Below are 56054 nucleotides of genomic sequence, written 5' to 3' on the forward strand. Positions count from 1 at the left end.
ACGGTCAGGCGGGCGGGTTGGGGATCGGCGTTGTGAGCGCAGGCACGGCTTACCTGAATCTGGGCACGGCCATCGTTTCCGGTGTTTACGCCGAAACGCCCCGCGTCCACGACGCCTTTCGTACGTTGTGCGCCATCGATCGCCAAGGCTACGTGCTGGAAACCTCGCTGCGCTCCGGCACCTTGCTGATCAACAGCCTGCTCAAACAGTTTTTCGAGATCGACGTCGTGGCCCAGCCCGACAGCTTGATCCGTCTGGAAATCGAAGCGTCGCGAGTGGCCCCTGGCAGCGCGGGTCTGATGCTGTTGCCGTACTGGAACGGCGTGATGAACCCTTACTGGGATCAGGACGCACGGGGTTGTCTGCTAGGGTTGTCGCCGGACCACGGCCGCGCGGAGATCTACCGCGCCGTGCTGGAAGGCATCGCGCTGGAACAGGCCGTTGCCACTCAACACATGGTGCAGGCGACCGGCGAGCCGGTGAACACCTTCGTCGCCATCGGCGGCGGGGCGGCGAGCCGCTTGTGGTGCCAGATCATCGCCGACATTACCGACAGGCCGGTAATTCGCGCCACGACGCAAGAAGCATCAAGTCTGGGCGCGGGCATTGCTGCGGCTGTCGGAGCAGGTTGGTACGAAGATTTCGCCAGCGCCGCACAGGTCATGACTCAGGACGGCGAAACCTTTCTGCCCAACCCGGCGCTGCGGGAATTCCATCGCGAGCTATTGGCGCTGTACAGCGAACTCTACCCCCGCCTGCGGGATTTGTACCCGCGTCTGGCCCAGCTCGGTTCACGTTTCAACCCGCGCTGAAACCGCCGTCCACGGTCAGCGTCACGCCGTTGATCATCGCCGCGTCGTCGCTCAGTAGAAAAGCGATGGTCGATGCGATTTCGCTGGGCTGAACGAAACGCCCCAGCGGAATACGCGACAGCATCGACGCGGACTTGGCCGGGTCGCTCCAGGCTTTTTCGGCCATCGGCGTCAGCGTTACCACCGGGTTGACGCTGTTGACCCGAATCCCGTGGGGCCCCAACTCCACGGCCATCACCCGCGTCATGGCATCCAGCGCCGCTTTCGACGCGCAATAGGCGAGGTGATCGCGCGTGCCCACCGCTGCGGCCAGGCTCGACACGTTGACGATGGCCCCCGGCACGCCGCGCCTGATCAAATCGCGGGCCACGACCTGGGCGATGACCATCGGCGCCCGGGTGTTGACCGCCATCAGGTGATCGAAGGTCTCGACCGAGGTGTCGAGGACCGACTCCAGCTCCACGACCCCGGCGCAGTTCACCAGTAGGTCGATGGGCAGCATCGTCGTCACAGCAGCCTGTGTGGCGGCTGCATCAGCGAGGTCCACCACCAGCGTTTGTTCGCAGTAGGCGAGGTCATCCGGGTTGCGCCCCAAGGCAATCACCTCCGCGCCGCAGCGGGTCAGCCACTGCACGGTCTCGCGACCAATGCCTTTGCCTGCACCGGTGACCAGAATGCGTTTGCCGAGGAAATCGTGGGTGGCCATGGTGTGCGCTCTCATCAAAGATAAAGTGATTCACTGATTCATTTAAGCGGCCAAACCTGTGGGAGCGAATTCATTCTGGGCGGCATTCCGACGAAAAACCCGTTCGGTCGTCAGAGCTGTGTTGCCTGACCCACCTTCGCGAATGAATTCGCTCCTACCGTGTTTTGCCGTCTGACGAGTGAGCGCCTGCGAACGGTCAGTTGTCTTGGGCCAGCAATTCCAGGGCAGCGCTTTCGTCGATCACCAATTCATGGACCACGTTGCGCAGCAGCACGGCGCGAATGATTTCCGCCTTGTACGGACCGCCCGAGACCAGCACCACTTTTTTGATCTTGCGCAGGTCATCGGGGTCTAGCGAGATGGCGCGTCGGTTCAGCGGGTGATTGACCTCGATGCCGTCGCGGTCAAGCCAACGGCCCAGCAAATCGCCCACCGCACCGGCGGCGCGCAGGGAGCGGGCGTCTTCCGGGTTGACCAGGCCCAGTTCGAGCATCAACGAGCGTTCGCTCAAATCCCCCACGGTCAGCAATGCCAGATCAGCCTGGCGCGCCTTGCCCAACACGTCCTGCACCGAGGCTTCTTCGAGGATCATGCTGCGGTACTGCTCGGACGGCGCGAACAGCGGCGCCGCGAGGTAGTAATAGGAGCCGCCGAACAGCGTGGCCAGGCTCGACGCGATTTCCACGGTGTTGTTCGCCGAGCCGTAATGCAAACCGCCGAGCAGCGACACCACGGTCATGTTCGGCAGCGTGCGGCCTTGCAGTTCACGCACCGCCTGACGCAGCGTGCGACCCCAACCGACCGCGATGATCGAGCCGTCGACGAGGTATTCCTCGATGCTCGGCGCCACCCCGACGCCAAGCACGCGAAAGATCGTCGACGGGTCGTCAGGGGAGGGTACAACGGTCACGCGTTCCAGCCCGAACCGCTCCTGCAACTGGTCTTCCAGCGCGATGCACGACGCCAGCGGCGAGTTGATGCGGATCTGCACCACACCGGTTTCGCGGCAGGTGGCGAGGGCCTTGTTGACCCGCAGACGGGTGATGCCGAGGCGGTCGGCGATCTGCTGCTGGGTCATGTTGTTGACGTAGTAGTACCAGGCGATACGGATGTTCAGTTGGTCCTCCGCGTTCACCGGGTCGGTGTCGGGGGAGAACTCGGGATAGCGGTTCTGCACGGCAGTGTCCTTGGCGCGGGAAGCGACGCGCCTACTTTACGGCGCCCATGGTCAGACCTTGTACCAGATGCTTTGAAACCATCAACGCGAAAATGATCACCGGGAACACGATTAGCGTGCCGGTGGCCATGATCTCACCCCAGGGCAAATCGTAGCCGCTCATGAAACTGGTGGCCGTGACCGGCGCGGTGCGAGCGGCATTGCGGGTCAGCACCAGCGCATACAACAGCTCGTTCCACGAGAAGATGAACGAGAAGATTGCCGACACCGCGACCCCCGGCATCGCCAGCGGCAGCGCGATGCGCCAGAAGATCGTGAAGCGCGAGGCGCCGGACAGTCGCGCCGCTTCGTCGAGGTCCTTCGGCACGCCGCGAAACTGGTCGGTGCAGATCCACACCACGATGGGCAGGTTGAACGTCAGGTAAACCAGAATCAGCACGAGGTGGGTGTCGATCAGGCTGAGGTTGCGCGCCATGAGAAAAATCGGCAGCGCCACGACAATCGGGCTGAGCATCCGGTTGGTGATGAACCAGAACCACAGGTCTTCCTTGCCTTTGAATTCAAAGCGCGCCAAGGCGTACGCCGCCGGGGTGCCGAGGCCGACCGACAGCACCGTGGTGCACGCCGCGACGATCAAAGAGTTGCCGAGGCTGTGTAATACGTCGCGCTCGAACAGCACTTTCACGTAGTTATCCAGGTGCGGGGTGAAGGCCCAGATCGGCGGTGAAGCGAGGGCTTCGGCTTGGGTCTTCATGCTGGTGGCGACCATCCAGTAGAAGGGGAATACGGCGAACAGAAAGATCGCCAGCAGGCCCACCAAATGCCAGGCGTTGACCTTCATCTTCGGTTTGACCCGCACGGGGGCGGCCACGACTTTTGCAGCGGAAACGGTGGCCATGTCAGATCTCCCGGTAGACGAATTTGATGTACAGCCGCGCCAGCACGATGGTCAGGATCAGCAGCAGAATCGCCTGCGCCGACGCCACGCCCTGATCGAACACCCGGAAGCCGATGCGCTGGATGTAGACGCTGACCAGCTCGGTGGCCGCGCCCGGGCCGCCACGGGTCATGGTGAACACGGTGTCGAACATTTTCAGGATGTCAGCGGTGCGCAGGATCAGGATCACCGTGGCGCTGGGCAGCAAAAATGGCAGCTGCACATAGCGCACGATCTGCCAGCGGCTGCGGGTTTCGAGACGCGCGGCTTCTTCGATCTCGTTGGGCACCATGGTCAGCCCGGCGAGCAGCACCAGCGCGCAGAAGGGCGTCCATTGCCAGATGTCCATCAGCGCCACGGCGATAAAGGCGTTGGTGGTGTCGCCCAGCCATTCCACGGGGCCGACGTTGAGCATCGCCAGCAGCGCATTGGCAACACCGAAATCACGGTTGAAAATCAGCCGCCCGATCAGCCCGGCGACGGCAGGTGCTGTGGCCAACGGGATCACCAGGCTCATCCGAGCCAACAGCTTGAACCCTGAGAGGCCGGGTTTGTGCAGGAGCAGTGCGATGATCAGGCCGAGTGCCAGTTGAATCGGGACGACCGTGATCAGGAACAGCCCCGTTCGCCCCAGCGCCGCCCAGAACGACGCGTCGTTGAGGACGTTGAGGTAATTGTCAAAACCGATGAACGGCGTCGCGTCCTTGGGACGGGCGAGGTTGTACTGGCGAAAGGAATTCACCAGCGCGAACACCGTCGGGAATATCCCGATCAACGCCAGCGCCACGGTGGCGGGGGCGAGGAAGGAGAAGGCGGCACGGGTGTTGTTCCACAGGGTGGGGAACACCGGTTTTTTGTGTTTGGACATGGTATGTCTCTATCTGGTGTACACGCAGGCATCTGTAGGAGTGTGGCTTGTCCCGCGATCGACGACGCAGTCGTCGTAAATCCTGACACCTCGGTATTTCAGGTCTATCGCGCTCGCTGATTTCACGACTGCTGCGCAGCCGATCTCGGGACAAGCCACGCTCCTACAGGGTTGAAGCACTATTTCAGCAGCTTGACCTTGCCATCGTAGTAACCGGCCTTCTTCAGGATGTCCTCCATTTTGGTCCCGATCGCCTTGGCGCCGTCCGCCACGCTCGACTTGCCGAGCATGATCGCGGTGCCGTTTTCGCCCACCACTTCGGACACTTCAGGCCATTGCGGGAAACGAGGGCGATAGTCCGGCACGCCGCCTTCCCACGAGGTCACCATCGGCTGCACGAACGGGTACTTCTTCTGCACGTCCGGGTCTTTGTAGACCGACATCCGGCCACTCACGCCACCCGCTTCCAGGTACGGTTTAGCCATCGCTTCCGACGTCACCCACTGAATGAACAGCCATGCGGCGGCTTTCTGTTTGTCCTCGGATTTGGAATTGACCCCCAGAGAGAACCCGCCCAGTGCAGGCTTCAGACCGGCCGGGCCTTTGGGTTCGGTGGCCACGGCCAGGCAATCGGTGATCTTGGATTTGCTCGGGTCGGCCAGGGTGCCGTAGAACGCCGACCACTCGGTAATCATCGCCACCTTGCCTTGGGCGAGGGCGTTGACCGCTTCGTTATGGTCGTAATCGACGATGCCGGGCGGCATGAACTTCATCAGGTCCTGACGGAATTGCAGGCCTTGTTGCGACTCTTTCGAATTCAGGTTGGACTTGAAGTTGGCGTCCAGCAGCGACCCGCCGAACGGCCAGAGGAAACGCATGAAACTGTCCGCCGACTGCGTCTCGCCGCGTCGCGATTGCAGCGCGTAGGCGTAGCGATCCTTGGCCTTGTCGGTAAGCTTCGGCCCGTAGTCCTTGAGCACTTCCTCCCACGTCGCAGGCGGCTTGTCGAACCCGGCGTCCTTGAGCATGCACTTGTTGTAAAACAGCAGCCCCGAATAGTTATCAAAGGGCAGGCCATAGGTTTCATCACCCCAGCCGCCGAAGGATTTGAGAAGGATCGGGAAGAAGCCGTCGAGCTTCAAATCCGGGTCCGCCAGCTTGCTGTCCTTGGTGAAGGTGGTGATCGGTTCCAGCCAGCCGTTGCCCGCGAATTCGCCGATCCACACCACGTCGGTCAGCACCACGTCCAACTGTTCGCCGGACGTGAAACTCAGCACCTGACGCTCGCGGCTGTTTTCGTAGGGGATGGTTTCGTAGCTGACCTTGATCCCGGTTTTCTTCTCGAATTCCGGCAGCAGTTTGATGGCGGCGGCGTAACCGGGACGGTCGAGGAAAATCGCCTTGATTTCCGTGCCCTTGTAAGGGGCTGAGGCTTCTTCGAGGGTCCAGGCCTGCGCTGCGCTTGAACCCAGGGCGGACCCCAGCGCAATCGACAGGGCCAGGGCGTTCCATACCAGCTTCTTCATGACGTGACCTCTTTATTGTTGTGGATGAGGAGTACGCGTTGTGCGCAGATGCGCGTGTCTGAGTCATCTAATCCGGGTGCGGCAGCACGATGGTTTTCAAGGCGCCGTCGAGAAATTCCGAGGGGTAGCTGAACGCTTCCGACGCCTGTTGCAGATCGAAGCGATGGGTGACGAGGCAATCCACGTCCACCGCCCCCTGAGCCACCAGTTGAATCGCCCGGTCGTACACATGGCCCATGCGCCGTGACATGCGGATGTCCAGCCCCTTGCGCCGCAGCAACGACGCGCTGAGCGGGGTGTATTGATCGCCATCGGGGATGCCCACCAGCACCACGCGACCACCGATGCGCGCGGACTGCGCGGCGATCTGAAAACCTTCCGGGGAATTGGTGGCTTCCAGCACCAGATCGACGCCACGCCCCTGGGTCCATTCGGCAATCGCAGCGTGGTCGGCGGCGACCTCATCGGCGCCCAGTTGCCGGGCTTTTTCAGTGCGGTAGTTGATCGGGTCGATGGCGTAAATGGCTTTCTTGCACAGCCGTCGAGCCAGTTGCAACAGGCACAGGCCAATGGGGCCGCAGCCGATGATGGCGACGGTTTCGAAGAGTTTTTTCGTGCCTGCCAGGTCCATCGCGTGAATCGCCACGCCCAATGGCTCCAACATCACCGCCTGCACCGGGGTGAAATGGTCAGGGACGGCGTAGATCTGACTTGGCGAGACGACGATGTATTCGGTCATCGCGCCGTGGGTGTGCGGGGGAGCGCCAAGGAATTGAACGTGGGGGCAAAGATTGACGTGGCCGCGATGGCACCATTCGCATTGGCCGCAGGGTTTGGCCGGATCGACTGCCACCAGCTGGCCGGCCTTGAGTCCGAGGGCCGGTTGATCGTCGACGACGCGAGCGGCGAACTCATGCCCGGCGATGAACGGCTGCGTGATTTTGGCGTGGCCGATGGCGCCTTCCTTGAAGTAATGAAGGTCGCTGCCGCAGACGCCGACCGCGCTCACGCGCAGCAACACCTCGTCGCCCACCGGCACCGGCACGGGCTTTTCACCGATGCGGATGTCCCGGATGCCATGGATATACGCAGCCCGCATTCGGTGTGCTCCTTGACATTTGTATTTTTAGAATTACAAATGATCGTAGAGCGAAATGAATGGCTGTCAAGTTCCGGAATGAACAAGCACCTGTAGGAGTGAGCTTGCTCGCGATGGCGTTCTATCTGTCATGAATATGGAGGCAGACAGTCCGCCATCGCGAGCAAGCTCACTCCTACAATTGATCGGTGCTGCCAAGACCACAACAACAATAATTCAGGGGATACGATTTTGACTGAGCTCAGTTTGAGTGGCGTCGAGAAAGCCTATGGCGACATCAAGGTGTTGCATGACATCCACCTGAGTATCGAAAGCCGCGAGTTCGTGGTCTTCGTCGGGCCGTCCGGGTGTGGCAAATCGACCTTGCTGCGCTGCATCGCGGGCCTGGAAAGCATCACCCAGGGCCAGATTCGCATCGGCACGCGAGACGTGACCTACCTGGAACCGGCCGATCGCGGCGTGGCCATGGTGTTCCAGTCCTACGCGCTGTACCCGCACATGTCGGTCTACGACAACATCGCCTTCGGCCTGAAGATGCAAAAACTGCCCAAGGACCAGATCGAAGCCAAAGTGCGCAACGCCGCCCGTATCCTTCAGCTCGAACCTTTGCTCGACCGCAAACCCAAGGCGCTCTCCGGCGGGCAACGGCAGCGGGTGGCCATCGGGCGCGCCATCGTCCATGAGCCGGAGGTGTTCCTGTTCGACGAACCGCTCTCCAACCTCGACGCTTCGCTGCGGGTGCAGATGCGCATCGAGATCGCCAAACTCCACGCCGACCTGCAGGCGACCATGGTCTACGTCACCCACGATCAGGTCGAAGCCATGACCCTGGCCGACAAAATCGTGGTGCTGAACAAGGGCGGCATCGAGCAGGTCGGTTCGCCGCTGGAGCTGTACCACCACCCGCGCAACCGCTTCGTCGCGGGGTTCATCGGCTCTCCGCAGATGAGCTTTCTCCTGGTCTCGGCAGCAGCGGTCAGCGCCGACGGCGTGCAGGTGAATTTGCCAGGCGGCGGGACATTATGGGTGCCGGTCAACGGCGAGGGCGTCAAACCCGGCGACCCGCTGACGCTGGGGTTGCGGCCGGAACACCTGTCCGAACAAGGATCAGGCGAAGCGCAGATCCCTGCGCTCGCCAGGGTCGTCGAACACCTCGGCGGCGAAACCTTCACCCACGCCGAAACCGACGACGGCAGCGACCTCATGATCAAGGGCGACGGTTTGTCCTCGGTCAAAGCCGGACAGGCGTTGTCGATTGGGGTGTCGGGTGCGCGGTGTCATTTGTTCGATGAACAGGGGCAGGCATTGGCTCATCGGCGGCATTACACGGAATTGGCAGCCGAAGCGAATGCTCAAGCGTCCGGCGCGGCGGCGGTGGCGAGGTAGGCCTACCGCATCCGCGACGGTCGCACAGCTCCAGCAGCTCCCACAGGTTAGGTGCCGGTCGGAACTTCCCGGCAGACCCCATCACCTGTAGGAGACGCCGGAGGTTGCGACGCCAGCGATGGTCAGTGTGGCCTCAGATCGGCCATCGGTGCGAGCCACCACAGCCGCATGAAAAACGTGTGTGTCCTGATCATGTTTCGTGCGCTTCGCAAAGGTCTGCAAACAGGTCAATACCCCCGGCTCACGGCGCCTATTGCGTAAAGTTAAAATGCCACTATGCTGCTGTTTCGGCGAGCTATGCTGAAGGTTGCTGTTGTACCCCGGCGTCTCTACCCCCTAACAATCCATAACCAGTCGACGACAGCTTGCGACGTTCCGATTCACCCGACGGGCGCCCTTGGAAACGGCCATCGACGGTGACGCGGGTGCAGGACCGATCGGCCTCAGCAGAAGGTTCGACGATGCGCCTCTTTTCCCTTTCGATCTGTCTCACCGCGATCATGTTCGCCGGCCAGACCGTGGCCGCTGAAGCCACGCCCGAGCCTCAGGCGGTGGTTAGTAAAGCTCAGGTTCTTGAAGAAAAAGCCGCCGAGAAAGACGGCCCCACCCCGGCGGTGCCCAGCAGTCAGATCATCACCAAATCCGAAGCCCAGGCCGTGGACCCGGCGGGCGTGGCGTCGGTGGACGACGCGCTGGTCTGCCTGTCGCGGACCATCTATTGGGAAGCCAAGGGCGGCACGGATGCTGATATGGAAGGCGTGGCTGACGTGGTGCTCAATCGCCTCGGTCATGAGGGTTATCCAGACACCATTTGCGGCGTGGTGAAGCAGGGCGTCGAGAAAAAGGCCTGCCAGTTTTCCTGGTGGTGTGATGGGCGTTCTGATCAGGTAAAAGAAGACGACCGCTACGCCGCCTCCAAGGAAATCGCCCGCAAGGCCCTGAACCAGCAGCTCACCGACCGCACCAAAGGCGCCATGTATTTCCACGACCGCAACGTCAAACCGGCGTGGGCGTCGGAATACCTGCGCACCGCCGAGACCGGGAAGTTTCTGTTCTACAAGCCGAGGGATGGCAAGGCGAAGTGAAATGAGCGCGTCATAACGGACGGCACTGTTGGGAGGCAGGATCTTCCGAATGTCTTCGATAGATGCACGACCTGTGGGAGCTTCCGGAGGTTACGACGGTGGCGAATGCGATCTGCCTGACCCACCGCTATCGTCCGATCGCGGCCCGTGCCGTCGTAACCTCCGGCGTCTTCCACAGGGGCCAGTGTGTCTTCACTTACTGTTGCACCCCAAACATCGCTGTCCAGTAAATCCCGGCGTCGCTCTTCGGGTCCACTGCGTACGAGGCGCCGAGTTCGCGGAAGGCGGGGTTCATGATGTTAGCGCAGTGCCCGGGGCTGGCCAGCCAGCCTTCGACCACTTTGCGGGCGCTGTCCTGGCCGGCAGCGATGTTCTCGCCAATCGCCTGCCCGATGTAACCCGCCAACTCCGCCCGGTCACCCGGTGTGCCACCGTTACGGCCTTTGTGGTCGAAATAATTGTTGTTGGCCATGGAGCGCGTGTGACCTTCGGCGGCCGTTGCGAGGGTGTCGTTCCAGGTCAGCGGCGAAGCAGGGCCGTAAGGTTGGCCGCCACACTGGTGAGGCACGCTGCGGGCGGCGTTGATCAGGCCGAGCATTTTTTGCCCTTCCGCCTGTGAATTGCCCAGGCCACCGGCCAGCAAAGGACGGGCCAGCACGACGCGCCAGTCGCGGTCATTGCGGCTCACGCCCACGTCGACGAACTGCGGGTTGAGCACCACCTGACAGAAACTCTCCTGAATCGCTTTCATCGCCGACTGCGCGTCCCGGGGGCCGGAAAGGCTGATCGCCTGCACGGAGACCATCGGGTACGAGGCCCGGGCCAGCATCGGTTGCAGGTCCACGGCGCCACTGGCCGGTAGGTTCAGGCGCGGGTCGGTGTTCAGTGGCGGCAGCTCCTGAGACACGACATTGGCGCAGGGCTGGGCCTCGCTGCGGTAGGTGTTGATGGACTGGATCAATTGCGTTTCTTCGCTGGCCAGCGCCGTCCCGGTCAACATCAGCAGGCCTGAAATGGCCGCAAGACGCGTGAAAGTTGTGAAGCGCATGAAGATCTCCCTTGAGCTGACTGCGGCCATGATGCGCGATTTTGCCTGTTTCGAAATAGTCTGAGCCGAAGAATCCACGGAGGTTGCAGTGCCGTGACAGGTTTTTGCAATGGCAAAAGGGAAAAACTGTCGGGTGGGGCAACACCGAGGACCCCAAGCGCTGCAAGTGTGGACCCCCGTCAGCCGCAGGAATCGACCACGTTCAACACCGTGGGCCGTACACTGACGGCCCATTCCTGGACGGCATAGTTGTTATCGCCACGCCCTGTCTACTGGGCCTCGGCGCGACTTGAGAGGATGAGCTCACCCAATGTTCATCACTCACAAGGACTACCGCCATGACCCTGCAAGCCACCCTCGACGCCTTCAAAGCTGATTTCGTCGCCGGTAAACCGCCTTACAACGCGCCGCCTCAGGTGCACGTCATCATGAAGCGCGCCACCGATGAACTGATCGCCTCTGGTCAGGCCGATCGCACGCTGAAGGTTGGCGACAAGGCCCCGGTCTTCACCCTCAACGATCCTGACGGCAACCCGGTGTCCTCCACCGAGCTGCTCGCCAAGGGGCCGCTGGTGATCAGTTTTTATCGTGGCGTCTGGTGCCCTTACTGCAACATGGAGTTGCAAGCCCTCGAAGCGACGCTGCCGGAGTACCAGGCGCTGGGCGCAAGCCTAGTGGCGATCTCGCCGCAAATCAGAGCCAACAGCCGCAAATCGGTGCGCCAGAACCACCTGACGTTCCCGATCCTCAGCGACGAGAAAAGCCAGGTCGCGGACGCTTTCGGCCTGCGTTTCGCGCTGCCGGACTACCTGGTCGACCTCTACAAAGGCTTCGGCAATGACCTGCCGGCCTTCAACGATGACCCGGCCTGGGTGCTGCCGATGCCTGCGCGCTTCGTCATCGGTCAGGACGGGCTGATCAAATACGCCGAGGTCAACCCGGATTACACCCAGCGTCCTGAACCGACCGATTTGTTGCCTGCCTTGCGCGGCTGATTCATCGGCGCATAGCGAGCCGTCACCCTGTGTGGGGGCTTTTTGCGTTCACAGGTTTTGCAGCCCGTCGAATGATCGGCGATGCTGCGCGCACTGCTTCGACTGACAAGGAACCCCGATGGACCGTCTCGCCGCGATGGAAACCTTTATCTGCGCCGTGGAAACCGGCTCGTTCTCGGCGGCGGCCAAGCGGCTGGGCGTTGGTCAGCCTGCCGTCTCCAAGTCCATCGCTTCGCTGGAAGAGGCCCTCGGCACGCGCCTGTTATTGCGCACCACCCGCGGCCTGACGCCCACCGAAGCGGGACAGACCTATTACGAGGCCGCGCGGCGCACGGTGGATCAGGCCAACGAAGCCGACGCCGCCGTGCAGGGAGCGGGCGCCGGGTTCAGCGGGCGGTTGCGGGTCAGCGCGGCAGTGACCTTTGCCAGCCTGCACGTGGTGCCGTACCTCGGCCCGCTGCTCAAACAGCATCCTCAACTGAACATCGAAGTCGTGCTGGATGACCGCAGCGTCGATCTGGTCGAAGAGGGGATCGACGTGTCGTTGCGCATGGGCGCGCTGGAAGACTCGTCGATGACGGCGAGGAAGATTGCCGAAGGGCGTCGCCGGATCATCGCCACCCCCGCGTACTTCGAATCCCACGGTGTGCCAAAACATCCGCGAGACCTGGTCAGCCATCAAGGTGTGATCTACAACCGCAGCGGGGGCGGCGATACCTGGGCCATGTGCAAGGGCGACGAAGTGCTCAGCGCCTCGGTGGCCGGTCGTCTAAGGGTGTCGGCAGCGGAAGGGGTGAGGGCGGCGGTCAAGGCCAACCTTGGCCTGGTCATGGCCTCGGAATGGATGTTCGCTCCGGAGCTGGCCAGCGGCGAAGTGGTGACCGTGCTCGACGACTGGACGTTGCCCTCCATCGACCTGTGGGCCGTCTTCCCGGCCGGGCGCATGACCAGCGTCAAGGCCCGGGCGTTCGTCGATTACGTGGCGGCATTGCTGGCGCATTGAAAAAACGTCAGGCGCCTCGCTCGACCTGTGGGAACGAATCGATTCGCGATGTGGAGGCCGATCCAACACTGACGGATCGGATGTGCCGACTTCGCGTCGAGTGCCGCCCAGAATGAACTCACCTACACAGTCGAGCGCCACTGATGTGGCGTCTGTCTCTCACTCATCAAACCCATAAAGCTGCGCCGGGTTGTCCACCAGAATGGCTTGTCGCGCAGCGTCGCGGTCGGTCCAGTCCAGCAACAGGTCCAGCAGATCGGCGTCATCGGGTTTGTGGGCTTCGGTGACGTGGGGCCAGTCGCTGCCCCAGACCATGCGTTGCGGTGCCAGTGTGGCCAAGTCCTGGGCCAGCGAGCGCACATCGGCGTAACGAGGTCCGCCCTGCGCGGTATTCAGGTAGGGACCGCTAAGCTTGACCCAGGCCTTGTCGGCGTCGATCAGCCGCGCGATGAACCGAAAGGCGGGGTGGCTGGCGTTGGAACCCACGGGCATCCGCCCCATGTGATCGAAGACGATCTGTACCGGCAGGTTCGCCAGCAGCGTTTGCTGTTCAAGAATCTGCTCCGCCCCCATATGGATCTGCAGGTGCCAGCCGAACTCGGCGACGCGCTCGGCCAAAGGTTTGATCATCTCGACGCTGACCACCTGATTGCCCGCATTCCACAGGCTGAAGCGCAGGCCGCGAATACCGCCCTCATGCAGCGTGATCAGCTCTTTGTCGGTGACGCGGGTGTCGACCACCGCAATGCCACGCGCTTGCCCGCGCATGCGTGCGATGGCGTCCAGAGTGCAGCGGTTATCGGTGGCGTAATACTTCGGTTGCACGATCACCGCACGACGCAGGCCGAGGGATTCGCGAACCTTGTGGTAGTCGGTGATCGATTGCCCGTGGGCAGGCGGCATCGATGGGTCAGCCGGGGCGAAGCGCGGGTCGATGATATGGATGTGCGCGTCGCAGCTGTTGGCGGGTGGTTTCAGGTCAGCAGTTTTCATACATTCCTGGCTCTTCAGGCTCGCTTTCAGGGTATACACCCATTTCTGTAGGAGCGAATTCATTCGCGATGCGGCGTGACAGGCGATGAATTGCGATTGACTGCACCGGCGTCTCGCGAATGAATTCGCTCCTACAGGGGGGCGCGTGTCGTGCAGTCTTACACCAGCAATAACAACGCCGCGCCGTACGCCACCATCGCCACCAGAAAGGTGACAAAGGTAAAGCCCAGCACCCGCTGCACGCCGACACCCGCCATGGCCACGACCGGCGCGGCCCAGAATGGCTGCATCATGTTCGACACCTGTTCGCCCATGGCCACTGCCATGGTGGTGGCGGCCAGCGAGGCGTGCAACTCGACCGCCGCCGGAATCGCGAACGGCCCTTGCACCGCCCAGTGTCCGCCGCCGCTGGGAATCAGGAAGGTGACCAACAGCGAACACACGTAGCTCCAGAACGGCAGAGTGTGGGTGGTGGAAATCGCCACGAACAACTTGGCGATCACCCCCGGCAGACCGGTGGCCTCCATCATGCCCATGATCCCGCCGTAAAGCGGGTATTGCAGGATCATCGAGCCGCTCTGTCTGGCCGCACCCTTGACCGCGTTGGCGTAAGCCAGCGGGTAGCCGTGCAGGATGATGCCGAGGGTGAACATGATCGCGATCACGCCGTTGACCCCGGACAATTGCAGATGCCCGGTGAACGAATACGCGACGATGGCAATGCCCAGCGCGCCCATGATCACGCTGCCCAGCGGCGAATATTCGAGGAATTGCGCGAAGCTGCGTTTGCCTTCGGGACGTTTGGCGGGTTCCGGGTCCGGGTGTTGGGTGATGTCCAGGCACACCGCGTCTTCATCCTTGGGGCGCAGGGCCGCGAGGACGAACGGCATGATCACCAGCAACCCCAGGGTCGGCACCATGTTGTACGGCACGAACACCATGTCTCCCAGGCTCAGGACATGGCCGGTGAGTTTTTCCACGACGTTCATCGGGTTGCCCGGTGTGGTCTGGGCCAGCACGATGGAGCTGGACAGGCCACCTGCCCAGACCACCCAACCCGAGAATCCCGCCGCGACCAGCCACGCAAAATCCACACGCATGCGTTTGGCGATTTCCCGGGCGAGCAGGGCGCTGAGGACCAATCCGAAGCCCCAGTTGAAAAACGAGGTGATCGCCACGCACAGGAAAATCATCGCACCGGCTTGCGCAGGAGTGCGTGCGAAGGCAACGAGGCGAGTGAAAAAACGCTGCACGATGGGCGCGTGAGCCAGCGCGTGGCCGAGCACCAGCACCAGCGTGATCTGCAGCGCGAACGTGAAGATGTTGCAAAAGCCCTTGTACCAGCCGCCCAACAGCGCATCTACAGAGGCGTTCGGGGCCACCAGCAACGAAACGACGGCCACGATGAACGTGATGAAAATCGCCAGCACGAACGGGTCGGGAATGGTCCGTTCGAACAGACTGATCGTGCTGTCGGTGAAACGGGTGCGCAGGCTGCGCGGGGCAGTGATCGCCGTGTTCATGTGCGAGTGCCTCCGTGCAGACGGAGGGGTTGCGTGGTGCTGGTCATGGGGTGATCCCTTTTATTGTGTTTGTGGGAAATCTTTGGTGCTGTGAAGACACACGTCCTGTAGGAGTGAGCTTGCTCGCGATGGCGTCAACCCGGATGTTCCGGTGTCTGGCAGTAGATCCATCGCGAGCAGGCTCACTCCTACAAAGGGGCGCGCGAACATTAGGTCGTGCAAGTGTCCAGAATCATTGCAAGGCGCCGCTCGCCCGCAACTGGGCAATCTGCTCATCGGTAAACCCATGCTCGGCCATCACGCGATCCGAGTCCGCGCCGAATACCGGTGCCGCGAAGGGTTCGGCGCCGGGCGTGCGGCTGAAGGTCACGGCGCGGGTGAAGCCTTGATAGCGTCCCACGACAGGGTGCTCGAACTCGGTGATCAGCGATTCCGCTTCGCACTGCGGGTGGTCGAACATGTCCTCGACCCGACGCGCAGCGGCGCACGGCACGGCCTCGCCGAAAAGCGTTTCCCATTCCAGCGCGCTGTGCTGCTGAAGGGCTTCGTGCAATTGCGGGACGATGATCGCGTGATGAATCGCCCGGTTGCGCACGGTGCTGAAACGCTCGTCGTTCGCCAGATGCCCCAGCCCGGTCAACTCGCACAAGGCGGTCCAGAAATGCGGCGTGTTGGCCGACAGGTACAAATAGCCTTCGCGAGTCGGGTGAATGCCGGTGATGCCGCCGGAGCGCATGTCGCGGTCCAGTGAGCGGGGTTCGCTGTCTGCCCAGATCAGCCGAGCGGACTGCATCGCCAGCGCGCTGCGCAACAGCGACACGCCCACCGACTGGCCCAGTCCGGTGCGTTCGCGTTCGAACAATGCTGAGGACACACCGCCTGCCACCAGCGACGCGGCGTAGTAATCGACCACTGAACCGTAAAGAATTTCAGGCGGGCCGTCGGGCTTGCTCTGGGCCGCGCACATGCCGGTCATGGTTTGCAGCACCTGATCGTAACCGGCCTTGGCTTTGAGCGGACCTTCTTCGCCATAACCCGTCACCGCGCAATAAATCAGTCGCGGGTTGACCGCTTTCAACTGCTCGTAGTCAATGCCGAGCCGCGTCGGGACGCCGGGACGGAAGTTGTGCACCAGCACATCGGCCTCACGCACCAGGGTCAACAATGCATCCAGACCACCGGGGGATTTGAGGTCCAGGACCACGCCGGATTTGCTGCGGTTGACGCCCAGAAAGGCGCGGCTTTCAGACGCCAGCGTGGACGGGTATTTGCGCAGGTTGTCGCCAGTAGGCGGCTCGATCTTGATCACCGTCGCGCCTTGGTCGGCCAGCAGCGAGCAGCCATACGGGCCGGCAATGTAAGCGCTGAGGTCGAGGACAGTGATCCCGGCGAGCGGGCCGGTGGAGGGGCGAGGGTGCGACATGGGTTTCTCCGATCTTGTTATCGCTGGACGGGCAACGCAGGCTCCGATGCAGCACATGGGAGCCATTCTGGTCAGCACAATGGAGAAATAAAATGCGTTTTAGCTAGCTTTAGAATCCATAAAAAATGGATTTATTGCGCGCTCAGTTGCTCGAACAACACCTTGCAGAACACCTCGATCAAACGCTCTTTAGCCGAATTGCGTTTCCACAACAGACCAATCGGTCGGTACAGCCCGGCGCCGGGCAACGGGATCTGTGCCAGTTCACCCAACTGCGCGTGCATCGGTCGCCACTGCGGCACGAGGGATACGCCGAGGTTGCCTTTGACCATCGCGGCGATGGCGTCCAGCGCGTCCATTTCGAAGCGCTCCTGGGGCTGAATGCCTGCCTGCAACAAGTAGCGGTCCGCCAACACGCCGCCCCAGGAGCGGCGGTGGTAACGAATGAACGGCTGACTGCGCAATACGCTGTGCGGGTGCTCGTCGGCGAGATGACGGGGAGCAAGCACCACAAACGGCTCGTCGCGCACCGGGCGCCAGACGAACTCTTTCGGCAGCTCGAATTGCGGCGCAACCATCATCGCGATGTCGGTTTCGCCGGACAGCACCTTGCGGTACAGGTCGGTGGAAAACGCCGGCTCCACGTGGGGGCGCAGGTGTTCGTAATTGGCGATCAGCGTCGCCAGTACGTCGGGTACGAGATAGGCCAGGGCGGTGGTGATGCAGCCGATGCGCAGCTCGCCGGCGACGGCGTCCAGCGCGGCGATGGCGCGCAGATCGCGAGCGCGCACCAGCAATTCACGGGCGGGGCCCAACAGCGCGGAACCGGCGGCCGTCAGTTGCATGTTGCGTCCGGTGCGGCTGAGCAGCGGCTGGCCGATTTCGTGCTCCAGCGCCTTGATCCGTTGCGCCACGGCGGTGGGGGTCAGGTTGAGTTTGCGCGCGGCAGCGGCGGTGGAGCCGAGTTGGGCGACTTGAAGGAAGCTGTCGAGGTAGCGCGTGTCCATAGTCTAAAAATTCTGGATTCTAAACGTAGAAATACGCACTTTAGTTAGCTTTTGCGCTTTTGCAATATGGACCCGGCTTTCAATAGCGCCGGGGCCATGCACCTGGCTTCCAAGAACAATGCCGGGTATGGGCGTGGTCCTGTCATCCGGCGCGACGTTGCGACGCCTTTCAGGCCGCCGTCGTCATCGAGTGAATCGCCCATGCGCAGCAAACTGTTTGTCCCCGGTTCCCGTCCCGAACTCTTCGAAAAAGCCCTGTCCTCTCGCGCCGACGGCGTCAGCTTTGATCTGGAAGACGCGGTCGCCGAAAGCGCAAAGTCCGAGGCCCGCGCGCAATTGGCGGGGTTTCTGGCGCATCTGCCGACGACCGGGAAAACCATCGTCGTCCGGGTGAACGGTCAGGATTCGGCCCATTACGCCGCCGACCTTGAAGCACTGGTCGGCACCCGGCTGGACATCATCAACCTGCCGAAAGTCGAAAGCCCCGAGCAGATTTTGCAACTGGTGGCTGACCTTGAGCGGCTGGAGCGTCAGCACCCGTCAGCGGCTAACATCCGCATCCTCGCCAACATCGAATCCCCCCGTGGCTTGCGTCTGGCCGCCGAGATTGCCAGTGCTCACCCCAGGGTCATGGGCCTGCAACTGGGCTTCGCCGACCTGTTGGAGCCGTTGGGCATCGACCGTCGCGACACCGCCGTCATCCGGCAGCTTCAACTGAGCGTTCGGATGGCGGCGGGGGAAGCAAACGTCGCCGCCTACGACGCGGCGTTCGCGGCCATCAAAGATCCCGACGGCTATCAAGAAGAGGCCCGTTACGCCCGACGGCTGGGTTTCACCGGCAAGTCGTGCATTCACCCGACGCAGATCGACCTGGCGAACGAAGCGTTCCTGCCGTCCGCCGAAGAGATCGACCGCGCCCAGCGTTTTGTGACAGCCGCCGACAAAGCGGATGCGGCAGGCGTCGGGGCTTACACGGTTGACGGGCAAATGGTGGATGCGCCGTTCGTGATCCGCGCACGGCAAGTGCTGGAACAGGCGCGCCAGGCCGGGCTGCTGACCCACTGACGGCGCTGCACACCTCCGGCAACACCGCTCTACAACAATAAAAGAAGACGAGGTTTCCCCATGCATAACGCCGAATCGCTGGCACGGCCCGCCGTGGCCGGGTCCGAGCCACGCCGCAATGCGCTGTTCTGGCGCCTGATGGACATCCGCATCAGCTTCATTCCATTGCCGGTCTACTTGCTGCTGTTGGGGCTGGTGGCCGGGTTGCTGCTGACCAAGGAAATCAAGGCCGACCTGCCGACCATGATCGCGATCATCGGCCTGGGCGGCGCCACCTGTGGCGAGATGGGCAAGCGCCTGCCGTTCTTCGGCAAGATCGGCGGCGCGGCGATTGTCTCGGCGTTCCTGCCGTCCTACATCGTCAGCCTCGGCTGGGTGCCCCAGGACATCATCACGCCGGTCACGACCTTCACCAAGTCGAGCAACTTCATTTATCTGTTCGTCTCGGCGGTGGTGGTCGGCAGCATTTTCACCATGGACCGCAACCTGATCATCAAAGGCTTCGCCAAGATTTTCGTGCCGCTGCTGGTGGGCTCGGTGCTGGCGCTGCTCGCGGGGATCGCCGTGGGCATGCTGTGCGGGCTGGAACTGCGTCAGGTGTTGTTCTTCGTCATCGTGCCGGTGATGGGTGGCGGGCTGGGCGAGGGCGCGATTCCGCTGTCGGTGGGGTATGGCGAAATCCTTGGCATGGATTCCGGCAAGATACTGGCGCAATTCCTGCCGATCATTCTGCTGGGCAACCTCGTGGCGATCATGGCGTGCGGCGCGCTCGATCTGGTGGGCAAACGCTTTCCGCACCTGACCGGTAACGGGCGGTTGCAGATGATCGAACTGCCTCAGGACGCCACCGCACCGGGCGTGGAAAAGGAAACGCGCTTCGACAGCGACACGGTCAATCAGGTCATCGCGGCGGGCATGTGCGCGATCACGCTGTACCTGGCCGGTGTGCTGCTGCATGCGCTGTTCGGCCTGCCGGGGCCGGTGTGCATGCTGTTCATCGCGGTGCTGCTGAAACTCTGCAACGCCGTGCCGCAACGGCTGGAAGCCGGGGCGCAGGTGCTGTTCAAGTTCTTCACCACCTGTGTGACGTACCCGCTGCTCTTCGCCAATTCCATCGCCGTGACTCACTGGAGCGAACTGACGGCGGCGTTCCACATCGGCAACGTGCTGACCATCACCACCACCGTGTTGACGCTGGTGCTGACAGGGTTGGTGATCGCCCGGAAAATGGGGATGTTTCCCATCGAGACCGCCATCGTCAACGGCTGCCACAGCGGCCTGGGCGGCACCGGCGACATCGCCATTCTGACGGCCGCGAACCGCATGCAACTTCTGCCGTTCGCACAGATATCCACCCGCATCGGCGGGGCGATCACCGTGATGGGTGCGTTGCTGATACTGGCGAATTTGCCGCCGGTGTAGCGTCCAGCGTTAGGACAGAAGGACATTCGGACAGCCAGCGAGGTCCCCTGTGGGAGCGGATTCATGCGCGAAACGATCTTTCAGGCGACAGAGCAGTGTCGAGTGCAACGCCAATTCGCGAATGAACTCGCTCCCACAGGTAGGTCCAGGCCATCGGCCTACCTGTTTCCATTCGCTCACAACGTCGCCTTGACCTGCAACCCCACAATCAACGTGTTCTCGATGTCCTCCCCATAAAACGCCCCCGGCTCAATGATGTATTGCACCGACGGCCGAATCGTCAGCCACGGCGCCACCTGTGCGCCGTAGGTCATCTCCACCAGACCCTCGCCGCTGGCCAGGTCCGGGAAGTCTTCACCTCGGGCCAATGCCGCGTTTTCCTGCACATCACGGCTGCGCGAATTGAACACCGCACGGCCATAACCGACGGCAATCGTGTCGTTGGGGCGTGAAACGAAAGGCTTCTTCAGCGCAAAACCTGCCGAATACCAACGACGAAACGGCGCCGCCGCTGCACTGGCATTGGAGAACTGCCCGAACACATGCACGTTACGGCCAGTCACCGCGTCCGAATTCCACACCGTCTGATCCATCAGGAAATACGAGCCTTCACGGCCTGCGACTGCTTTGCCGGTGCCGATGCGCGGCACGTCCGAGGTGTCGTAGTAATAGCCGACACGGTACTCGCCGGGCAGGTCGCCGAGGACGTTGTAGATGGCTTCGACCGGCAGGATGTTGCCCGTGCTGTCCTTGGGCGTGACATGCCATGCCCGGCTGGAATCGCCGTTGCTCGCGGCATCGACCTTGAACGCCGCGACCTGCACCGCGAAATTCGGGTTAAAGCGGTACTTGGCCACGCCGCCGAGATGCGCGTTGGGGTAGTTGCTCCAGCCACTGCCACCGGACATCGCCAAGGGATGACCGCAAAACCCGGCGTTCATGAAGTTGCACAAGATTCCACTGCTCAGCCCGCCCAGGTCGTTGCCCATGGCCATGTAGCCGAGCTTCACGTTCAGCGCCGGGATGAACAGGGAGTTCTCGTAGCTGAGTTCGGTGAGGCGGGTGTAGAGGCCGCCGTAGTTTTCCTGCACAGGCAACCGGTTGCCGACCAGATCGCCCGAGCCGTCGTTGCCGCGCCGATCGTTGATCGTCAGTTGCACCTTGCCGCCGCTGTCCAGATCCAGCAGCTTGCCAAGGTCGAACTGCGCGCCGAGTTTGACGTTCTGCGAATACCGCGTGCCACGCTGCTTGCCGCCATGGGCGTTGTAGACCGTTTCGCCGCTGTAATCGCCCGTGATTTTCACCCCTTGCGCCGTCAGGCGGCTGCGATTTCCGTCCCAGTCGCCAGTCAGGGTGGAACGGTCGAGCCAGTCATCGGCCCGCGTGGGCGAGGAGACGGCCACCGCCATGACGGAACCAACGACCAGCGCGGTCGACAGCCCACGGCGGGCGCCGGGGTTTGCGGGGTATTGCGAAGGATTGCTCATCAAAAAACCTGAATGCGAAAAACCGGCCTCGCGGATGAGGGCGGCAGAAAGGGCACGCGCGGAGGGGCCGTTCACAAGCGGGCGACATGAAAACATATTCATGTACCAACCGGTTAATTCATTTTGGCGATGGCGACTATCGGCGCAGGTCATGCAAGAGGTCCTGATGATACGGCGCCGTCCTGCACGTCGGCGGCGTCGGATTTCGACACGCTGCGGTCGATAAGCCAGAAGGCTACGAAGAAGGACTCTGCCCAACGCCTCAGGATGTGAGCGTGTTTTGCGTAGACCGACGCTGTGCGTGAGGACTTTTCAGGGGCAGGCACAATGTTCGATACTCCGCGCCATCTGACGTCCTCTCGATAAGAAAGAACATGGAAGTTTTGCACGGGCTCTACGACTATCGCTGGATCATTCTGTTGCTCACGCTCGGCGGATGGGCTGTGCTTGCCGCTCTCAAACAGGCGACCCGGACCGGAATCCGTCTGCTCCACCAGCGCAACGACCCACTCTTGCGGAGTGTCCTGGCGCAACACGGGATAGTAGAAGTGGAAATACTTCGGGACAGCCCCATTCCCGGCGTGACGGGATCGTATGCACGTCCCTTCACGGTGCACCTGATTTTGCGCAGCCCGCCTGACCGCTGGTGGGTGTACATCCATGTTCAGGACTCGGACCCAGTCCTGAGGCCCATCTCCGAGGCGCGCGCCAGTGCGGCGCTTGGTTAGGGCTGTGCCAGACGTTTCAGCGGAGATGAGGTCGTCCTTTCATGGGGCAGTCGTCAAGCTGTCTCTGTACCTCATCGTCTGGCCCAACATGGTCTTTACAGCCATTTTTACGGTTGTCGCCGTCTTCGCTCCGCCCGTCATGATCATGATGATCATCAGTTGGTGGGGACTGGGCGCCCTGCTGGTACTTCATTACAGGTTTGCCGGTCAGTGGGATCGTCCCGGAAAAGCAGTGTGGTGGGGACTGGCGTTGGCGACTGCGTTGGTCGTATTGATCGGTTACGGTGGGGGCGTTGCGGTGTTGGCTCCTTCGATCTACTGGCTGCCTGCGTCCTGCATCCCTGTTGCAGCCCATTAGGCATGGCTCAGTTGGAAAGGATTTCGTCTCTGACTGTCGTCGTGGGGGGGCGAAGGAGAGGGGTCGATGATTTGAGTGTTGGCCCGTCACCCGCGCGACGTGAAGACCTCCTTGAGCACCGGCACAGCTGACATCGCTTTCGGCCAGCCGAAGTAAAACGCCAAGTGGGTCACCCATTCCGCGGCCTGTTCACGGGGCAGGCCGTTGACCATGGCGCGGTTGAGGTGGAAGGTCAGTTTCACCGGCTGCTTCTGGGTGATCAGCGCGGCAACAGTGATCGGGCTGCGGTCCTTGGGTATCAGGTCGGAGCGCGGTCTGGCCACTGTTGCCCAATGTGCGCTGTTGCATGGTGCGACTCCTCAGTGACGATCAACCTACCTTATATTCCTGTACGCTCCTCAACAATCCGCCAACCGTTGCATGACTCGCTGAGGGGAATTCACAAGTGATCCGCGCCGACTTGCCCGAATTGACGGCGTTCATCGCCATCGCCGAACACCAGAGTTTCAGCGGCGCAGCACGGGTGCTCGGGGTCTCGCCCTCGGCGCTGAGCCACTCGATGCGCAACCTGGAGGCGCGGCTGGAGATGCGCCTGTTCAACCGCACCACGCGGTCGGTGGCCCTGACCGAAGCGGGTGAGCAACTGTTGCAAGGGGTGCGGCCACTGCTCGCTGACCTCACCAACGTGGTCAACGAAGTCACCTCGGCGCGGAACACCCCGTCGGGGTCGATTCGCATCAGTGCTTCGGAGTCGTCGATCAAACTGTTGGTGCGTCACGTGGTGCCGGATTTCCTGCGAACCTATCCGCAGATCCACATCGGGTTCGTGGCGGACAGCCGTTTCGTGGACATCGTCGGCGAGGGGTTCGATGCCGGTGTCCGGGTGTTCGAAGACGTGCCCAAGGACATGATCGCCGTGAGGTTTGGCGCCGATGTGCATTTTGGTGCGGTGGCGTCGCCCGAATATTTGCAGCACCACCCCGCGCCCGATGTGCCCCATGACCTCAAGCAACACCGCTGCGTCCGTTTCAAGTTTGCCAGCGGGGCGCTGTTTCGCTGGGATTTCGAATACCTGGGGCAGAGCGCGAGCATCGACGTCGATGGCCCGCTGACCATGGACAACGTCAACGTGATGATTGAGGCGGCGCTGGCGGGCATCGCGATTGCCTGGTTGCCGCTGGGTCAAATTGAAGAGCATCTGCAAGCGGGCAGGCTGGTGCATCTTCTGCCCGAGTGGGGTCCGGTCTATCCCGGCACCTGCTTGTACTACCCGGCGAACCGGCACCCGCCCATGGCCTTGCGGTTGTTCGCCGACGCCGTGCGGGCTTGGGCATCGACGCGGCTAACGTAAGGCGCAGCGTCGGGCGGATTGCCCACCCGTGTCTTACGCGGCCCCCCATGACAACGGCGGGCGCTTGTGCGCAAATGCTTCATCTGCCGACAACGCTGAACAGGACACTCGATGCAACTGGAATGGCTGGAAGATTTCATTGAGCTGGCGCGCACCCGCAGCTTGTCGCGGGCGGCCGAAATTCGTTGCGTGACCCACCCAGCGTTCGGGCGGCGGATTCGTGCACTGGAGGACTGGGTCGGTGTGCCCTTGGTGGAGCGCAAACAGCCACTGTCGCTGACCCCCGCCGGCTTGCTGTTTCTCGACGCCGCGACGCAATCGATGGAGCTGCTGCTGGCCGCCCGCGCGCAGTTTCAGAACCTCGGCATGAACCGCGACGAGCCGCTGCGCATCGCCACGGGCCGCACCTTGGCCAGCGTGTTTTTCCCGGACTGGTATCAGTCGCTGCATGCGCAGTTCGGCGCATTTCCCGTGTCGCTGGTGACGGGCGGAGCGCAGGAAGCGATCACCAAGTTGAGCGCCGGGGAGGTGGACTTGCAGCTGATTTTCTCAAGCCCGCTGACGCGCATTCTGATCGACAGCGAGCGCTTCGATTCACGGGTGCTGGCCCGGGAAGAATTGCTCCCGGTCAGCGCGCCGGATGCTCAGGGGCAAGCGCTGTTTCTGATCGACGTCAGCAGTGATGTGTCGAGCATTCCGTGGCTGGGGTTTTCCCCCACATTGTCGCTGCGCGGAGTGTTGGCCCAGCATCTGGCGCGGCTGCCCCACCGGTTGGCGTTGCGCATGATCTATCAGGCGGATTCCTACGAGGCCATTCTGGAAATGGCCAAGCGCGGCAGTGGCCTGGCCTGGTTGCCGCGCATGGTGGTCAAAGAGGCGCTGGCAGCGGGGGAGTTGGTGATCGCGGGCGGGCCGGAAATGCAGATCGGTTTCGACATCTCGCTGCACCGCTTGCGCGCCAATCGCAGCGAACGGGTGATGCGCATCTGGGAGGGGTTGGCCCCGGATTGATTGCCTGGCCTTCAGGTCACTGCGAATGTGCGACCTGACGCGGACCACAACCTGTGGGAGCGAATTCATTCGCGAAAGCGGTAGTTCAGACGAAGAAGATGCGTCGCCTGTCCCGACGATTCGCGAATGAATTCGCTCCCACAGAGGTTCATCTGCGCTGCGGAGCCTGAGCCAGACACAGACTCAACTGTGGGAGCGAATTCATTCGCGAAGCGGTAGTTCAGACGAAGAAGATGCGTCGCCTGTCCCGACGATTCGCGAATGAATTCGCTCCCACAGAGGTTCATCTGTGTTGCGGAGTCTGAGCCAGACACGTGCCGCTACAGACCCAGTTCTACCGCACCGTTTATGGGCAGTCGGCAAATAATCAACGCATCGTCCCGCCGTCAAACGCCCATCCCTACGCCCCTGTGCCGAATAAGCTCAACCCTGTGCCCAAACAGCAATTGTCCAACCCGCCGACCTGATCCACCTTTACACCGGGCCGGGCAGTCATGGAGGCGAAGACCTTCAGTCACTGTCCGGTTGTTTTCACCCAATAAAAAAGACTGCCGTCGAGTTCGCCCGCCATGGCTCGCGAACGTGATTGCCCACTGTGAAACAGACCCGGAAGCCATTCTTCATGACCCCTCATTCATCAACCGTGAGCGCCGCCCCGGCCACTGCCCGACGAGGCCCGTGGAAAGAGATCGTCGCCGCCAGCTTCGGCAATGCGCTGGAGTTCTACGACTTGCTGATCTACGGCTATTTCGCCGTGGTCATCGGCAAGCTGTTCTTCCCCTCGGACAACGAAACCACCTCATTGCTATTGGCCGTCGGCTCCTTCGGGATTTCGTTCCTGATGCGTCCACTCGGCGCCATCGTGTTGGGCTCCTATGCCGACCGGGCAGGGCGCAAGGCCTCGCTGACCCTGTCGATTCTGATCATGCTGATCGGCACGGCCTTGATCACCTTCACCCCCTCGTACCAACAGATCGGCCTCGCCGCGCCCCTGCTGATCATTGTCGCCCGCATGCTCCAGGGCTTCTCTACCGGTGGCGAATTTGGCGCGGCGACGGCGTTCATGGTCGAGCACGCCGACGCCAGCCGTCGTGGCTTTTTCGCCAGTTGGCAACTGTCCACCCAAGGGCTGGCGACCGTGCTGGCTGCGGGCGTCAGCGCCTTGCTGAGCTATGTGCTGACCGACGCACAGCTGAGCGATTGGGGCTGGCGCGTGGCGTTCGGTGTCGGGTTGCTCATCGGGCCGGTGGGTTTCTACATCCGCAGCCAGATCGAAGAGACACCGGATTTCCAGAAAGTCGCCGCCAAGGTGGAAGAGAAAACCCCGCTTCGGGATGTGCTGATCAAGGGCCGCGTCAGCCTGTTGTTGGCCATCGGCGTGGTCGCGGGCGCCACCGCGTTCAACTACGTGCACAAACTGTACATGCCGACCTACGCCCTGAAACAATTGAACATCGCGGCCACGTCGTCGTACCTGGGTGCGTTGGTCACCGGCATCACGCTGATGATCATGGCGCCGGTGTTTGGCAGCCTGTCCGACCGTTACGGCCGCTTCCGGGTGCTGACCCTCGCGTTGCTGATCACCGGCCTGTCGTCCTATCCGATGTTCGTCTGGCTCAATCACTTCCCCAGCGTTTCGACGTTGCTGATGGTGCAGGCGGTGGTGGGCATTTTGATCGCCGCGTGCCTGGGGCCGATTCCCGCGATGCTCGCCGACATCTTCCCGACCCGCACCCGGGGCACGGGCCTGGCGCTGAGCTACAACTTTTCGGTGACGCTGTTCGGTGGCTTTGCGCCGCTGATCGTGACCTGGATGATCGACGCCACCGGCAGCAAGCTGGCCCCGAGTTTCTACGTGGTCGCCACCTCGTTGGTCAGCGTCATCGCCGTGATTCTGCTGGGGCGGCGCATGCGAAACAGCACGCCTGCCTGATCCATCCTTTTCAACGAAGCACCTGTTGCCGCGCCTCGAATGAGCCCCGGCCTGCGTATGCCATTGTCTGCTGGAGACTGAAATGAAAACCCTTGAGCAAGTCCGCGCCGCCTTGAAACCGTACCCCGTCGAAGTCGAATTTCCGGACATCCGCCGTTGGCAGACCGGCACGGACGGCGTGGAGTACGTGCACAGTTTCGACAGCGGCGTGCCCGGCCCCCACGTGATGATCATGGCCCTGACCCATGGCAACGAAGTCAGTGGGGCGATCACCGTGGACGCGTTTCTGAAGCGTGAACTGCGCCCGGTGCGTGGGCGCCTGACATTGGCGTTCGGCAATGTCGAGGCGTACCACCGCTTCGATCCGCAGAACATCGACGCGACCCGTTATCTGGACGAGGACATGAACCGGGTCTGGCTGACGGACAAGCTGGACGGTGATCTGGACTCGGTTGAACTGCGCCGGGCGCGGCAGTTGCGCCCGGTGGTGGAGACAGTCGATCTGTTGCTCGACATTCATTCGATGCACGAAGAAGCGCCGCCGGTGATGATGTGCGGCGCGCAATCCAAGGGTCTGGATTTCGCGGCGACCTTGGGCGTGCCGCAAACCGTGGTGGTGGATGCAGGGCACGCCAATGGCCGTCGCCTGCGTGATTTTGGCGGGTTTGACGACCCGGCCAGCGCGAAGAACGCGTTGTTGATCGAGACCGGGCAGCATTTTTCCCGACGCAGCCGGGAGGTGGCGCTGGACACCGCAGCGCGTTTTCTGGTGACGACGGGGGCGGTGAAGGAGGAGGACGTCGCGGAGTTCATTCGCCCGGCTGCCTCACAGCCGCAACGCTTTCTGGAGGTCACCAGCCCGGTGGTCGCCCGCAGCATGGCCTTCTCGTTTGCCGAGGATTTTCATGGGCTGGAAGTCATCGAAAAGGCCGGGACCGTGATCGCCCACGACGGCGACACCCCCATCGTCACTCCCCACGACCACTGCGTGCTGGTGCAGCCGTCGCTGCGCCACCTCGGGGTGGGTGTGACCGTGGTGCGGTTGGCCAGGATCCTGGACGTCAACCCGCGCCAATTGTCGTTCTGAGTCCCATCGCGGACCGGATCTTCAAACCTGTGGAAGCGTCACACCGCGGCACTTGCGGTCTGGCGCCGACTCAACCTGTGGGAGCGAATTCATTCGCGAAAGCGGCATTTCAGGCGATAGAGATGTGTCGCCTGTCCCGGAAATTCGCGAATAAATTCGCTCCCACAGGAGTTCTGCGTCGCCGCGACATTTACGGTCTGGCACCGACTCAATCCACAGAAACCCTGCGTCGCCGCGGCACTTGCGGTCTGACGGCGACTCAGGTTGTTTGGCGTTCGCCAGTCGATCAAGGCTGAATGCCTTGAAGGGGTTCGCTCAGACGCTGACGAAACCTGAAAAGGCGCCAGGCGAGGTCTGAGGCCAGAACGGGTATGATGCGCGGGTTCGGCGTTTGAACGCCATCGCCGCGCAGCCTTCACCCTGACCCAGGATTGCCATGTTCACCCTGACACGCCTCGAAAATACGCCACCCGAATCCATCGACAGCCAGATCATGCAGATGGTGGTCGATTACGTCACTGACATCAGCATGGTCGGCATCGCGCCGAGCAACCCGTTGTATCCGCTGTATCAATTCGGGGTGGGCCATGAGGTGCATCAATATTTGCAGGCCATGGACGGTTCCCGTGGCTTTCCCGTCGAACTGATCGTGGCGCTGGACGACGAAGATCCGTCAGTCGTGTCGGGATTCCTGCTGTACCTCCCGGTGCAGGGCGATGCCGACGCCTGTTCGGTGGCGTACATGGCGGTGAAGGCCGACCAGCGCCGTCTCGGCATTGCCCGTGGCATGGTGCAGAAAATGCTGGCGCGCTACCCGCACGCCGAACTCGCGTGTTTCGTCGGGAGGGTGCCGTATTTCGAAGCGATGGGGTTTCAGGTGCTGGGCGCACGCGGCCCGCAAGTGCTGATGAACACCCGCGATCACCAGACCGAAGGCCTGCTGGGCGTGATCGACACAATGCCGATCTACCAATCTGTCGAGGTGCGGCAGATCCATGCCTATTTGCTGAAGCAACACGGAAAACGGGCGATGACCGACGCCGAGAAACAGCGCGACCTGCAGTTGGACCAAATGACGCGGCAGGCGCGGGTGTTTGTACAGGAGCGACTGGCCTGATACGCGGATGCTTGCGTTGCAGCCTGGCTTGCCAGCGTGGCGATCTCTAAGACCCCATCGCCAGCAAGCCGTGAGGCTACGGCCGCACCTGCTCATCCAGATCAATCCCACCCGGCTGCCGGCTCCACATCTCCAGCAAAAAATCCTGCTCTTCATGCTGCAATGTGCGTGGCATCTTCAGGTGCTGATCAAGCAGACCATGGGCCTCGCGACCCTCCATCGGGCAACCGTCGATGGGGTGCAGCCAATGACAGGCCAGCACGGCGCCGTCCGGCGTCAGATGGGCAACGATCTTTTCGATGACTTGCACAAACAACGCAGGCGCCAGGTAATACGCCCACTCGCTGACGACGATCAGATCGAACGTTCCCTCGGGCCAATCCTCCGGCAGGCACCCTTCGATCACCGTCGAGCGAGCGAAGGGCCTCAAGCGTTTACGCGCCAATTCCACCGCCCGGGCGCTCATGTCCATGCATACCAGCTCATCGCATCGCTGGGCCAGACGCAGGCTCAGCTCGCCATTGGCGCAGCCCGGCTCAAAAATCCGCTCATAGCGTTGACGGGGCAGGGCGGCGAGGGTCAGGTCGCGTTTGCGCTGTTCGTACCAGCGGGTGCGAAAGGCCCACGGGTCATCGCTGTCGGCAAACAGTTCATCGAAGTAATCAGCAGGCAGGCTCACAGAAACACCAGTTCGAAGGGCTGGAGCAAACGGTCCAGGGTCACGGCGTCCAGCACGGGCAGGGCGCCGGTGCTGGTGTCAGTTTGCAGCTGGCTGGCGTGAGAGGTGATGGCGCGGCGTTTGCGCGCCAACTGTTCGTCGCCGAGCATCAGCTTGCGCGCTTGTTCCCACGGAATGCGCGGGTCGTTGGGTTCGGCCCAGTGCCAGGCCCAGATCGGTACTTCCACCAGCGTTGCGCCGGTGCTGGCGGCGGCTTGGGCAGCGCAATGGCCGACGGCTTCGTGATCGCAGTGGCCGTCGTGGCGCCAGGTGCTGAGCAACACGTCGCTGGGGCGCAAGTCCTCGCTCAGCAGCGCGATCAACGCTTCGGAGCCTTCGGCCACGCCGCCATCGACGAGGCTCAGGCGATGCCAACTCAGGCGAGACACATCAAGGCCCAGCGCGGCGACCGCGTACTCGCTTTCGAGACGACGCTGCGCGCGAAGCCGCGCCTGCGGCCACTGTGACGAGCCGGGATGACTGCCTTCGCCATCGGTGACCGAAATCAGCTGAATCTCCTGTTCCCGACCGGCCATCGCCATCGCCGCCAGCAATCCGCCGCAGGCCAGCACTTCATCGTCCGGGTGAGGGGCCAGCACCACCAGCCGTGAACCCGGCGGCACCAGCGCTTCGAGACTGATGACCTGGGCGCCGCGCAAGGCGGTGCTGTCTTGCCATTGGCTCAAGGGCGTGCCCGCGACGCCAAAAGGTTGCGCCTGACTCATAACGACCAATCCTCCGTTTCCCGTGCGGCAAGCAGTTCGCCCAGTTGCGCCAGATCACGCTCGGCATGGCTTTGACGAATGAACACCGGCAGGTCCACGGCCAGACGGGCGAACTGCGGATCGCGACAGAACGGCGTCGCCCCCAGTGCGCGGCCCACATGCCGACAGACGTGCTCGACCGCCATTTCGACCTGTGCCCGCACCCGTTGCACCGACAGACGCGCGTCAGCTTCAGGGTGGGCGTCGATCCACGCCGCGCAAGCGTGCAACGCTGCCGATGCCCCATGCAGCGCAGCGTCTACCGAGCCAAGGTGCGCATCTGCATGGGGATCGGGCCGACCCTGTTGTCGCTGTCGATGAAGCGTTCGTGCGAGGGAAGCCGCTGCTCCGTACCACGCAGCCGCGATGCCAGCGCCGCCTTGCCAGAAGCCGGGGCGCGACAGGTAGGCGCCCGATTCACCGACGCAATGCCCGACAGCGCTGTCGAAATGCACATCCACGCTGGCGGTGGTGGCCATGCCAACGGCCTGCCAGGCTTGTGCGTCGATGGTGATGCCAGGCTGATCGAGTCGAACGGCCACCAGTTGCGGCTGGTCATCGGCGGTCCAGGCGGTGATCAGCGCGTAGTCAATCTGCTGCGCGCCGGAACACCAGGCTTTGCGGCCATTCAGGCGAACCTCATCGCCATTCCGTGCACTGACCCCGACTCGCGCCGAGGGCGGCTCAGCGGCCCACACGCCCCAGATGCCCGGCTCGGTAAACGGTGCGCACGCCAGTTCCTGCAAGATGGCCAAGGCATCGGTGTGACCTTCGTACAGCTTGAGCAGTGCCAGATCGATGCCGCCGACCGCCGCTAATTGCTGCCAGCGCAGCAGGGTTTGCCCGCTTCCCGGCACCGGCAAGCGATCCAGCCCGCGCTCGATGCACAGCGTCATGGCCTCGCGCAGGTGGTCATCGATCATCGGCACGTTGGGACGGCGGGCGAAATCCGCCAGCACCGCGTCAATGCCTTGTGCGTCATGGCCCATGGGTTGCGTGCTCCCGTTGTTATTCTGGCCGGCACGTTCTGCGCAGGCTGCGTATGGGATTCGGCACTCCGGGCGGCTGGGGGTTCAAACAATTTGCGGGCCCTGGCGGGTCGGTCGCCGTGCGCGCGGCGGTGTGCTGCGAGTTCTTCAGGGCCTGCGCGGTTTTGTCGCACCCGACAGTCCGGCGCCGAAACGTGTGTGCGGGGGCAACGATGTAGAATGGCGCCCCATGAAATTCGTCCGAACCCATCAATCGCTCATTGCCTGGATGCTGTATGGCTTCATCCTGTTCAGTGGGCTTGTGTGCAGCCTGAGCCACGGCCAGATGCTGCGGGCGTTCAATCAGACGAATCCCGGCGTGGACTGCAGCGAGCAGCACGGTCTGTCCGGGCACATGGACATGGCGCAGATGGGCGAGCATGCCCAACTCATGAAGCTGTCCATGGCCGACTGTGCCTTTGCGGGGACGCTGGCGCTGTCGCTGGTATTTTTCATTGGCCTCGGCTGGATGGCGCGAAGCCGGCGCAAGCTCATTCCCCGTTCTGATTACCTGCTGCGCAAACCACCCCGACATTGCCTCCCCGGATTGTCGCCTCAGGCACCCTGAACCGGCGTGCCATACTCGCGTACCGATGGGTGTCGCCCGTTATGCCAACAGGCATTCGCAGAGGGCGATCAAAGGCTGGCGCCAACGCTGGCCGCTTCAGAGAGTTTGTCAGATGAATGATTTATTGACCCGCCGTCAGGTGATGACCGGCATGGGCATTCTGGGCCTGGGCCTGCTCGCGGGCTGTGACGGTTCGACCACCGCCCTGGATTTCAAGTACGGCAAGGACCTGAGCAACAAGATCATGGGCCGTACCTTCAAGCTCACCGACACCCAGGGCGAAACCAAGACCCTGTCCAGCTTTCGCGGGCTGATGCCGGTGGTGTTCTTCGGCTTTACCCAGTGCCCGTCGGTCTGTCCAACGGCCCTGGCCCGAGCGGCTCAGGCCAAGAAGATGATGGGCGAGGAAGGCAAGATCATGCAGGTGATCTTCATCAGCATCGACCCTGAACGGGACACGCCGGAAATCCTCGACGCTTACGTCAAGCAGTTCGACCCGAGCTTCGTCGCCTTGCGTGGCACGCTGGAGCAAACGCAGCAGGTCGCCAAGGAATTCGGCGTGTTCTATGAAAAAGTGCCGATCGGCGACACGTACACCATGTCCCATTCCGCCACCAGTTATGTGTTCGACACCCGAGGCAATTTGCGCCTGGGCCTCGGTCCTTCGCTGACCGCCAAGCAATGTGCCGAAGACTTGCTCACTGTCATGGAGGTCTGCTGATGACCGCTCTGTTTCGTATTCCGGCCCTGCGCCGCGTGCTCGCTGTCTCTTTGCTGGCGGGCATTAGCCTGTCGGCGGTGGCAGAAACCAAGGTAGAAGACGCGTGGGTCCGCACCAGCGTGCCGGGCCAGCCGTCCTCCGGCGCGTTCATGCGCATCACCGCAGACAGCGACAGCAAGCTGTTAAGCGTCGCGTCACCGGCGGCGACTCACGTGCAAGTCCACGAGATGAGCATGACCAACGACGTCATGCGCATGGGGCCCGTGGACTCGGTGCCGCTGCCAGCGGGCAAGACCGTGGCGCTGGAGCCGAACGGCTACCACGTCATGCTCATGGGGCTGGTGGGGCAGATCAAGGAAGGGGACCACGTGCCGCTGACGCTCACCATCGAAAACGCCAAGGGTGAGCGCGAGACTGTACAGGTCGATGCCCCGGCGAAATCGATGGCCGAGAGCATGGACATGGGCCACGACCACGGCGACAGCCATTGACCTGAGGAAGCGCGCCGGCCGCAATGGCCGGCGTTCCTTGTACCTCGCGTGTCAAATGTCAGTCCCCAAACATCCCCACCAGCAACACCCCGTTCAGACCGATGATCAGCAGCGCAATCACCCACGCTACCGATGTCAGCAGCGGCCCGGCCACCAGATTGCCCATCAGCTTGCGGTTGGAGACGAAACGCACCAGCGGCACGATGGCGAACGGCAGTTGCATCGACAGGATCACCTGGCTCAAGACCAGCAGCTTCGCCGTGCCTTCCGAGCCGTAGATGCTGGTCACGACGATCACCGGAATGATCGCCAGCCCCCGGGTCAACAAGCGTCGCACCCAGCCCGGTAACTTCAGCTTCAGAAAGCCTTCCATGACGATCTGCCCGGCAAGGGTCGCGGTCACCGTGGAGTTGATCCCCGACGCCAGCAGCGCGATGGCGAACAGCGCTGACGCGATGCCGACACCGAGCATGGGCGACAGCAGATGGTAAGCCTGCTCGATTTCCACGACGTCGGTCTTGCCCGCCTTGTGAAACACCGTGGCCGCCGTGATCAGGATCGCAGCGTTGACGAACAGCGCCAGGGTCAGGGCGATGGTGCTGTCTGTGACCGACCAGCGCAGGCCGATGCGACGGCCTTCATCGGTGCGCGGGTAGGCGCGGGTCTGCACGATGGAGGAGTGCAGGTAGAGGTTATGGGGCATCACCGTGGCGCCGATGATTCCGATGGCCAGGTACAGCGCGGCGGGGTTGGTGACGATTTCCGCCTTGGGAATGAACCCGGCGAACAACTCGGTCATGTCAGGGCGGGCCAGCACCATCTGTATCGCAAAGCAGCCGAAGATGATTAAAAGCAGGGCAATGACGAACGCTTCCAGCGCCCGGAAGCCTTTGCCCATCAACAGGAAGATCAGAAACACGTCAATGGCCGAAATCACCGCGCCCCACACCAGCGGAATGCCGAACAGCAAATTCAAGGCGATGGCGGTGCCGATGACTTCGGCCAGGTCGCAGGCGATGATCGCAATTTCACAGGCCAGCCATAGGGCGATGCACACCGGACGGCTGTAGCGTTCGCGGCAGGCACGGGCCAGATCCCAACCGGTGGCGATGCCCAGCCGAGCCGACAGCGCTTGCAGGACGATGGCCATGAGGTTGGACAAGAGAATGACGGAGAGCAGCAGATAACCGAACTGCGAGCCACCGGCCAGGTCCGTTGCCCAGTTGCCGGGGTCCATATAGCCCACCGCGACCATGTAGCCCGGCCCGGTAAACGCCAGCAGCCGTTTGAACCAGTTACCTGATTTTGGCAGGGCGACACTGGCACTGGGCATGCCGCCACCCAGTGTGTCGTCACCGGGGTTGGCCCGGTTTTTCAAGGGTTGCATCAATTACGGTCCCGCCGAGGTCTGGGTTCTGCGCATGCGAGGGTAGGCGCCGAACGGAGCATTCTGGCGGCATGCGTTATGAGGGTTAGCCTAATAACGTTTGAGTCGCCAGTGAATTCAGGTAATCGCCGAAGCCTTCCTTGCATCGACAGTGCTTACGGGCGCTAGTAGTCACGCTGTTGCGCGCTGTCCAGACGATGCGAGCGCCGATGCGTTCGAGGTCCGCGACCAAATGCACGTCTTCATGGGCGGCCAGCGCCTTGAATCCTCCGGCTCGGAGGTAGGCTTCGGAAGACACGCCCAGATTCGCGCCGTGAATGTGGCGGTGATCATCCACCGGGCGATAAAGCGCGTCGTATCGCTCACGCACCTGCGGTGTGTGTTCGGACCAATCGTCCACCTGCACGATGCCGCAGACTGCGTCAGCGCCGAACGCGATTTGCTCCGCCAGCCACGCGTACGGCACAACAGTGTCGGCGTCTGTGAACGCGAGCCAGCGCGCGCCTCGGTCTAGCATGCGCCGGGCGCCTGCTGCGCGGGTCATGCCAACGTTGCGGTGGTTGCACGGATGGGTGTGTACGCCATGGGCGCGTGCAATCTGCGCCGAACTGTCGGAACAGTCGTCGAGGACGATCAGAATCTCGACCGCCTCGCCGCTCAGGTCTTCATGACTGGCAGCGGCGATCAGCGATTTGATGCAGTCATCCAGATACAGCTCTTCGTTGTGTGCGGGGACAATGATTCCAATCATGGGCGATTCTCGTCAGGGCACCCGCGGTGATCGCGTTGGCCTTTCGATGTCGACGTGATTGTTTGGACAAGAGTTGCAAGTATTTTCGTTTTCGAAGACAGGCTGTCGTAAACGAGAGGTTTTGGCCGTATAAACGAAGAAAGATTGAATTAGTTGGCCAACAGCAGTTCCTACCCCGTGAGTGCGAGACTCCCCTGGCGGACTGTACGTCGCTGTCTTCCGCTGGGGTTACTCTTCTTCCAGACGCACCGACGCCGCTATAAAAGCGGCGTCGGTGCGTTTTGCTTTCGGGCTACGCCACTGGCTTCATGCCGCAAGCAGCGCCTTGCCGATGGCCTCGTTGAAGGCAGGCAGGTCATCCGGTGTGCGCGAGGTGATCAGCGTCCAGTCGTTGGCGCCGCATTGCTTGACCTCGGCATCGACCCAGCCTGCCGCCTTGGCGTTGAGCAGGTCAGTGCGCACGCTAGGATAGGAGGTGAGCGTCTTGCCTTCCACAACCCCGGCATCGATCAGCAGCCATGGGCCGTGGCAGATCGCGGCAATGAGTTTGCCCGCATCAGCGAAGGCCTTGACCAGACGCTGGGCATCGGCGTCCTGACGCAGGGTGTCGGCGTTGACGGTGCCTCCCGGGATGATCAGCGCATCGAATTGATCAGCGGACAAGCCCGCCAGGCGGGCGTCCGAGGTGACGCTGGTGTCTTTCTCGGTGTCGTGCAGGAACGTCTGGGCGGCGCCGCCCTTGATGGTCGCGTGAGTCACAGTTGCCCCCATGCCTTTCAACGCCTCCAGCGGTTTGAGCAACTCGTCGCGCTCGATCCCGGTGTTGGCGGTGATGATCAGGACTTTCTTGCCGTTCAGTGTGGTGCTCATGGTGGTGATGCCTCCCAGTGGATACCGTGCCCGATAAATCGGACGTGTCGGTTCTCAGAGGGAATTGCAAAAACGAAAGTTCAGCCTGATTGCACCGTCGGCCATTCGCGCCATTGGAGGGTCAGGCTGGACTCACAAACATTCCCGAGCGGCTTTTTCCAGCGCGCTGCGACCGAACGCCGCAGAGAGGGGTGCCCGTTGATAGAAGAACACGCGGGTGTTGGGGTTGCCTTTGAACACTTCGAGAATGTCGTCTTGAGACACTTTGCTGGAGACCAGCAACTTAAAGTGGTTCTTGCCTTCGGTCATCGTCGTTTCGGGTTTGATTTTCTGCCACTTGGGGAACACGCATTGCGCGTAGTCCGCCGGGGCTTTGGTGGTTTCCAGATCGACAGATGGATTGTTCGGCGTGGAACCACAGCCATAAAGCGACACGGCCAGCGTAGCCGTCAGCAGTAAATGACGCATCGAGTTCATCCTGAAACTAAGCGTGAGATCACGTGAAGCCACTGCCGAGAAATTAATATCAATCCGATATCATTTTTCGATCTTTAAGTGGGCTCGCACGTGTTTGTTTTATCTCGACTTGAAAGAGAGAAGTTGGGGAACGGTATCGATTCTCATTGAAGCGTTTAGCGCCCCCTTCATCAGTTGCCGCGTATGTTGACGAGCAAACGGCTAAATGAAAAGAGCGTCCCGTAAATATTCCCCGCGCTCTTGATCTGGGCAGCGAATAGGCAGGCAACAGAAGCGTTTCCAGCGGTCATGAAACGTACACATCACAAAAGAGCCGCAGGACGGATGGTCACTTCAGTGCTCACTCAGGTGAGAAGTGAGCGCTCGATTTGAAGGCTTTCCGGCTTGACAATGCCTTTCATGAGCATAAAGTGAGCTACAACGAGCATTAATGCTCCTATTTATTGATGAGAACGAGCATGATGACCGAACTGCACCGAGCAGCCTATTCCGTCTTGCTACCGGCTTTCAGCGGCCTCACGCTTGATGAGGGTGTGCGTCGTTTCCTGAAAAACGGTGGCGTTTCCATCTTGTTGGGCGAAACCCGCGACGAATACCTCGCGCGCAAGATGACTTTCGAGCGTCGCCGCGCTGAAGCCCAGGCGGATTTCTCCCGTATCGTCGAGCATGCCGCGGACTGTGCAGGTGGCCCGGTATTGGTGGCCGTTGATCAGGAGCTTGGAGGCATACAACGGTTGCATCGGCTGGTGCCCGGTATGCCGTCGGCAGATGAACTCAAGACGCTCAGCAGCGAAGACATCGAGGCGCGCAGCTATGAGATGGCAAGTTCGGCGCGGGCCATGGGGGTCAATATGTTCCTGGCCCCGATCGTCGATGTGGTCACCGGCAACAACCCTTGGTTGCACAATCGCCATTTGGGGCCGGATGCCGTTCAAGTCGCGCGTATTTCCTGCGCGTTCATCCGGGGCGTGCAGCGGGCAGGGGTGATCGCCACGGCCAAGCACTTCCCCGGTCACTATGAAACCCAGGACGACCCTGCTGTGGCCAGGGCCTTCGTACCGGACAACCTTGAAGCGCTGAACGAGGGGCTGGACGTGTTCCGCCAAGTGATCGCGGCCGGCGTGAAAGCGATCATGCCCGGTCCGGCGGTGTTTCCCGCACTCGACCCGCAGCACTCCGCCAGCACATCGCGCAAGGTCATTGGGCTGTTGAGCGAGGAGTTAGGGTTCGATGGGCTGATCATTTCAGACGACCTGGACGCCGTGTCCATCCTGCGCGGCAACAGCATCACCGACACGGCCGTCACAGCGTTGGAAGCGGGCGCGCATCTTTTGCTGGTGTCCAGTGACTCGGGTCTGGACGACATCGCTCAGGCCATCGTCGATGCGGTGGAAAATGGCCGGCTTGATCGCCAGCGCTTGATGACAGCGTCGAATCAGGTGCGAGGCCTGGCGCAAGCGTCCAGAGACCAGGTCGAATCCGGGCTGTACGTGTCCTACCCGATTCCGGGCGGTCAGCTCACTCGACGTGTCGTTCGCTGACCACACACGTTCATTGCAGGGGCAGTAGGCAGCCAGGCGGGCGGCATTGCACAATGCAACCGCCTCGAAAGACCTCATCTGCCAAGAGTCTGCTGCCCATGTTTACGCCTCTCGCCTACGCCGAACTCATGCGTCTCGCCCAACGCTCCCACGCCATCAACCAGCCTTGCACGTGCCAGTCCAAATCCTTCGCAGGCTGGGAAGGGCTTCCCGTCTCGCTCAAAGAAAGCCAACTGCGGGAAGTCGGCTCCCTGATCGCCGCCGAGGAAGAAGACCTCACGCTCGACGAATACCATCCCGCCAACACCTCCTATTGGTCACCCGACGCCCCCATCGCCCCACAGTTCTTTCCCTACAACCGCTGCAGGGTTTGCGAATGCGTGACCTGCGGCCGCGTGTACCTGCGCTATGCCGAGGCAGGGGCTTACCACATCGAGCAGCGGATTCGCAGTCTCGATCCGGGGTTGATGGTGGATGTGGCGTTCGAGGGAGTTGGGCGGGCGTAGCGCGTCCAGCACTTAGAAGTAATACCCAACGTTCACATACAGCTGGTTCTCCCACTGATTGCTCCCCCCCGCGCCGAGGCTCTGGCTGTAATCGCTGCCGCCGATGTACGGGTCGTTCTTGCCGATGAGCCATTCGGTGGCGACCCACAGTTTGCTGACCGAGAACGAGGAGCCGAGGATCACGCGCTGGGAGTCGTCGAAGCCGGCGGCGGATTTCTGGTAGGCGCTGTAGTTGGCGTAGAGCTTGATGCCGCTGATCTGGTCGAACAGGTATTTGCCGCCGACATCGTAGCTCAGGTCGGCGACGTACAGGTTGGCGCGGCTGGCAACGTTGTAGGTGCCGTCGTAACCGCCGAAGGTGACCAGTTCGTCGGTGCCGGGGTTGCGCGGCGACATCTGTTGGCGGGCGGCTTGCAATTGCACGCCCCACGGGCCGTTTTTACCGATGTAGTGAACGGCGACGGCGTTGCGTCGGCCATCGCGGTCGGTGTCGTTGTTTTCCAGCGAAGAGCTCAGGCCCGAGACGCCGACTTCGGATTTCCATGGCCCGAGGTCGAGCGCCCTGGCCACCCGCAGCACGACGGTGTTGCGCTCCTGGTTGTCACTGCCGTTGGCGACGTAACTGTCCGCTTGCGACACGACACTGGAATACGTACGGCCTTTGCTGGTGCCTTTGCCTTGCCATGCCGGGCGCAGGTAGTAACCCGCCTGAATGTTCCAGTCGCCGGTTTGCTGAATGTATTTCGCGCCCATTTCCTCGACGTCTTCCAGGCCGACCACGTTGCCGAGGGTCTCGAAGAAAGTGCTGCCGAAGTAAGGCTGCAAGCCGAACGGGATCTGGTTCAGGCCCACTTGGATCTGTTGATCCGGGTTGAATTTATAGCCGACCCACGCGTACTCGGGGAACGAAATGTCGCCCACGTGTTTAGTGTATTTATAGGGGTAGGAGTGTCCGTAGAAGCGGTATTTCGCCGCACCGATCCAGCTGTCGGAGGTGTATTTGGCGGTGAGGAACACGGTGTCGAAATTGAATTTCTGAATGTCCCGATCCGGGTCGTAATCCCAGCGCGCTCGGATGGCACCGCCCAGGTCGAGGTGGTCGGTGACTGGCACGGCCATGGCAGGCGCGGAGCAGGCACAGAGAAGGGTGAGGCACGAAGCAGACAGCCGCAGGGAAGCGCAGGAAGGCATGGGTACGTCTCGGTTGTTTTTATTAGATGGCGCGCAGTTTTATGATCCGCGCTTCAATCGACAAACGATTATTTGTCCGGCCAAACCTTCGGCAAATGCATGTTACTGCCAGAAAATTCTCCAACGGCCGTAGTCGACACCTGTCGTACCGTGGGATGCTTCGCGCCTTCCCCGTGGCGGTCAGAGAGCTTCACATGAAACGCAAAATGCCCGGCCTCAATGCCCTGAAAGCCTTCGAAGTGGCCGGCAGCACCGGCAGTTTTACCCGCGCAGCCGAGCTGTTGAACGTGACCCAGAGCGCGGTCAGTCGCCAGGTGCGCCAGCTTGAGGAGCAACTGGGTGAGACGCTACTGGAGCGTCGCCATCATCATCTCGACCTCACCAGTGCCGGTCGGGTGCTGTTGCGGGCGCTGCATCAATCCTTCGACAAAATCGAAATGACCGTGCGCAGCCTTCAGCAGAAATCCCACTCCAATCGTCTGCGGATCAACGCGCCGCCGACGTTCACCCATCGCTGGCTGATGCCGCGGCTGGGGCGCTTGCGTGAGCAGCATCCTGAACTGGAGTTGAGCATCAGCACCCGTTTGCAGGACAGCCTGGCCGAGACCAGCACCCTCGATTGTGCGATCCGGTTTGGCAACGGCGAGTGGGACGGGCTGGACAGTTCACTGCTGATTCAGGAGCGGCACATCGCGGTCTGCGCGCCGTCGCTGTATGCGCGGGAGTCGAGCGACGAGGGGATCGACCTCAATCGCCTGACGCTGCTGCACGTGCTGGCCAACGAGGACCAGCGCTACCTGACGTGGAAACACTGGCTCGACGCCGCACGCATCCAGGGCGTCGATACCCAGGGCGGGTACGAGTTCGACCTGCTCGACCTGGCCATTCGTGCGGCGGTCGACGGGCTGGGCATCACCATCGCCGACTGGCACATGGTCGCTCCTGAATTGGCCACCGGACACCTGACTCAAGTGATGAACGTGCACGTCGAAGGCCACCAATCGTACTGGCTGGTAACGCGCCCGGAGCAGGATTTGCCGCAATTACAGGTCTTCAGCCAGTGGTTGCAGGAAGAAATCTGGCTGGCGCAGCGTCAGCTCGAACCCTCTACGGCGGCCCTGACAGCGATTCCCTGACCACCCAACGATAGGGTTGGGCACTAACGTGCGTTTTTGGAATGTTTGTCGGATCAATAAATCGTTTGTCGCCACCGTGTTCGATGACAAGACTGATCGTCATTCGTACAAAAACAACGGTGGACGTCCCACATGCGACTCGAACGAAACTATGTCAACGGCCAGTTTGCCGAGCCTGCCCATGACGCGGTAATTGCGGTCTACAACCCTGCCACCGAAGCGTTGGTTGGACATGTCCCGGCGGCAACCGCCGAGGAAGCGGTGGCGGCCGTGAACGCCGCCGCTGCAGCGCAGAAAGTCTGGGGCGGTTTGACCAGCATCGAGCGCGGTGACCATCTGCGTTCCCTGGCCGACGCCCTTGAGGCCTGCGCCGAAGACATCGGTCAGGCCCTGGCCGCCGAGTCCGGCAAAAGCGTCAGCGACGCCAGCAACGAGGCTCGCTACGCGGCGCAAATCACCCGCTACCACGCTGAATGGGCACGCCGTATCGAAGGCGAGATCATCCCCAGCGACACCCCTAACGAAAATATCCTGCTGCAACGTCAGCCGATCGGTGTGGTGGCGTGCCTGATTCCGTTCAACTACCCGGTCTATACGCTGCTGCGCAAGATCGCCCCGGCGCTGATCGCGGGCAATACCGTGGTGGTTCGTCCGAGCAACAACACGCCGATTTCAGCCTTTGAAATCGCCAAGGCCGTACAGCAATCCGGTATTCCGGCCGGGGTGATCAACATCCTGACCATGGACCACAAGACCGCTGCGAGCGTTTGCACCCATAAAGCCGTGGGCATGATCACCCTGACCGGCAGCGTCAACGCCGGGCGCATCGTGCTGGACTATTGCAAGGAAAACATCGCCAAACCGTCGCTGGAGCTGGGCGGCAAGACCCCCGTGATTATTGAGGCCGATGCTGATCTGGAAAAAGCCGCGAGCGATATCGTTGCCTCCAAGACCACCCACTGCGGCCAACTCTGCACGGCGGTTGAGCGGGTGTATGTGCACGAGAGCGTCTACGAGCGCTTCCTCAGTTTGCTCAAAACCAAGATCAGCGCGGTGGCTTTTGGTGATCGAGCCGAAGACGCTTCGCGCATGGGCCCGCTGGTCAGTGCGAGTGCCCGACAGAACATTCACGCCCTGGTCGAGCGTGCCATCGGCGAAGGCGCAGTGCTCGAAACCGGTGGCGTGTTGCCCGTAGGTAAAGGCCATTTCTACCCGCCGACCCTGCTCAGTGGCTGCCGTCAGGACATGGAGATCGTTCAGGAAGAAATCTTCGGCCCGGTGCTCCCGGTGCTCAAGTACCGCGACATCGACGAAGCGCTGGTCATGGCCAACGACCATCAATTCGGCTTGTCGTCGGTGCTGTACACCGAGAACTACCGCACCACGATGAAAGTCGCCAACGCCATCGAAGCCGGTGAGCTGTACGTCAATCGCACCCCTGCCGACCCGTATCAGGGTTTTCACGCCGGTTGGAAACGCTCGGGGCTGGGGGGCGATGACGGCAAGCACGGCATGCTCGAATTCACCCAGACCCGGCTCGTTGTCCTCAAGTTCTAGCGGCGAGCTTCAAGCGGCAAGCGGCGAGCGGCGAGCTGCAAGCTGCAAGCTGCAAGCTGCAAGCTGCAAGATAAAAGCAGACCGCGTGCTGCTTTGAAGCAGCGGTAAGTCCCGAGCTGCAAGCTGCAAGCTACAAGGCAAAAGCGCCCCGCGTACCGCTTTTACTTGCAGCTTGCCGCTCGAAACTCGCCTCTGCGCCCATAACAACAATATAAAAAGCGCCTCGGAATCCGGGGGCGCTGAGGTCTTTCCCATGTCCAAGCCTGCTTCTGTTGCGGCCGCTGTTCAGTCGTCCGCTGCCGTGCCCGTCGCCAAGAGCGACAAGGCCAGCCGTTATATCCAGCTGATGCTGCTGGTGCTCGCCGCTGGTGCGATCTACCCGATTCTCTATCTGCGTCAGGTCTACCAGACCACCATGCTCGACGTGTTTCAGATCAGCCACAGCGAATTGGGCTATCTGTATTCGATGCTGGGCACGATCTTTCTGATCAGTTACCTGCCCAGCGGCTGGCTGGCGGACCGTATCGCGCCGCGCTTTCTGATCTTCTTTTCCCTCGTCGCCACGGGTGCGTTGGGCCTGTGGTACTCGACCGTGCCGTCGATGACCGGGCTGATGATCATCTTCGGCTGCTGGGGGCTGACCACCGGTTTGACCTTCTGGGCGTCGGTGCTTAAGCGCGTGAAAATGATTGCTCAACACTCCGAGCAGGGACGGTTCTTCGGCATTCTGGACGGCGGCCGCGGGTTAGTAGAAGCGCTGCTGGCCACCGTTGCGCTGGGCATCTTCGCTTACGCCATCGGCACGGGCGGGCAGACGGCGGCGGAGGGTTTCCGTCATGTGGTGTACCTCTATTCGTTCATCTGCATCGGCCTGGGTTTTCTGCTGGTGCTGGTGAAAGACCCGAAATCAGTCTCGGCTGAAAACGCCGAAAACGAAGAAAAGCACCACCTGCTCAGCGACCTCGCGACGCTGATCAAAATCCCGGAACTGTGGCTGGTCACGGCGATTGTGTTCTGCGGCTATCACATCTTCTGGGCCACCTACAGCTTCTCGGATTACCTCCAAGGCAGCGGCATGACCGCCGTCATGGCCGGCACCATCACCACCATCAAACTGTGGATGCGTCCGGTGGGCGGCATCGGTGGTGGCTGGCTGGGCGACAAGTATTCGAACATCTCGGTGCTGATCGTGGCGTTGGCACTGGCGTCACTGGCGATGGTCGGGCTGGTGCTGTTCCCGGCGCTGAACAACCTCGGTTTGCTGGTGGTGACGGTGATCTTCATCGGCCTGATGACCTACGCCATTCGCGGCCTGTACTGGGCGATTCTCGACACGTGCAACATTCCGCTGCGCATCACGGGCCTGGCCATTGGCATCGTCTCGGTGGTGGGCTATCTGCCGGACACCTTTATTCCGCTGATCAATGGCTACCTCACTGAGCAGTTCCCCGGTGCTCTTGGTTACAAGCTCTATTTCAGCTACATCGCTTTCATTGGCCTGATCGGCACCCTCACAGCCCTGGCGCTGCGGGCGCGGGTCAAGCGCAAAACCTTCAACGCACACGGTGCCTGACATGAAAATCATCGCCTTGGAAACCCACATCGTCGCCGTTCCGCCGCCGCACATCGGTGGCATGTACTGGCTGTTCGTCAAACTGAAAACCGATTGCGGCATCGAAGGCGTCGGCGAAATCTACGCCGCCACGTTCGGCCCCAAAGCCATGCTGCCGATCATCGAAGACGTGTTCGAGCGCTACCTGCTGAATCATGACCCGCACCACATCGAACGCTTCTTCCGTCAGGCCTATTCGAGCGGCTTCACCCAGCGCCCGGACCTGACGATGATGGGCGTGGTCAGCGGCCTGGAAATGGCGTGCTGGGACATCATCGGCAAGGCGGCGAACAAGCCGGTGTACGAATTGCTGGGCGGTAAGGTCAACGAGCGTCTGCGTTCCTACACCTACCTGTACCCGCTCAACAGCCAGGGCGAGTACGACTACGACGACCCGGACCTGGCGGCTGAATGTGCGGTCGAGAACATGAACAAAGGCTTCACCGCCGTGAAATTTGACCCGGCCGGGCCTTACACCGCGTACTCCGGCCACCAGATTTCCCTGGAAGTGCTGGAGCGCTGCGAAACCTTCTGCCGCAAGATTCGGGAAGCCGTGGGCAACAAGTGCGACCTGCTGTTCGGCACCCACGGGCAGATGGTGCCGTCCTCAGCGATTCGTCTGGCACAGCGTCTGGAAAAGTACGACCCGCTGTGGTTCGAAGAGCCGGTGCCACCGGGGCAGGAAGAGGCCATGGCGCAAGTGGCGGCCAAGACCAGCATCCCGATTGCCACCGGCGAGCGCCTGACCACCAAGTATGAATTTTTCAAGCTGTTGCAGGCGGGCGGTGCGTCGATCCTGCAAATGAACGTCGCGCGCTGCGGCGGTCTGCTGGAAGCCAAAAAGATCGCCAGCATGGCCGAGGCCTACTACGCGCAGATCGCGCCGCACCTGTACAACGGCCCGATTGGCGCGGCGGCGAGTTTCCAGCTGGCGACCTGCACGCCGAATTTCCTGATTCAGGAAAGCATCGAGACCTGGGGTGGCTTCCACGCCGAGATCCTTAAGAAGCCCTTGCAGTGGGAAGACGGCTACATCATCCCGTCCACCGAGCCTGGCCTGGGTGTGGAACTGAACATGGACGTGGTGCGCGCCCACACGCCGTACACCGGTTCGCGTTTGCACCTGCAGATGGCGCCGACCCCGGCGGATGTGAAAGACACATCACCGGCGCGGGGCTGAAGCCGGCGCCAATGCCTCTTTTGAATAACGACTTACGCGGTAACCGTGCATGACATACGACTACATCATCGCTGGCGCTGGCGCCGCAGGTTGCGTTCTGGCCAACCGCCTTTCAGCGTCCGGAAAATACACGGTGCTGCTGCTCGAAGCAGGCGGCAAAGACAGTTCGCTGTGGTTCAAGATCCCGGTCGGTTTCGCCAAAATGTATTACAACCCGACCTTCAACTGGATGTATTACAGCCAGCCACAGAAGCAACTGGCCAACCGCGCCATCTACGCCCCGCGCGGCAAGGTGCAGGGCGGCTCCGGGTCGATCAACGCGATGATCTATGTCCGCGGCCAGGCCCACGACTTCGATGACTGGGCGGCGGACGGCAACGACGGGTGGGGTTTCAAGGACGTATTGCCGTACTTCCGCAAACTGGAAAACCACCCGCTCGGCGACACCGAATACCACGGCAGCAGCGGCCCGATCAGCATCACCCCGATGAAGGGCCAGACGCACCCGATCTGCGACGTGTTCCTGGAAGGCTGCGAACAGCTGGGCTATTCGCGCAGCGAGGATTTCAACGGGCCGACATTCGAAGGCGCAGGCCTCTACGACGTCAACACCCGCAACGGCGAGCGCTGTTCCAGCAGCTTCGCGCACCTGCACCCGGCGCTGGGGCGCAGCAACCTGACGCTGGAGCATTACGCACTGGTGGATCGTGTGCTGTTCAATGAGCAGGGGACTCGCGCCGTCGGCGTTGAGGTCAGTCAGAACGGCGTGAACCGCACGTTCATGGCGAATAAGGAAGTGATCCTCTGCGCAGGCGCCGTCGACACGCCGAAAATCCTGCAACTGTCCGGCGTGGCCGATCAAGCGTTGCTGAAAAAACATGGCATCCCGCTGGTGAGGCACTTGCCAGCCGTGGGCCAGCACCTGCAGGACCACCTCTGCGCCAGCTATTACTACAAGGCCAATATTCCGACCTTGAACGACCAGCTCAGCTCGCTGTTCGGCCAGTTCAAGCTGGGCCTGAAATACCTGTTCACCCGCAAGGGCGCACTGGCGATGAGCGTCAACCAAGCGGGCGGCTTCTTTCGTGGCAACAATGAGCAGAGCCACCCCAACCTGCAGCTGTATTTCAACCCGCTGTCGTACCAGATTCCGAAGAACAACAAGGCCAGTCTCAAACCCGAGCCGTATTCAGGGTTTCTGCTGTGCTTCAACCCGTGCCGCCCGACCAGTCGCGGCCACGTGGAAATCGCGTCCAGCAACCCTCGCGATGCGGCACTGATCGACCCCAATTACCTGAGCACCCAGAAGGACATCGACGAGGTGATTCAGGGCAGTCGCCTGATGCGCAAAATCATGGGGGCGCCCGCGCTCAAAGGCATCACCGTAGAAGAGGTCTTGCCAGGCTCGGCGGTGCAAACTGATGAGGAAATGCTGCAATATTTCCGCGAGAACAGCGGCTCGATCTATCACCTCTGCGGTTCTTGCACGATGGGCGCCGACCCCTCGACGTCGGTGGTGGACAAGCGCCTCAAGGTGCACGGGTTGGCGGGATTGCGCATTGTCGATGCGTCAGTCTTCCCCAACATCACCTCGGGCAACACGCACGCAGCGGTCCTGATGGTGGCAGAGAAGGGCGCTGATCTGATTCTGGAGGATGCGGTGGTCGCGGTCAGTGAGGTCGCGCAGGCTGCCATTCACGCGGCTTGATAGATCTGAGGCGAGCGCGATGGCCCTGCGGGAGTGAACACGCTCACTCTCACCGTCGTCGTGCGGCGCCGATAGCTGTTCATTTGTACTCCCGCGCGGCAGGCTTTACCCTCCACGGCATGCCTTTCATGACAGAAGGAATGCCTGATGAGCTGGTCAGCCAAGCAGTATTCGATGTTCGAGCAGCAACGCACCCGCCCGGTTCGCGACCTGGTCGCCGCCATTCCCACGCAAGACGTCAAGACTGCGATCGACCTCGGTTGCGGTCCGGGCAACTCCACCGAAGTGTTGGCCGAGCGTTTCCCCGACGCGCTGATCACCGGTCTCGACAGCTCCGATGACATGCTGGGCGACGCCCGTCAGCGCCTGCCGAATATCACGTTCGAACTGGCCGACATCGGCGTCTGGAAACCGGCTCAACGCTACGACGTCATTCTCGCCAACGCCTCGCTGCAGTGGGTGCCGAATCACGCCGAGCTGTACCCGCGCCTCGTCAGCCAGCTCAACCCCGGTGGCAGCCTCGCCGTACAGACCCCGGACAACCTTGAAGAACCCGCCCACCGACTGGCGCGCGACATCGCGGCGAACGGGCCATGGGCCGACAAGATCGCCTCGGTCAAACACCCGGATCGTCATCCGGCCGCGTATTACTTTGAGCTGCTGCAACCGCACGCAGCGGAAGTCGATGTCTGGTGCACCACCTACCACCACCCTTTGGCCGGTGGGCATGCGGCGGTGGTCGAATGGTTCAAGGGCTCGGCACTGCGTCCGTACCTGCAAAAGCTTGATGACAGCGAGCAGAAAGCGTTTCTCGATGCCTATTTGAACGCAATTTCACAGGCGTATCCCGCATTGGCGGACGGCTCCGTGCTGCTGCCGTTCCCGCGGCTGTTCGTCGTTGCGACCCGCTAGATGCGCGCCTACAGATGCTGGGATCACAGGAAAAAATATGACCAATCGTCAGCTCGATCTGGCATCTCGCCTGATCCGCAACTTCAACGAAGTGCCGTTGGAAGCTGAACGTCGCGACCCGCTCTACGAGAGTCAGGCCGCGAGACTCGGCACCGGCACCGCCGCCCAAAAGCTCGGCGCCTCCGTGGACATCGTTGCGCCGGGCAAACGCTCCTGCCCCTACCATTTCCACTACGCTCAGGAAGAGATGTTCGTGGTCATCGAAGGGCAGGGCAGCCTGCGCGTCGCGGGCGAAATGCTGCCGATCAAGACCGGCGATGTGATCTTCATTCCCCCGGGCCCGGAATACCCCCATCAGATCATCAACACCTCCGACGCCCCGCTCAAATACCTTTCCATCAGCACCCGCGAAACCCCGGAAGTCTGCGAATACCCGGATTCCGGCAAGTATCAGGCGATGGTCACTATAAATGGTGCGAGGGCGTTCAAGGCCGTGCAACGTCCGGAGGCGACGCTGGATTATTGGGACGGGGAGCCGTGAGCGTCGACGTGTCTGTGACGTGACTCGCTGTCCGATGTTTTGAAATGCCGCGCGGCAAAGGGGACGAATTCATTCGCGAAAATCAGTCAGGCGACAGAGATGTGCCGGATGTACCGGCCCTTCGCGAATGAATTCGCTCCCACAGTTGGAACGGCGTCGGCGATACTTTTGCGGCGACACGGGGCCTCTGTGGGAGCGAATTCATTCGCGAAAGATCGACCAGGCAACGCAGGAGTGCCTTCTGGAACACGATCACACGCACAGCTTTGGTTATAACCATAGACCTTTTTGATCTACGCCCTATATAAGAAAAACAGCGGTCCTTAGATGAAAAATCGTTATCCTGCGCGCCAGTTTTTTCCGCGTGTCAGGCAGAACAATGGATTTTGGCAATATAGGTTTCGTCGTGGCTGGCCTGGTGGTCGGTTTCATCGTCGGCATGACAGGTGTCGGCGGCGGGTCGCTCATGACCCCCATTCTGCTGTGGTTCGGCATCAATCCCGCTACCGCCGTGGGCACCGATCTGCTGTACGCGGCCATCACCAAAAGCGGCGGCGTGCTGGTGCACAGGAAGAACGACAACATCGACTGGGGCATCACTGGCTGGCTCACGCTGGGCAGCGTGCCTGCCGCCGGGTTGACGCTGTGGTTCCTGAGCAGCTTGCACACTGCGCCGGACGCGATGAACGCGGTGATCAAGCAGGGTCTGGGCGTCGTTCTGCTGCTGACGGCATTGGCCATCTTCTTCAAACAGCGTTTGTTGGCGTTCGCTCAGCGCCACGCCGGGGATCACTACCGCCTCAGTGATCGAAGCTTGAACAGCCTGACGGTGCTCACCGGGGTGATCCTCGGCGTCATGGTTGCGTTGACGTCTATCGGCGCGGGCGCGCTGGGCACGGTGGCTTTGTTTATCCTCTATCCGTTTCTGCCCACGCGTCGGCTGGTCGGCACCGAGATCGCCCACGCCGTGCCGCTGACGCTGATCGCAGGCCTCGGCCACGCCAGCATGGGCAACATGAACTGGCCCATGCTGGGCTTTCTGTTGATGGGGTCGTTGCCGGGGATTTATCTGGGCAGCCAGTTGACCGGGCGTGTGCCCGACGCGGTGCTGCGGCCGTGCCTGGCGTTGATGCTGATCGCCATCGGATACAAGCTGGCGTTCTGAATCGGCCGGGCAGACCCAATCAGTCCGCTCGTCAAAAACTCGGCAGCTCCGTAAACTGACACGTCTTGTGCCAGCCACGAAAGGGACGTCCCATGCTCGCCTTCTCCACCCTCGCATTGTTCTCGGGGGCCTGCCTCGCGCTGGCGCTCACCCCTGGCCCCGACATGCTGCTCATCGCCTCGCGCAGTGCCAGCCAGGGCAGGGCAGCGGGTTTCGCCTCGCTCGCAGGCATCCAGCTCGGCACCTATTGCCACGCACTGGCGGCCGCGCTAGGGCTGTCCCAACTGTTCGTCACGGTGCCGGTGGCCTACGACGTGGTGCGCTTCATCGGCGCGGCGTATCTGCTGTATCTGGCGTTCAAGACCTTCCGCTCGACCGGCACCGCGCTGTCGGCCAATGCGTCGTTGCCCCGCTATTCGCGGGCGCAGATTTTCCGCCAGGGCCTGCTGACCAACGTGCTCAATCCCAAAATGGCGCTGTTCGTGCTCGCGCTGTTCCCGCAGTTTATCGATCCCGACGCAGGGTCCATCGTCGTGCAGATGTTGCTGTTGGCAACGGTGTTGAACGCCGTGGGTGTCATCGCCAATGGCGCAGTGATTGTCATGGCCAGTCGTCTCGGTCAACGGGTCGGCAGCAGTGAGCGGGCGGCGCGCTGGATGCAGAAAATCCTCGGCACAGTCTTTCTCGGCCTGGCGTGCCGACTGGCCCTCGTCGGGCGCGATTGATGGAGATCATTGCTGAGCCGCAGTTGATCCGGCTGGTCACGGAGCGGTTGATCCTGCGGCCGGCGCTCGCTGGGGACGCGGCGCAGATACGGGCGTACAACCTGACCAACCACAAGCACTTGCAGCCGTGGCAGCCGACCCGTCCCGCCGGTTTTTTCGACATCGACAACATTCTGATGCGCATTGCCTACGTTGAACGCGAGCGGCTGGCGGGGCGTTGTCTGCACCTTTTGATGCTTGATCGTGCCAGCGGCGACATGGTGGGCGAATGCAATTTCAGCAACGTCGTGCTGGGGGCATTTCAGGCGTGTCACTTGGGGTATTCGCTGGCCAAGGCCGTCCAAGGACAGGGGCTGATGACTGAAGGGCTACGCCGGGGCATCGCCCACGTGTTCGACGATTTGCAGTTGCACCGGATCATGGCGAACTACAAGCCAGAAAACGAGCGCAGCGGTCGCGTGCTGGAAACACTGGGATTCGAGAAGGAAGGCTTCGCCCGGGCCTATCTGAAGATCAATGGCGAATGGGCGGACCATGTGCTGACGGCTCTGGTCAATCCGGGGCTTTCGTAAGCACCTGCAAAAACGCCGCTGCCCACCTGTTCAAACGAGTGGCCAGCGGCGTGGCAAGGTTCAGCAAAGTTTGTCGATGACGCGCATGCCCGGCTCTTTTTGCGCGCTGCCCCATTCGCTGCTCAGGGTGTCGAGCACCTGACCCAGGAATTGTTTGTCGGCGGCGGCTTTCTTGCCGACGTAGCCGTGGCCTTTGCGGTACATCTTCAGCCGCGCACGCATGTGCGGACGTTGTTCGTCGAACTCTTGTTCCTCGGTGCAGGCACCCAGGCCGTCCATGTGCACATCACCTTTCTCACAGACCCAGAGAATGTGGCTATCGAGGGAGTCCTTCTGCGCCGCGAACAGTCGAGCCAATTGATCAATGGTGGGTTGATTGTTCAGATTCATGGTTGGATACCCCTTTATCGCCTGTCGTTAATCTATCTGGTTAGTTCAAACGTAATGGCAGATCGTCCATCGATCCGCAGTCCTTTCACACGCTGACAAACAAGGTCCGTCAAACACAACAGAGCCGGAGCCGTTGCCGGGCAGGAGGTGGTGTTGATGAGAGGCTGAAACGGGATGGGTCGAAACGCAGGAGAGAAACGGCGGGCGTCGTAAGGACACTGGCGACGTATCGTGGTCGGCCACAAGTGTCTTGAGGACGTTTCGCCAGCGCTCGGCCTATGGGTCGATCATGCCGGTTCAGCTTCATCAATCTGCCTTGTGGGCAGCACACATCCAGAGGTTGTTCGACGGCTTTGTCGAACGGGCCCGGAATACTTTTGCCAGCTCTCCCGATCAGGGAGACGGCCTCACTATGCAATCGCCGAAACACTTCGTCAACTGTTTTGTAGTGATTATTTTCATGGACTACATTTTTTGTAGTGCCGATACACAAAGGTCCGTTCGTGACTACAAAGTCAGTGTTTACGGGGCCTGTACCAATGTCCCGGTTGTCATCGACCCAAGAACGGTTGCCTGAACCGCTTGCGAACCTTTACCTTCCCGAGGTCTGTGTTCCATGGCTGGCGAGCCCGGGATTTTCGATGAAACCGGTCTTGCCGACGACTAAGAGGATGATGATGGAAACGCTCGTACTCCCCACGTATGACGATGTGATCGCAGCCGCCAAACGTATCGAAGGCCACGCCCACAAGACCCCGGTCCTGACCTCACGCACGGTGGACCGTGAGCTGGGCGCCGAGGTGTTTTTCAAATGCGAGAATTTCCAGCGCATGGGGGCGTTCAAGTTTCGCGGGGCGTTCAATGCGTTGTCGAAGTTCGACGCCACGCAACGCAAGCATGGCGTGGTGGCATTTTCTTCCGGAAACCATGCGCAAGGTATCGCCTTGTCCGCTCAACTGTTGGGCATCCCCGCGACCATCGTCATGCCCCACGATGCTCCGGCCGCCAAGGTGGCCGCGACCAAAGAATACGGCGCCACCGTGGTGGTGTATGACCGCTACAAGGAAGACCGCGAAGCGATTGGTCGCACTCTGGCGCAAGAGCACGGGCTGACGTTGATCCCGCCTTACGATCACCCGGACATCCTCGCGGGGCAGGGGACAGCCGCCAAGGAGCTGTTTGAGGAAGTGGGCGCTCTGGACACCTTGTTCGTCTGCCTCGGCGGCGGCGGGCTGCTCAGCGGCTCCGCGCTGTCGACCCGGGCGCTGGCGCCGAACTGCAGGCTGTATGGGGTAGAGCCTGAAGCGGGCAACGACGGTCAGCAGTCACTGCGCAGCGGCCGCATCATCAAAATCGATACACCCAAAACCATCGCTGACGGCGCCCAGACGCAGTATTTGGGCAATTACACCTTCGGCATCATCCAGCGTGACGTGGATGACATCCTCGTCGCCAGCGATGCGCAACTGGTGGAAGCGATGCGCTTCTTCGCCGAGCGTATGAAAATGGTGGTCGAGCCGACCGGATGTCTCGGCTTTGCCGCTGCCCGTGAAAGGGCGGCTGAACTGAAAGGGCAGCGGGTGGGGGTGATCATCAGTGGCGGAAACATCGACCTGAACACGTACGCGAAGCTGCTGGCGCGCTGACCGATCCGTGAATCGACCGCACCAAAAGGGTCAGCCCGCGTCCTGAATCCCCCGATTTGGTGCGTGCGCTGACCCTTTCTCTCTGTCATGGCGGGGCGCTCCGGCTCAGCTCTGATGGCACTGTGCTTGCAGCATCTTCCGCACACACGGACGGAGATGCCGAATGTTTTCATTGCGCGCCAACAAACACCGGGCTCAAGACGACGATGCCCTCAACCTGTTGTTCGACGATCTGGACCTGACGGTGCAGCTGTCCGGGCCTTCGCCGTTCAATGCGCGTCTCAACGGCTTCAGCCAGACCCTGCACCAGCGCCTGGCCGAGAGCCTCGCCGCCTCCGTGGACATCGCGGCCCACGCCCCTGAGTTGGCGCGCATCGCCCGCGTCACCGAGCAGAGCGGGCAGCGATTGGCTCAGGCTTCGGAACTGATTGCCAGCGCCAGTGAGCAGGTCAGCACGTCGCTGGACACCGAGTTGGTGCCCGGCGCCGCGCAGGTCGCCAGGCTGTCCAGCGAGGTGACGTTGACCCTGCGCCAATGCCAGCAGACCGGCGAACAGGTGCTTGGGCAAGTCGAGGCCATCGGCTCCAGCGAGCAGAAACTGGAGGCGGTGATCGGTCAGTTGTTCGGCCAGTTGGAGGAGGTCAGCCAGGTCCTCGGCGTCATCGCCAGCATCTCTCAGCAAACCAACCTGCTGGCGCTTAACGCGGCCATCGAAGCCGCTCGCGCCGGGGAGCATGGCCGGGGCTTCGCGGTGGTGGCCGATGAGGTGCGACGGCTCGCCGGGCACACCACTGAGTCCACGACGCGGGTGAGTCAGATCATCGAGCGTTTTCGGGCGGACATGGATCAGCTCGGCGCCGCGGGGAGCATCATGCACGCGGCCGTGGCCGAGGGCCGTGCGAGCATGACCCGCATGGGTGAGGACTTGCTCAGCACCCAATCAGCGATGGATCAGCTGGATCAACGGGTCGGCCACATCGCCTCAGGCACGGAGCACATCGGCATTGCGGTGCATGCGATCAACCGCGACGTGCAGAACATCGCCGGGGTCGCCTCGGAGCTGTTGGGCAACGCCGGACAGGTCCTGACCCACAGCGACGCCGTGCGCAACAGCGGCGATCATCTGTTGAACGGGTTGGGCGGGTTTCGGTTGCAGATGCACAAGGCAATTCAGGCGAGCGTCGAAAGCCTCGGCAGCGAAGCGGCGATGCACGGCGATCTGCAGATGGCCGAGCGTTTCATGCTCGACACCCTGCGCCGGGATTCGCGGTTTGAATTGTTTTACATGGTCGACCGCAACGGCAATCAGATCACCGAAAACATCGGGCTGGACACCGACGACAAGGCGCCAAGCTGCAAGGGGCGCAATTGGGCGCAGAGGCCTTGGTTCAAGGAGGTCGCGGATCAGTTGACCAGTTACATCACACCGGTCTACCGCTCTTCGGCCACGGACGCGTTTTGCATCACCGTGTCAGTGCCGATCTTTGCCGCGAACGGGCAGTTGCACAGGGTGCTGGCGGCGGACGTGAGGTTGTCGGCGTTGATGTGAAGGGCGGGCAGAGAAGGACTGCCGGGAATGCTGATGAACCTGTAGGAGAGGAGCGAATTCATTCGCGAAGCGTTCGTACAATCGACACCGTTTGGTTGGCTGTTCCAATGTCTCGCGAATGAATTCGCTCCTACAGGAAAATAGGCGCCGTCGAGATCAAGGGTTGATCCCAACGGCGATTGTGCAGCGGTTTACGCCTGCTCTTCCTTGTGCAGCTCAAACAGCAGCAACGAGCGCGGGGTCACGGTGTATTCGTTGCCGAATTCGAAGTGCTCCTTGCCCTTGATGTCCGGCTGGTTGGTGTCGACCAGGCTGACCCAGTTCAGGCCTTCCGGCACTTCTGGCAGGGTGAAGTTGACGCCTTCGTGGTGCGAGTTGACCACCAGCAGCATGGTCGCATCGCCACCGCGACGGCGAATCCCGGTCTCCTGCGCACGGCCGTCGATGAGCATGCCCAGGCAACGGCCGTTGGCGTCATGCCATTGCTCGGTGGTCATCTCCTCGCCGCTCGGTGACAGCCAGGTCACGTCCTTGACACCCAACTCCTCGTTGTACTCGCCGACCAGGAAACGGCCACGGCGCAGGATAGGGTATTTCAAACGCAGCTTGATCAAACGTTGCACGAACGCATGCAGCGCCTTGCCGTCTTCGTCCCAATCCCAGTTGACCCAGCCGATCTCACTGTCCTGGCAATAGGCATTGTTGTTGCCGTGCTGGGTGCGTGCAAACTCATCGCCCGCCACGATCATCGGCGTGCCTTGGGAGAACAGCAGGGTCGCGAAGAAATTGCGCATCTGCCGCAGACGCAGCGCGTTGATTTCCGGATCTTCGGTCGGCCCTTCAACACCATGGTTCCACGAGCGGTTGTCGTTGCTGCCGTCCTGGTTGTTTTCGTCGTTGTCCTCGTTGTGCTTGTCGTTGTACGACACCAGGTCGTGCAGCGTGAAGCCGTCGTGGGCGGTGACGAAGTTGACCGACGCATACGGCCGACGACCGCGCTGATTGAACATGTTGCCCGACGCGGTCAGACGGCTGGCGAGGTCGGCCAGTTGGCCTTCGTCGCCTTTCCAGAACGCGCGCACGGTGTCGCGGAACTTGTCGTTCCATTCAGCCCAGCCCGGTGCGAAATGCCCGACCTGATAGCCACCAGGGCCGCAGTCCCAAGGTTCTGCGATGAGTTTGACCTGACGCAGCACCGGGT

The 56054-nt window shown here is 61.6% G+C and carries 55 protein-coding genes and 1 pseudogene (1 of these 56 running past the window's edge); 33 read left to right on the top strand and 23 right to left on the bottom strand.

Features of this window, described 5'->3' with window-relative positions:
• The coding region (locus GVN17_RS23470) for an FGGY-family carbohydrate kinase (protein WP_256665359.1) at positions 1 to 812 on the top strand (812 nt) is incomplete at its 5' end.
• On the opposite strand, the gene GVN17_RS23475 is transcribed toward GVN17_RS23470, so the two are convergent.
• From GVN17_RS23475 to GVN17_RS23500, 6 genes are all read right to left on the bottom strand, one after another.
• Positions 799 to 1518 carry an SDR family oxidoreductase gene (locus GVN17_RS23475; RefSeq protein WP_166597656.1) on the bottom strand — a complete coding sequence of 240 codons (720 nt, stop codon included), beginning with the start codon at positions 1516 to 1518 and terminating at the stop codon, positions 799 to 801. The two genes, GVN17_RS23470 and GVN17_RS23475, sit on opposite strands and share 14 nt — an antisense overlap.
• 196 nt (positions 1519 to 1714) lie before the next feature.
• Positions 1715 to 2695 (bottom strand): sugar-binding transcriptional regulator, encoded by a 981-nt coding sequence (locus GVN17_RS23480; RefSeq protein WP_166597657.1) that lies wholly within the window; start codon positions 2693 to 2695, stop codon positions 1715 to 1717.
• 31 nt (positions 2696 to 2726) lie between these two features.
• Positions 2727 to 3593: a carbohydrate ABC transporter permease gene (locus GVN17_RS23485; RefSeq protein WP_218576379.1), complete on the bottom strand. Its 867-nt coding sequence runs from the start codon at positions 3591 to 3593 to the stop codon at positions 2727 to 2729.
• Between the two features lies 1 nt (position 3594).
• Positions 3595 to 4500: a carbohydrate ABC transporter permease gene (locus GVN17_RS23490; RefSeq protein WP_166597658.1), complete on the bottom strand. Its 906-nt coding sequence runs from the start codon at positions 4498 to 4500 to the stop codon at positions 3595 to 3597.
• A gap of 179 nt (positions 4501 to 4679) precedes the next feature.
• On the bottom strand, positions 4680 to 6026 hold the full coding sequence (locus GVN17_RS23495; RefSeq protein ID WP_166597659.1) for a sugar ABC transporter substrate-binding protein: 1347 nt from the start codon (positions 6024 to 6026) through the stop codon (positions 4680 to 4682).
• 67 nt (positions 6027 to 6093) lie between these two features.
• Positions 6094 to 7125 (bottom strand): zinc-binding dehydrogenase, encoded by a 1032-nt coding sequence (locus GVN17_RS23500; protein WP_166597660.1) that lies wholly within the window; start codon positions 7123 to 7125, stop codon positions 6094 to 6096.
• A 231-nt stretch (positions 7126 to 7356) separates the two neighbouring features.
• On the opposite strand from GVN17_RS23500, the gene GVN17_RS23505 reads away from it, so the two are divergent.
• Together GVN17_RS23505 and GVN17_RS23510 are read left to right on the top strand one after the other, a co-directional pair.
• Complete coding sequence (locus tag GVN17_RS23505) at positions 7357 to 8511, top strand: ABC transporter ATP-binding protein (RefSeq protein ID WP_166597661.1); 1155 nt, start codon at positions 7357 to 7359, stop codon at positions 8509 to 8511.
• Positions 8512 to 9011: 500 nt separating this feature from the next.
• Positions 9012 to 9596 carry a cell wall hydrolase gene (locus tag GVN17_RS23510; RefSeq protein ID WP_256665364.1) on the top strand — a complete coding sequence of 195 codons (585 nt, stop codon included), beginning with the start codon at positions 9012 to 9014 and terminating at the stop codon, positions 9594 to 9596.
• 196 nt (positions 9597 to 9792) lie between these two features.
• Here GVN17_RS23510 and GVN17_RS23515 read toward each other — a convergent pair whose 3' ends face one another.
• Complete coding sequence (locus GVN17_RS23515) at positions 9793 to 10644, bottom strand: CAP domain-containing protein (RefSeq protein WP_166597663.1); 852 nt, start codon at positions 10642 to 10644, stop codon at positions 9793 to 9795.
• Between the two features lie 338 nt (positions 10645 to 10982).
• Here GVN17_RS23515 and GVN17_RS23520 point away from each other — a divergent pair, with 338 nt between their 5' ends.
• Both GVN17_RS23520 and GVN17_RS23525 read left to right on the top strand, forming a co-directional pair.
• A complete protein-coding gene (locus GVN17_RS23520) occupies positions 10983 to 11639 on the top strand; it encodes a peroxiredoxin-like family protein (RefSeq protein ID WP_166597664.1) in 657 nt (218 codons plus the stop codon).
• Positions 11640 to 11757: 118 nt separating this feature from the next.
• The gene (locus tag GVN17_RS23525) at positions 11758 to 12642 is read left to right on the top strand and encodes a LysR family transcriptional regulator (RefSeq protein ID WP_166597665.1); all 885 of its coding nucleotides are present in this window, start codon (positions 11758 to 11760) and stop codon (positions 12640 to 12642) included.
• A 159-nt stretch (positions 12643 to 12801) separates the two neighbouring features.
• Here the strand turns inward: GVN17_RS23525 and GVN17_RS23530 are convergent, their stop codons facing one another.
• From GVN17_RS23530 to GVN17_RS23545, 4 genes are all read right to left on the bottom strand, one after another.
• Positions 12802 to 13635: an amidohydrolase gene (locus GVN17_RS23530; RefSeq protein ID WP_166597666.1), complete on the bottom strand. Its 834-nt coding sequence runs from the start codon at positions 13633 to 13635 to the stop codon at positions 12802 to 12804.
• Positions 13636 to 13793: 158 nt separating this feature from the next.
• Positions 13794 to 15158 (bottom strand): short-chain fatty acid transporter, encoded by a 1365-nt coding sequence (locus GVN17_RS23535; protein ID WP_166597667.1) that lies wholly within the window; start codon positions 15156 to 15158, stop codon positions 13794 to 13796.
• Between the two features lie 232 nt (positions 15159 to 15390).
• Entirely contained in the window at positions 15391 to 16581 is a 1191-nt protein-coding gene (locus tag GVN17_RS23540) for a CaiB/BaiF CoA-transferase family protein (RefSeq protein ID WP_166597668.1), read from the bottom strand.
• A gap of 131 nt (positions 16582 to 16712) precedes the next feature.
• Entirely contained in the window at positions 16713 to 17588 is an 876-nt protein-coding gene (locus tag GVN17_RS23545) for a LysR family transcriptional regulator (protein ID WP_166597669.1), read from the bottom strand.
• A 201-nt stretch (positions 17589 to 17789) separates the two neighbouring features.
• Between GVN17_RS23545 and GVN17_RS23550 the strand changes: the two genes are divergently transcribed.
• Positions 17790 to 18653: a CoA ester lyase gene (locus GVN17_RS23550; RefSeq protein WP_166597670.1), complete on the top strand. Its 864-nt coding sequence runs from the start codon at positions 17790 to 17792 to the stop codon at positions 18651 to 18653.
• 60 nt (positions 18654 to 18713) lie between these two features.
• Positions 18714 to 20075: a 2-hydroxycarboxylate transporter family protein gene (locus GVN17_RS23555; protein ID WP_218576380.1), complete on the top strand. Its 1362-nt coding sequence runs from the start codon at positions 18714 to 18716 to the stop codon at positions 20073 to 20075.
• Between the two features lie 176 nt (positions 20076 to 20251).
• Here GVN17_RS23555 and GVN17_RS23560 read toward each other — a convergent pair whose 3' ends face one another.
• Positions 20252 to 21484 carry a carbohydrate porin gene (locus GVN17_RS23560; protein ID WP_166597751.1) on the bottom strand — a complete coding sequence of 411 codons (1233 nt, stop codon included), beginning with the start codon at positions 21482 to 21484 and terminating at the stop codon, positions 20252 to 20254.
• 452 nt (positions 21485 to 21936) lie between these two features.
• Between GVN17_RS23560 and GVN17_RS23565 the strand changes: the two genes are divergently transcribed.
• Together GVN17_RS23565 and GVN17_RS23570 are read left to right on the top strand one after the other, a co-directional pair.
• A complete protein-coding gene (locus GVN17_RS23565) occupies positions 21937 to 22290 on the top strand; it encodes a hypothetical protein (RefSeq protein WP_166597671.1) in 354 nt (117 codons plus the stop codon).
• Between the two features lie 145 nt (positions 22291 to 22435).
• Positions 22436 to 22648: a hypothetical protein gene (locus tag GVN17_RS23570; protein WP_166597672.1), complete on the top strand. Its 213-nt coding sequence runs from the start codon at positions 22436 to 22438 to the stop codon at positions 22646 to 22648.
• An 86-nt stretch (positions 22649 to 22734) separates the two neighbouring features.
• Here GVN17_RS23570 and GVN17_RS23575 read toward each other — a convergent pair whose 3' ends face one another.
• Positions 22735 to 22971 carry a carboxymuconolactone decarboxylase family protein gene (locus GVN17_RS23575; RefSeq protein ID WP_166597673.1) on the bottom strand — a complete coding sequence of 79 codons (237 nt, stop codon included), beginning with the start codon at positions 22969 to 22971 and terminating at the stop codon, positions 22735 to 22737.
• A gap of 122 nt (positions 22972 to 23093) precedes the next feature.
• Here GVN17_RS23575 and GVN17_RS23580 point away from each other — a divergent pair, with 122 nt between their 5' ends.
• From GVN17_RS23580 to GVN17_RS23605, 6 genes are all read left to right on the top strand, one after another.
• Positions 23094 to 23999: a LysR family transcriptional regulator gene (locus GVN17_RS23580; RefSeq protein ID WP_166597674.1), complete on the top strand. Its 906-nt coding sequence runs from the start codon at positions 23094 to 23096 to the stop codon at positions 23997 to 23999.
• 111 nt (positions 24000 to 24110) lie between these two features.
• Positions 24111 to 25010: a LysR family transcriptional regulator gene (locus tag GVN17_RS23585; RefSeq protein WP_166597675.1), complete on the top strand. Its 900-nt coding sequence runs from the start codon at positions 24111 to 24113 to the stop codon at positions 25008 to 25010.
• A 314-nt stretch (positions 25011 to 25324) separates the two neighbouring features.
• Entirely contained in the window at positions 25325 to 25477 is a 153-nt protein-coding gene (locus GVN17_RS23590) for a hypothetical protein (protein WP_166597676.1), read from the top strand.
• A 155-nt stretch (positions 25478 to 25632) separates the two neighbouring features.
• The gene (locus GVN17_RS23595; RefSeq protein WP_166597677.1) at positions 25633 to 26943 is read left to right on the top strand and encodes an MFS transporter; all 1311 of its coding nucleotides are present in this window, start codon (positions 25633 to 25635) and stop codon (positions 26941 to 26943) included.
• A gap of 82 nt (positions 26944 to 27025) precedes the next feature.
• Positions 27026 to 28030, top strand: coding sequence for a M14 family metallopeptidase (locus GVN17_RS23600; protein ID WP_166597678.1), 1005 nt, complete (start codon positions 27026 to 27028; stop codon positions 28028 to 28030).
• Positions 28031 to 28466: 436 nt separating this feature from the next.
• The gene (locus GVN17_RS23605) at positions 28467 to 29147 is read left to right on the top strand and encodes a GNAT family N-acetyltransferase (RefSeq protein WP_166597679.1); all 681 of its coding nucleotides are present in this window, start codon (positions 28467 to 28469) and stop codon (positions 29145 to 29147) included.
• A 76-nt stretch (positions 29148 to 29223) separates the two neighbouring features.
• Here the strand turns inward: GVN17_RS23605 and GVN17_RS23610 are convergent, their stop codons facing one another.
• From GVN17_RS23610 to GVN17_RS23620, 3 genes are read right to left on the bottom strand one after another with little or no spacing between them, the layout of a single operon-like run.
• The gene (locus GVN17_RS23610; protein WP_166597680.1) at positions 29224 to 29826 is read right to left on the bottom strand and encodes a class I SAM-dependent methyltransferase; all 603 of its coding nucleotides are present in this window, start codon (positions 29824 to 29826) and stop codon (positions 29224 to 29226) included.
• Entirely contained in the window at positions 29823 to 30590 is a 768-nt protein-coding gene (locus GVN17_RS23615; RefSeq protein ID WP_166597681.1) for a PIG-L deacetylase family protein, read from the bottom strand. Before GVN17_RS23615 ends, GVN17_RS23610 begins: the two co-directional genes overlap by 4 nt.
• Positions 30587 to 31618 (bottom strand): acyl-CoA dehydrogenase family protein, encoded by a 1032-nt coding sequence (locus GVN17_RS23620; protein WP_166597682.1) that lies wholly within the window; start codon positions 31616 to 31618, stop codon positions 30587 to 30589. The genes GVN17_RS23615 and GVN17_RS23620 overlap by 4 nt, the downstream gene beginning before the upstream one ends.
• 229 nt (positions 31619 to 31847) lie before the next feature.
• On the opposite strand from GVN17_RS23620, the gene GVN17_RS23625 reads away from it, so the two are divergent.
• The 3 genes from GVN17_RS23625 to GVN17_RS23635 all read left to right on the top strand — a co-directional run bounded on the left by GVN17_RS23625 (position 31848) and on the right by GVN17_RS23635 (position 33437).
• On the top strand, positions 31848 to 32225 hold the full coding sequence (locus tag GVN17_RS23625; protein ID WP_166597683.1) for a DUF2946 domain-containing protein: 378 nt from the start codon (positions 31848 to 31850) through the stop codon (positions 32223 to 32225).
• Between the two features lie 112 nt (positions 32226 to 32337).
• Positions 32338 to 32946: an SCO family protein gene (locus GVN17_RS23630; RefSeq protein ID WP_166597684.1), complete on the top strand. Its 609-nt coding sequence runs from the start codon at positions 32338 to 32340 to the stop codon at positions 32944 to 32946.
• On the top strand, positions 32946 to 33437 hold the full coding sequence (locus GVN17_RS23635; protein WP_166597685.1) for a copper chaperone PCu(A)C: 492 nt from the start codon (positions 32946 to 32948) through the stop codon (positions 33435 to 33437). Before GVN17_RS23630 ends, GVN17_RS23635 begins: the two co-directional genes overlap by 1 nt.
• Before the next feature lie 58 nt (positions 33438 to 33495).
• Here the strand turns inward: GVN17_RS23635 and GVN17_RS23640 are convergent, their stop codons facing one another.
• The 4 genes from GVN17_RS23640 to GVN17_RS23655 all read right to left on the bottom strand — a co-directional run bounded on the left by GVN17_RS23640 (position 33496) and on the right by GVN17_RS23655 (position 36913).
• Complete coding sequence (locus GVN17_RS23640) at positions 33496 to 34770, bottom strand: Nramp family divalent metal transporter (protein ID WP_218576385.1); 1275 nt, start codon at positions 34768 to 34770, stop codon at positions 33496 to 33498.
• Positions 34771 to 34909: 139 nt separating this feature from the next.
• The gene (locus GVN17_RS23645) at positions 34910 to 35575 is read right to left on the bottom strand and encodes a glycosyltransferase family 2 protein (RefSeq protein ID WP_166597687.1); all 666 of its coding nucleotides are present in this window, start codon (positions 35573 to 35575) and stop codon (positions 34910 to 34912) included.
• Positions 35576 to 35881: 306 nt separating this feature from the next.
• Positions 35882 to 36445 carry a type 1 glutamine amidotransferase domain-containing protein gene (locus tag GVN17_RS23650; protein ID WP_166597688.1) on the bottom strand — a complete coding sequence of 188 codons (564 nt, stop codon included), beginning with the start codon at positions 36443 to 36445 and terminating at the stop codon, positions 35882 to 35884.
• 132 nt (positions 36446 to 36577) lie between these two features.
• Entirely contained in the window at positions 36578 to 36913 is a 336-nt protein-coding gene (locus GVN17_RS23655; protein WP_166597689.1) for a hypothetical protein, read from the bottom strand.
• Between the two features lie 467 nt (positions 36914 to 37380).
• Here GVN17_RS23655 and GVN17_RS23660 point away from each other — a divergent pair, with 467 nt between their 5' ends.
• Together GVN17_RS23660 and GVN17_RS23665 are read left to right on the top strand one after the other, a co-directional pair.
• The gene (locus GVN17_RS23660) at positions 37381 to 38463 is read left to right on the top strand and encodes a glycoside hydrolase family 3 N-terminal domain-containing protein (RefSeq protein ID WP_166597690.1); all 1083 of its coding nucleotides are present in this window, start codon (positions 37381 to 37383) and stop codon (positions 38461 to 38463) included.
• A gap of 98 nt (positions 38464 to 38561) precedes the next feature.
• The gene (locus GVN17_RS23665; RefSeq protein ID WP_166597691.1) at positions 38562 to 38969 is read left to right on the top strand and encodes a hypothetical protein; all 408 of its coding nucleotides are present in this window, start codon (positions 38562 to 38564) and stop codon (positions 38967 to 38969) included.
• Between the two features lie 12 nt (positions 38970 to 38981).
• Here the strand turns inward: GVN17_RS23665 and GVN17_RS23670 are convergent, their stop codons facing one another.
• The gene (locus GVN17_RS23670; RefSeq protein ID WP_166597692.1) at positions 38982 to 40160 is read right to left on the bottom strand and encodes a hypothetical protein; all 1179 of its coding nucleotides are present in this window, start codon (positions 40158 to 40160) and stop codon (positions 38982 to 38984) included.
• A 194-nt stretch (positions 40161 to 40354) separates the two neighbouring features.
• Here GVN17_RS23670 and GVN17_RS23675 point away from each other — a divergent pair, with 194 nt between their 5' ends.
• The 10 genes from GVN17_RS23675 (at position 40355) to GVN17_RS23720 (ending at position 51268) form a co-directional block, all read left to right on the top strand.
• On the top strand, positions 40355 to 41296 hold the full coding sequence (locus GVN17_RS23675) for a LysR substrate-binding domain-containing protein (RefSeq protein WP_166597693.1): 942 nt from the start codon (positions 40355 to 40357) through the stop codon (positions 41294 to 41296).
• Between the two features lie 132 nt (positions 41297 to 41428).
• Positions 41429 to 42853: an aldehyde dehydrogenase gene (aldA, locus tag GVN17_RS23680; RefSeq protein WP_166597694.1), complete on the top strand. Its 1425-nt coding sequence runs from the start codon at positions 41429 to 41431 to the stop codon at positions 42851 to 42853.
• A gap of 253 nt (positions 42854 to 43106) precedes the next feature.
• Entirely contained in the window at positions 43107 to 44426 is a 1320-nt protein-coding gene (locus GVN17_RS23685) for a nitrate/nitrite transporter (RefSeq protein WP_166597695.1), read from the top strand.
• A gap of 1 nt (position 44427) precedes the next feature.
• The gene (locus tag GVN17_RS23690) at positions 44428 to 45645 is read left to right on the top strand and encodes a mandelate racemase/muconate lactonizing enzyme family protein (RefSeq protein WP_166597696.1); all 1218 of its coding nucleotides are present in this window, start codon (positions 44428 to 44430) and stop codon (positions 45643 to 45645) included.
• Positions 45646 to 45694: 49 nt separating this feature from the next.
• The gene (locus GVN17_RS23695; RefSeq protein WP_166597697.1) at positions 45695 to 47353 is read left to right on the top strand and encodes a GMC family oxidoreductase; all 1659 of its coding nucleotides are present in this window, start codon (positions 45695 to 45697) and stop codon (positions 47351 to 47353) included.
• A 147-nt stretch (positions 47354 to 47500) separates the two neighbouring features.
• On the top strand, positions 47501 to 48265 hold the full coding sequence (gene tam / locus GVN17_RS23700) for a trans-aconitate 2-methyltransferase (RefSeq protein ID WP_166597698.1): 765 nt from the start codon (positions 47501 to 47503) through the stop codon (positions 48263 to 48265).
• A 37-nt stretch (positions 48266 to 48302) separates the two neighbouring features.
• Positions 48303 to 48806 (top strand): cupin domain-containing protein, encoded by a 504-nt coding sequence (locus GVN17_RS23705; protein WP_166597699.1) that lies wholly within the window; start codon positions 48303 to 48305, stop codon positions 48804 to 48806.
• A 379-nt stretch (positions 48807 to 49185) separates the two neighbouring features.
• The gene (locus GVN17_RS23710; protein WP_166597700.1) at positions 49186 to 49971 is read left to right on the top strand and encodes a sulfite exporter TauE/SafE family protein; all 786 of its coding nucleotides are present in this window, start codon (positions 49186 to 49188) and stop codon (positions 49969 to 49971) included.
• Positions 49972 to 50063: 92 nt separating this feature from the next.
• On the top strand, positions 50064 to 50696 hold the full coding sequence (locus GVN17_RS23715; protein WP_166597701.1) for a LysE family translocator: 633 nt from the start codon (positions 50064 to 50066) through the stop codon (positions 50694 to 50696).
• Positions 50696 to 51268 carry a GNAT family N-acetyltransferase gene (locus GVN17_RS23720; protein ID WP_166597702.1) on the top strand — a complete coding sequence of 191 codons (573 nt, stop codon included), beginning with the start codon at positions 50696 to 50698 and terminating at the stop codon, positions 51266 to 51268. Before GVN17_RS23715 ends, GVN17_RS23720 begins: the two co-directional genes overlap by 1 nt.
• Positions 51269 to 51328: 60 nt before the next feature.
• On the opposite strand, the gene GVN17_RS23725 is transcribed toward GVN17_RS23720, so the two are convergent.
• A complete protein-coding gene (locus tag GVN17_RS23725) occupies positions 51329 to 51658 on the bottom strand; it encodes a hypothetical protein (protein ID WP_166597703.1) in 330 nt (109 codons plus the stop codon).
• Between the two features lie 677 nt (positions 51659 to 52335).
• Here GVN17_RS23725 and GVN17_RS23730 point away from each other — a divergent pair.
• From GVN17_RS23730 to GVN17_RS30065, 3 genes and pseudogenes are all read left to right on the top strand, one after another.
• Entirely contained in the window at positions 52336 to 53304 is a 969-nt protein-coding gene (locus GVN17_RS23730; protein WP_166597704.1) for a threo-3-hydroxy-L-aspartate ammonia-lyase, read from the top strand.
• A gap of 163 nt (positions 53305 to 53467) precedes the next feature.
• Positions 53468 to 54295 (top strand): annotated as a pseudogene (locus GVN17_RS30060) (methyl-accepting chemotaxis protein); the annotation flags it as partial.
• Positions 54296 to 54589: 294 nt separating this feature from the next.
• On the top strand, positions 54590 to 54853 hold the full coding sequence (locus GVN17_RS30065) for a hypothetical protein (protein WP_371928607.1): 264 nt from the start codon (positions 54590 to 54592) through the stop codon (positions 54851 to 54853).
• Between the two features lie 191 nt (positions 54854 to 55044).
• Here the strand turns inward: GVN17_RS30065 and glgX are convergent, their stop codons facing one another.
• A protein-coding gene (gene glgX / locus GVN17_RS23740; protein WP_166597706.1) for a glycogen debranching protein GlgX crosses the window boundary here: on the bottom strand, positions 55045 to 56054 show its 3' portion. Its footprint extends 1177 nt past the window's final position; the window shows 1010 of its 2187 coding nt (coding positions 1178-2187); its start codon lies beyond the right edge, outside the window; the stop codon is at positions 55045 to 55047.

Source organism: Pseudomonas sp. SLFW, assembly GCF_009905615.1.
Lineage (GTDB): Bacteria > Pseudomonadota > Gammaproteobacteria > Pseudomonadales > Pseudomonadaceae > Aquipseudomonas > Aquipseudomonas bambusae.

Excerpts from the sequence above, each read along its gene's own strand:
- GVN17_RS23475 (WP_166597656.1), bottom strand. The coding sequence starts at position 1,518 with ATGGCCACCCACGATTTCCTCGGCAAACGCATTCTGGTCACCGGTGCA.
- GVN17_RS23485 (WP_218576379.1), bottom strand. The coding sequence starts at position 3,593 with ATGGCCACCGTTTCCGCTGCAAAAGTCGTGGCCGCCCCCGTGCGGGTC.
- GVN17_RS23490 (WP_166597658.1), bottom strand. The coding sequence starts at position 4,500 with ATGTCCAAACACAAAAAACCGGTGTTCCCCACCCTGTGGAACAACACC.
- GVN17_RS23495 (WP_166597659.1), bottom strand. The coding sequence starts at position 6,026 with ATGAAGAAGCTGGTATGGAACGCCCTGGCCCTGTCGATTGCGCTGGGG.
- GVN17_RS23500 (WP_166597660.1), bottom strand. The coding sequence starts at position 7,125 with ATGCGGGCTGCGTATATCCATGGCATCCGGGACATCCGCATCGGTGAA.
- GVN17_RS23510 (WP_256665364.1), top strand. The coding sequence starts at position 9,012 with ATGTTCGCCGGCCAGACCGTGGCCGCTGAAGCCACGCCCGAGCCTCAG.
- GVN17_RS23515 (WP_166597663.1), bottom strand. The coding sequence starts at position 10,644 with ATGCGCTTCACAACTTTCACGCGTCTTGCGGCCATTTCAGGCCTGCTG.
- GVN17_RS23520 (WP_166597664.1), top strand. The coding sequence starts at position 10,983 with ATGACCCTGCAAGCCACCCTCGACGCCTTCAAAGCTGATTTCGTCGCC.
- GVN17_RS23525 (WP_166597665.1), top strand. The coding sequence starts at position 11,758 with ATGGACCGTCTCGCCGCGATGGAAACCTTTATCTGCGCCGTGGAAACC.
- GVN17_RS23530 (WP_166597666.1), bottom strand. The coding sequence starts at position 13,635 with ATGAAAACTGCTGACCTGAAACCACCCGCCAACAGCTGCGACGCGCAC.
- GVN17_RS23535 (WP_166597667.1), bottom strand. The coding sequence starts at position 15,158 with ATGAACACGGCGATCACTGCCCCGCGCAGCCTGCGCACCCGTTTCACC.
- GVN17_RS23540 (WP_166597668.1), bottom strand. The coding sequence starts at position 16,581 with ATGTCGCACCCTCGCCCCTCCACCGGCCCGCTCGCCGGGATCACTGTC.
- GVN17_RS23545 (WP_166597669.1), bottom strand. The coding sequence starts at position 17,588 with ATGGACACGCGCTACCTCGACAGCTTCCTTCAAGTCGCCCAACTCGGC.
- GVN17_RS23550 (WP_166597670.1), top strand. The coding sequence starts at position 17,790 with ATGCGCAGCAAACTGTTTGTCCCCGGTTCCCGTCCCGAACTCTTCGAA.
- GVN17_RS23555 (WP_218576380.1), top strand. The coding sequence starts at position 18,714 with ATGCATAACGCCGAATCGCTGGCACGGCCCGCCGTGGCCGGGTCCGAG.
- GVN17_RS23560 (WP_166597751.1), bottom strand. The coding sequence starts at position 21,484 with ATGGCGGTGGCCGTCTCCTCGCCCACGCGGGCCGATGACTGGCTCGAC.
- GVN17_RS23565 (WP_166597671.1), top strand. The coding sequence starts at position 21,937 with ATGGAAGTTTTGCACGGGCTCTACGACTATCGCTGGATCATTCTGTTG.
- GVN17_RS23570 (WP_166597672.1), top strand. The coding sequence starts at position 22,436 with ATGATGATCATCAGTTGGTGGGGACTGGGCGCCCTGCTGGTACTTCAT.
- GVN17_RS23585 (WP_166597675.1), top strand. The coding sequence starts at position 24,111 with ATGCAACTGGAATGGCTGGAAGATTTCATTGAGCTGGCGCGCACCCGC.
- GVN17_RS23595 (WP_166597677.1), top strand. The coding sequence starts at position 25,633 with ATGACCCCTCATTCATCAACCGTGAGCGCCGCCCCGGCCACTGCCCGA.
- GVN17_RS23600 (WP_166597678.1), top strand. The coding sequence starts at position 27,026 with ATGAAAACCCTTGAGCAAGTCCGCGCCGCCTTGAAACCGTACCCCGTC.
- GVN17_RS23605 (WP_166597679.1), top strand. The coding sequence starts at position 28,467 with ATGTTCACCCTGACACGCCTCGAAAATACGCCACCCGAATCCATCGAC.
- GVN17_RS23615 (WP_166597681.1), bottom strand. The coding sequence starts at position 30,590 with ATGAGTCAGGCGCAACCTTTTGGCGTCGCGGGCACGCCCTTGAGCCAA.
- GVN17_RS23620 (WP_166597682.1), bottom strand. The coding sequence starts at position 31,618 with ATGGGCCATGACGCACAAGGCATTGACGCGGTGCTGGCGGATTTCGCC.
- GVN17_RS23625 (WP_166597683.1), top strand. The coding sequence starts at position 31,848 with ATGAAATTCGTCCGAACCCATCAATCGCTCATTGCCTGGATGCTGTAT.
- GVN17_RS23630 (WP_166597684.1), top strand. The coding sequence starts at position 32,338 with ATGAATGATTTATTGACCCGCCGTCAGGTGATGACCGGCATGGGCATT.
- GVN17_RS23635 (WP_166597685.1), top strand. The coding sequence starts at position 32,946 with ATGACCGCTCTGTTTCGTATTCCGGCCCTGCGCCGCGTGCTCGCTGTC.
- GVN17_RS23640 (WP_218576385.1), bottom strand. The coding sequence starts at position 34,770 with ATGCCCAGTGCCAGTGTCGCCCTGCCAAAATCAGGTAACTGGTTCAAA.
- GVN17_RS23645 (WP_166597687.1), bottom strand. The coding sequence starts at position 35,575 with ATGATTGGAATCATTGTCCCCGCACACAACGAAGAGCTGTATCTGGAT.
- GVN17_RS23650 (WP_166597688.1), bottom strand. The coding sequence starts at position 36,445 with ATGAGCACCACACTGAACGGCAAGAAAGTCCTGATCATCACCGCCAAC.
- GVN17_RS23655 (WP_166597689.1), bottom strand. The coding sequence starts at position 36,913 with ATGCGTCATTTACTGCTGACGGCTACGCTGGCCGTGTCGCTTTATGGC.
- GVN17_RS23660 (WP_166597690.1), top strand. The coding sequence starts at position 37,381 with ATGATGACCGAACTGCACCGAGCAGCCTATTCCGTCTTGCTACCGGCT.
- GVN17_RS23665 (WP_166597691.1), top strand. The coding sequence starts at position 38,562 with ATGTTTACGCCTCTCGCCTACGCCGAACTCATGCGTCTCGCCCAACGC.
- GVN17_RS23670 (WP_166597692.1), bottom strand. The coding sequence starts at position 40,160 with ATGCCTTCCTGCGCTTCCCTGCGGCTGTCTGCTTCGTGCCTCACCCTT.
- GVN17_RS23675 (WP_166597693.1), top strand. The coding sequence starts at position 40,355 with ATGAAACGCAAAATGCCCGGCCTCAATGCCCTGAAAGCCTTCGAAGTG.
- aldA (WP_166597694.1), top strand. The coding sequence starts at position 41,429 with ATGCGACTCGAACGAAACTATGTCAACGGCCAGTTTGCCGAGCCTGCC.
- GVN17_RS23685 (WP_166597695.1), top strand. The coding sequence starts at position 43,107 with ATGTCCAAGCCTGCTTCTGTTGCGGCCGCTGTTCAGTCGTCCGCTGCC.
- GVN17_RS23690 (WP_166597696.1), top strand. The coding sequence starts at position 44,428 with ATGAAAATCATCGCCTTGGAAACCCACATCGTCGCCGTTCCGCCGCCG.
- GVN17_RS23695 (WP_166597697.1), top strand. The coding sequence starts at position 45,695 with ATGACATACGACTACATCATCGCTGGCGCTGGCGCCGCAGGTTGCGTT.
- tam (WP_166597698.1), top strand. The coding sequence starts at position 47,501 with ATGAGCTGGTCAGCCAAGCAGTATTCGATGTTCGAGCAGCAACGCACC.
- GVN17_RS23705 (WP_166597699.1), top strand. The coding sequence starts at position 48,303 with ATGACCAATCGTCAGCTCGATCTGGCATCTCGCCTGATCCGCAACTTC.
- GVN17_RS23710 (WP_166597700.1), top strand. The coding sequence starts at position 49,186 with ATGGATTTTGGCAATATAGGTTTCGTCGTGGCTGGCCTGGTGGTCGGT.
- GVN17_RS23715 (WP_166597701.1), top strand. The coding sequence starts at position 50,064 with ATGCTCGCCTTCTCCACCCTCGCATTGTTCTCGGGGGCCTGCCTCGCG.
- GVN17_RS23720 (WP_166597702.1), top strand. The coding sequence starts at position 50,696 with ATGGAGATCATTGCTGAGCCGCAGTTGATCCGGCTGGTCACGGAGCGG.
- GVN17_RS23725 (WP_166597703.1), bottom strand. The coding sequence starts at position 51,658 with ATGAATCTGAACAATCAACCCACCATTGATCAATTGGCTCGACTGTTC.
- GVN17_RS23730 (WP_166597704.1), top strand. The coding sequence starts at position 52,336 with ATGGAAACGCTCGTACTCCCCACGTATGACGATGTGATCGCAGCCGCC.
- GVN17_RS30065 (WP_371928607.1), top strand. The coding sequence starts at position 54,590 with ATGGTCGACCGCAACGGCAATCAGATCACCGAAAACATCGGGCTGGAC.